This window comes from Bacillus sp. NMTD17 (genome assembly GCF_002998735.1).
GTDB lineage: Bacteria > Bacillota > Bacilli > Bacillales > Bacillaceae > Bacillus.
Genome location: NZ_PVRH01000001.1, coordinates 403,701 through 460,416 on the forward strand (window position 1 = coordinate 403,701; position 56,716 = coordinate 460,416).

Consider the following 56,716-nt stretch of genomic DNA (forward strand, 5'->3'; position numbering starts at 1 on the left):
TCATATAACTAAATTTGTGCTGAAAGGAAGATCATACAATGAATCCTTCTGTTAAAAAGAAACGAGTCATACACCAATACAGTGAAGGCCAATTTACTTGCAAAACAGATGAAGTTGTAGAAGAATTCCCTTTAACTGTGATCGTGAATGGAGAGGAATTTGTGACACTTGTTTGTTCACCAGATCATTTGAATGAATTGGTTATCGGTTTTTTAGCTTCAGAAGGAGTCATTCGATTTGAAAATGAGATTAAAAGGTTTACAATAGATGAAAGTATGGGCTTTGCATATGTTGATTTAGTTCACCCAAGCGGATTTCAGTCATCAGATTTTACAAAGCGAGTGATTGGTTCTTGTTGTGGGAAAGGGAGACACTTTTATTTTCTCCAAGATGTGAAAACGGCAAAAACAGCCATTGATCGAATCAACATTTCTGCTGAAACCTGTATGCATCTAATGAAGTGTTTACAAGAAGAAAGCCAATTATTTCAACATACTGGTGGTGTGCATAATGCTGGACTGTGTGACACAGAGAAGCTATTCATCACTAGAACTGATATAGGAAGACATAATGCTTTAGATAAAATCTATGGATACTGTTTACTTCATCGAATTCCACTTAGAGATAAAATCCTTGTGTTTAGCGGCCGGATATCGTCAGAAGTTTTATTGAAGGCAGCAAAACTAGGAGTGTCGATCGTCATCTCAAAATCAGCACCTACTGAGCTGGCGCTTAATATGGCAGAAGAATTAAATATCACGACAGTTGGATTCGTCAGAGGAAAATCTTTTAATATCTACACTCACCATCAGCGTATTACAGAATAGGAGGCAAAGTATGGACAGTATATTGGATAAGAGACATCGACCATTGCGCGATTTAAGAATATCAGTAACAGATCGCTGTAACTTTAGATGTACGTACTGTATGCCTGCTGAAATTTTTGGACCAGATTATCCTTTTTTGAATAAAGAAGAACTGCTTAGTTTCGAAGAAATTGAACAGCTTGCTACCCTTTTTGCAAAGGACTTAGGTGTGGTGAAAATACGCATCACGGGTGGTGAACCTTTAATGCGAAAAGATTTGCCTATCTTAATAGAAAAGCTCTCAAAAATTCCAGGAATCGAAGACATTGCTATGACAACCAATGGAACGCTTTTACCTTTATATGCTGATAAGTTAAAGAAAGCAGGTCTTCAGAGAGTCACCATTAGTTTGGATTCATTAAATCCTGACCGTTTTATGCAAATGAACGGAAGGAATATTTCTATCCAAAAAGTGTTTGATGGGATTGAGGCTGCAAAAAAAGCTGGACTTGCTATTAAGATCAATATGGTTGTTCAAAAAGGTGTGAATGATCAGGATGTTTTACCAATGGCAGCTTACTTTAAAAAAGAAGGACATGTTCTCAGATTTATCGAGTTTATGGATGTTGGAAATACGAACAAATGGAATCTAGAGCATGTCATGACAAAGAAAGAGATCATTGGTCTAATTGATTCAACATTTCCTATCAAACCAGAACCTCCTCAATATCCAGGTGAAGTAGCCAACCGATTCTTTTATAAAGATGGTTCAGGAGAGATAGGCATTATTTCTTCTGTTTCAGATGCTTTTTGTGGAACATGTAACAGAGCGAGGCTTTCTGCTCGCGGTGAATTGTTTACATGTCTTTTTGCATCGTTGGGTTTTGATCTGAAACGGGTGATTCGCTCGGCTAAAGATAATGAAGATATAAAGAATATATTGAAGGAACTATGGTCGAATAGACATGATCAATATTCAGCCGAGAGAGAACAGAAGAAAGATCAGAAAAAAGTTGAAATGTCATACATCGGTGGGTAGTGACAACAAAGTATCATGATCATGTATTTTTGAAAAGAAGAGAAAAAGTCATAATCATTGTTGACAATCTTTTTTTGAAATAGGTCTATTCATCTTATGAATCCAGTCATTATAAAAAACCAGCAGAAACTCTGCTGGTTTTTAAAATGTTATTTTGTAGCTCAAAAAGGTTTAGAAATGCCTGGAAAATAGAATTTTAAACATTTTTTGCTACTTTACTTTTATGAGAGCTGTGATAAGATCAACTCAATCTTTACCAGCTCGATTTTTTTACTCCTGGGATGTGGCCCTTATAGGCAAGCTCACGAAAAGCAATTCTAGACATTTTAAATTTTCGTAAGTAACCTCTAGGGCGGCCGGTTAATTCACAGCGGTTTTTTAAACGGGTAGGGGAAGAGTCTCTAGGTAATTTCCGTAAAGCTTCATAGTCACCTTTTTCTTTTAACTCTTTTCTTAATTCTGCATATTTCAATACAAGCTGCTGCCGCTTTTTTTCTTTAGCAATCTTAGATTTCTTTGCCACTTAAAACCCTCCTTTTTTAATGTTGGATTTTCCATTGAAAGGGGTCTTCAAATGTAGTCCAATCTTGATCAAATTCTTCAGGTGTGAGTAAGCATTGATCTAGTGTGCGAATGATATCTGCTTTAGGCAAATCTACGCCGATAAACACAAGTTTTGTATGCCGATCACCAAATTCTGCGTCCCACTCGTCAAGAAGCTCTGGTTCTTGCTTTAATATCCGTGCCTTATCTTGCTCAGGCAAGGCAGCAATCCAGTATGCAATTGGTTCAATCGCAACAGATTTTCCGGCCTGTGAAATTAAAATGGTTAAATCATGATGTGTGGCAAGCCATGTAAATCCTTTAGCGCGAACTATTTGCTCTGGCATCTGATCTAACCAATTATTTAACCTGCCAGTATGGAAGGGGAGTCTTCTTTCATAAACAAAAGATGAGATTTGGTATTCTTCTGTTTCCGGCGTATGCTGAGAATGCCCGGCGTTGATTTCTTTGATCCAGCCAGCAGAAGCACTGGATTTTTCAAAGTCAAATAAACCAGTATTCAAAATGTCACTTGGCTGTACTTTACCTTTTGAGGTTCTGATGATAGATGCTTCTGGTTGAAGTGTGGTCAGCACGCGCTCAAGTCGATCTAATTCTGAGTTTGATACTAGATCACATTTATTTATAATCAGCACGTCACAAAATTCAATTTGATCAATAAGTAAATCGGAAATTTCTCGTTCGTCATCATCGGAAACGGCTTGTTTACGGTCTAATAAACTTTCTCCTGACTGGAAGTCGGTCCAGAAACGATTCGCATCTACAACAGTGACCATCGTGTCTAACCGGCAAAAGCGTGTCAAATCTATTCCCATTTCTTCATCAATATAAGAGAAAGTTTGCGCGACTGGAATTGGTTCACTAATACCTGTTGACTCAATGACAATATAATCGATATGACCAGTCTTACACAGGCGTTCTACTTCGATTAACAAATCTTCTCTCAATGTGCAGCAAATACAACCATTAGACAATTCAACTAGCTTCTCATCTGATCGAGAGAGCTCACCGCCTTGTTTGACTAGTTCTGCATCAATATTAATTTCGCTCATGTCATTGACAATCACAGCTACTTTTAACCCTTTACGATTTTGTAGGACATGATTTAATATTGTTGTTTTTCCTGCACCTAAAAAACCGCTTAATACTGTAACAGGTATTCGCTTATTCATTTCTTTCTGTCCTTTTAACCATACTCATTTTGATTTCCGCCTCACTTAAAAAGTAATGATTACGATTTAAAATCTAAAAAATTATTTTGTTTCTCTATGAAGGGTATATTTCTTTAGCCGAGGAGAATATTTTTTTAACTCCAGTCGGTCCGGGTTCGTTCTTTTATTCTTTGTTGTGATATAGTTTCTGTCACCCGTTTCAGTACAGGCTAAGGTAATTTTTACGCGCATCAGTAATAGGATCCTCCTTTAATTCGTAATGGTTACGATTTGTATTTTAAAATGATCAAGGCGGAATGTCAAGCTTAGTAGGATGAACAATGCCAAATGATCAAACAAAAGGGGTATCGAATGTTCATTGATACCCCTCTCCATTAATAAAAGTCTCCAAGCTCTTGTTCGTATTCACCTTCGTATTGCTGGACGTCACTAGGAATTTCTTGAAGAAAGGCTAGGCCACCTAATATCAGCATCAAGATAATGACGATGAATGAGAGAATGACTGTGACAATACTTGATATGGCAAATAGCGTCTGCATTTTCATCATCTTAGCATATTGTTCTAATAACTCTTCATAAGAAGTATCAGGAGCTTGAATTAATTGTTCAGCTGCGTTTACAGATTTTTGTACATGGATTCCCATCATAATGAGGAAGACGCCAAGGGCAGCAGGAAGAACAAGCCAAAAACCAATAAGAATAGCTAGGCCGCCTGAAATATAGAGAAATATACTACCAACTTTTCCCCACTTTGTGATCGAATGAAGAGATTGAATGATTTTCTCAGTTTGTTGCAATGGTGTTCACTCCTTTATGTATTCACTCTTTATCATACTTGAGCAAGTAGTACTTTAGGAAGAGTGAATGTAGAGCAATTAAAAAATATTTCTATCTTCACTTTACTATTTATGGATAAATAAATTATCTTCAAATAAGAAAAAAGTAACATTTACTATAAATTTTAACGACAATTTATGTCATAAATAAGATTAGTAGTTAAAAATAATTAGTAAATTTATCAAAATATGTTGTTAGTTGTATTGTAATTGGTTATTATTGTGTTGTGTTACCATAAAAATTGGAAGGTGGAATTCATATGTTAGATCGTTTCTTAAACAAAATGACCAATGTTCAACCTGCAGCTTCAAGATGTATTTTACAAAAATTAGTCACTTCATGCAAATCAGCGCCAACTTGTTTCCTTCAAGGTGTTGGAACTTTCCGTTACTACGTGGATCGTGATACAGGTGAGATATGTACTAGCCAAGAACGCGTTAGATGTGGCTGCTAAATTCAAGGATTTTATTTAATAGGATGTGAACGCATGAGCATATCTTCAATTTCATTTTTAACAAATGCTGTGCAGACGTCAAACAGTCGTCAAGCGGGTCAAACATCAAATTCTTTTTTAAACCAAGCTGCGAAAATTGTTCAAGGCGACCATTCTCCAGAAGAGAGAAAGGCATTATTTCAACAACTGACTCTAGTTCAGCAAGGAAAAGATTTAGAGCTTCATGTGTCTAAATTAAAGGAACTAGAGAAAGAGGTTCAAAAAGAATCGTCTTCTTCGTCTGTTACTGTGAATCAGCATGGTGACCAAGTAGACATTTCAAATGAGGCTCGCAGTGAGTTTGAACAAGCTGAGGAACAAGCGACAGCTTCAAGTGAAGCGAGTGAAATCGCAAGGGAAAAGGATCAGGATGTTCAGGCAGATCCACACCAATAAAAAAATGAGGCGTGTGTTTGTTGTCTTCACATGCCTCATTTATGTTTATTTTGCAGAAATCCTTGAATAAAGACCATCCGGAAAAGGGGCTGCATATGAGATTGTTTCATCTTCTTCTACCATGATGTAATATGGAAACTCTTCAATCTGGAAGGCGCCTATCATTTGTTCGTCCACTGAGATAACTTGCATGATGGTTTGGCTATCACGATATAATTCTTGATCCTCTTCTTGCCCATTCTTTAGCAAAATACTAAAAGAAATGTCTAATTGACGCTGCCTTTTCGTTTCTAGGAATTGTTCCAGTGATGGGATGCAGTGCGGACATGCTGTGTCAGTGAATATAAGCAGCTGTTGCTTGTGATTGGTTTGCAGCAAATCATTCATTTGAATAGGTGATGGTTTTTCAATTAGCGGATGAACAAGTTTTTGTCCGACATGCTGGATCGGTAAGATGATTAATTCCATCTGGTGTTTTAAATAGATGATGATTCCGATCGTCAATAAAAGACTGCAAAGAATAAGAGTGAGCTGTAAAAGTAAGATTGAATTCATCGTTATCGTCCTCTCAGAATGAAGTTACGCAGAGCTATCATAATATAAATATCAAAAATATGTCAATTATACTAAATGGTGTAAGGTGGAGCGTTTGATGAGTACAGTGAACCATTGTTTATATGCAATCTCCTATACTTGGAAAAGAAGTCGATCATATCTTCTGTTAACTCTATTGATCCAAGTGATCGTTGGTTTTATGCCTTTGGCTAGTGTCTGGATTATTCAAACATTGATTAATGAAATTATTTTATTCATGACTTCTTCAGGAGACATTCAAAAGGTCTTAAGGTTATTTGGGTTGCAAATGGTCATTGTGGTTTTAGGATATGGGCTTCAATTCATTCTTCAACTTAGTCAGCAAAAAGCGACAAATTTGATTGGTTTGCATTTGAAGGGTGAATTGCTTCAAAAGGCAATCAGGCTGCCATATATTACATTTGAACATCCGTCTTTTTATAATGAAAGTCAACGTGTGATGAACAGTCATCAGCATGTTCTGAGTATGGTTAGAAGTATTTTTACAATCATGAGCGCATTGATTACTGTTGTATCACTTCTCATTTATATGATCGGTATCCATTGGGGTTTGGCGGTCATTCTGATCTTATTTACCCTGCCTGTCTTGTGGATTGAGCTCTTCTTTGGAGGCGCACGGTATCAACTAAACCGCATGTTAACTGCTAACGATCGAAGAGAAATGTATGTGTCCGACCTTGTTGCACAGCGAGATTCATTGAAGGAAATCCGTTTATATGGAATAGGACATTATCTTCTTCAAAAATGGAAAGGTCATTATGTAAAAAGTGCAGATGAAAAATATAAATTACTAAAACGGCAGGTTCGCTGGGAGATGGCGGGCGGATTGCTTATGACATTTGCCTATGTGTGCTGCGGTCTTTTTATTGTCTTTCTTATCTTTCAAAAAAAATTAGCAGCGGGTACGTTTGTCGCTGTGCTCCAAGCTGTGCAAAATATTCAAAGTGGTTTTCAAGACTTAACGAGGGAATGTTCTAGTTTATATGAAACGAGTCTCTATATTGATGAAATGAGAACTTTTCAAAAGAGAGAAGAAGAAATTGATGAACAGACAGAGAAAGAGGCATCGCTTCGGAGGATTGAGTGTATTCGGTCCATTACGCTAGAAAACCTCTCTTTTACCTATCCGAATATGAAAACGCCTGCTATTGAGCATATACATTTTCATATCAATAAAGGTGAACGCATTGCATTGGTGGGGGATAACGGATCAGGTAAGACGACCTTGATTAAATGTTTGACCGGTTTATATGATCCAGACAAGCCGAATATGCAAAAGGTCAATGGTGAGTCTATTTCGACCATTTATAAAAAATCATATCATGCGAGAATGGCTGTCCTTTTTCAAGATTTTATGAAGTACGAATTCACTGTGAAAGAAAACATTGGATTTGGCCGTATCGACGAAATAGATGAGGAAGAGCGCATGGTGTCAGCTGCGCGGCAAGCAGGCATAGAGAAAAGAATTCATCAAATGGAAGAAACATACGATGCGCAGCTTGGCCGGTTTTTTGAAGAAGGTCATGAACTGTCTGGCGGACAATGGCAAAAGCTTGCGATGGCGAGAACCTTCTTTAGAGAAAGTGATTTTATCATTTTAGATGAACCGACTTCTGCTCTTGATCCGCTATCGGAGATTTCACTCATTCGAAAGCTATTCGATCATACGCAGGATCAAGGGGTCTTGTTTATCACACACCGTATGGGAGCGGCCCGCTTAGCAGACCGCATTATCGTGATGAAAGATGGTGCTTTCGTTGAAGAAGGGAACCATGAAGAGCTGATGGCGCTAGGTGGAGAGTACAAAAGGCTTTATGAGGCACAATCTCAACTATTTCAACAAAAGGAGATGGCGTAAGGTGAGTGTCTTTTATTTTATAGGTGTCTATTTCTTAGGAATCATCTTTGCAGGTGCATGGCTTGATAAAGTGAGAAAACAAACGGCGCATATGCAACAGATGAATGCTTATCGGCTGCTGCCTTCTGCGCTCACGGCGCCAATGTTTTATTTGTTTTTGACTATTGAATTGGCTTGTACTGGTCTATTGTTCGTATGGAACATGTCTCTTGTACCTGCGATTGGTCTTACAGCACTTTTATGTACCTATACTGGAGCGGTCACTTTCAATTTATTGAGAGGACATCGTAACATTTCATGCGGCTGTGGAGGTTTACTTGAAAATGACCGTCTTCACTGGGGAATTGTGATTCGTAATGTGTCGATGCTGGCTCTTGTGATTGGCTTGTTTTATGTGCATCCCTATGTAGAAACAATTCCATGGCAATTTCACATTATTTGTTTTCTGATTGCAGTGGCTGTCTGTTTCATTATAGCGGTGGGAAAAGACATCATGATGTTCAAAAGAAAGTGGAATCAATTTGAATCATTTATAGAAGGAGACCAAGTGAAATGACAGATATTCTACTGATTATTGTGTTATTCATTGTCATTGCTCAGCTGGCTGTGGTGTTTTTGCTTGCCCGCTTTATCGGAAAATTTATGAATAAAATCAAAACTCTTGATGGGATTGAATTAAAGGAAGCGGATGTTGGTGATGCGGCGCCGTTATTTCGAAGCTATACACATTTAGGGGATAAGGTCATTTTAAAGGAATATTTGCAGAGCGGAAGAGCCGTGATGCTGTTATTTGTGAACTCTACTTGTATGACATGCAAAAGCATTTTGTCTGATATGAAGCAGCACATCTCTAGCGACGATACTCAATTCATTTTGATCAATGGAGATGAACAAGGAGATGATGCATCGCTTCTTCAATTGCTGCCTGATCAAGCTGTGTATGTGCGCTCTTCGCAAATCATGGAGCTGTATGGGGTAACTGTTGTTCCGCAAGCGATTCTGATGGATGAACATGGCATCATCCTGCAAAGAAAATCTCTTCAAAATGCGAAACAGTTTGAACAGCTGTTACATGCTTCATAAAAAAGCGTCTCTTTGTTGGAGAGACGCTCGTTTTATAATTCTTTTCCTAGAATATCTAAATCGTACCTGCTGCCGTCCATTTCTGCGATACGTGGCAGGTGACCCCATGTCTCAAAGCCGTGCTTTTTAAATAATTGAATGCTGGCTTCGTTGTGCCCGAAAATAAAGGCAAGTAACGTTCGAATGCCTAATGAAGGTGCCAACTCAATGGCCTCTTGTAAGAAAAGTGACCCTAAGCCTTTCCCTCGATCGTCTTGGTTTAAGTAAATACTCATTTCAACGGTCCCGTTGTATGCAGGTCTTCCGTAAAACGTTTCAAAGCTGAGCCAGCCGTAGATATGTCCATCCTCATCTGTTTTCACATAGAGAGGTCTTTTCTCTGAATGATTCAAAAACCATTGCCGGCGGTCTTCAACTGAAACTGGTTCTGTGTCGGCGGTTACTTCTCTTGAAGCAATGGTTGAATTGTAAATATCAACGATCGCTTTGAGATCATCTTCTGTTGCTATGCGGTTGAAAGTTTTCACAATAAAGTCCCCCATCTTTTTTTCATTCATCATACATATTATTGGTGCGATTGCGCAAAATAAAAAGAAAAATGATTTCGTGTGTATATATTTTTTGAAAAGTGTTCAGAATGTTGCTGAGGTGATGAAAAATGAGAGAGGAAGAAAAGAAACGTACTTCCAAAATCACAAAAGTTCAGCAATTTTTCCGTAAGCGCTGGGTATTCCCTGCTATTTACTTGGTCAGCGCAGCGGTCGTGTTAACAGCCGTTCTTTGGTACCAAGCTGTATCAAAAGATGTGAAAGACCAACTATCTGATGGAAATCAAACAGGGCAAGAACAGCGTGATGATGCCGTTGAAGTTGGAAAGCCAATTGAAAATGTTGCAATGCCGGTCCAGAATTCTGATAATGTTTCTGTCGTGAAAAAGTTTTATGAAGCAGATGCTGATCAAAAAGAAAAAGAAGCAGCACTTGTAAACTATAATAACACCTATACCTTGAGCAAAGGTATTGATCTTGCAGATAAAGATGGCAAAGTGTTTGATGTCACAGCTGCTCTTAGTGGAACAGTGGTTCAAGCGAAAAAAGATCCAGTTCTCGGTCACGTCGTTGAAATTGAACATGAAGATGGATTATCGACTGTTTATCAATCGTTGTCACAAGTGAGTGTCAAAGAAGGCGATGAAGTTAAGCAGAATGATGTCATCGGTGCTTCTGGTAAAAATCTTTATGGTGCTGAAAGCGGCAACCATGTGCATTTTGAAATTCGTATGGAAGGTTTAGCGCTTAATCCACTTAGCTTCATTGACAAGCCTGTTTCGACTATTGAAAAGGCCGCGCAAGAAGTGACGGAAGAAGCAAAAGAACCTGCTCAGCCAAAAGCTGATGAAAAAACGAAGGAACCTGCTGGTGAAGATAAGGCCAAAGAGCCTGCTGGAGAAAAATCTGAAGAAAAGTCTGATGAGAAGGGGAAATCCTCTGATCAAGAAAAGTCTTCTGATTCCTCTAAAGACAGCAGTCAATCTGAAGAAACAAAACAATCTTAAAGCCTTGCAACCTCTGTGTATGAATTATGCAGAGGTTTTTTTCTGTCTTAAAAAAATCCCCCGCACTTGGCGGAGGATGGTTTATAGGGCGGCAGGTCCTTCTTCACCTGTCCGAATGTTGATTGTATTTTCTATCTCATATATAAAAATTTTCCCATCCCCTGGTTCGCCTGTACGAAGTACCTTTTGAGCTGTTTCTACGACCAGTTCGACAGGTACTTTGCTTAGGACGATTTCAATCTTTAATCGTTCGTACACATTGCTTTCCTTTTTGACGCCGCGGTATAGCTCTGTATGTCCCTTTTGTAGGCCGCAGCCGTGCACATTCGAAAAGGTAATTGAGGTGACACCAATCTTTCCAAGCTCCACCTTTAATGTTTCAAAATTGGCTGGACGTGTGACAATCTCCACTTTATACATTTTGCTCATCGAGACACCCCTTTTTCTTTAATCTTGATAGGCTTTTTCACCGTGCATGGTTAAATCAAGGCCCACTGATTCTTCTTCTTCGGTTGCACGAAGCTTGAAGAAGAGATTGACCACTTTGATGATCACGTATGTCACAACGGCTACAAAGGCGTAGGTGGCAACAATAGCGACTACTTGCTTCCAAAGTAAGCTGGCATCTCCGTAAAATAAGCCATTGGCTCCGCCGTCATTGACAGAGGTTGTTGCGAAAAGTCCAGTTGCAATACCTCCCCAAGTCCCGCCAATTCCGTGAAGCCCGAATGCATCCAGTGCATCATCATAGCCAAATTTGGCTTTGAGTGAGAAGACTCCCCAGAAACACACGATCCCGCCGATGATTCCGATGATAATAGAAGCAAATGGGGTGACAAAACCTGCGGCAGGTGTAATCGCGACAAGACCTGCGATGGCTCCAGAAATCGCGCCGAGCATGGTCGGCTTTTTGTTGATCATCCACTCTACTAACAGCCAGCCGATGATTCCTGCAGCAGCAGCTGTATTAGTGTTAATAAAGGCATACATCGCGACACTGTCTAATGTAAGGGCACTTCCAACGTTAAAGCCAAACCATCCAAACCAAATGACAGCTCCGCCAAGAAGGGTGTAGATCAAATTATGAGGAGAAGAGTTTGCTGCTTCTTTACGCTTCCCGAGCACAATCGCCACGACTAGACCCGCAACACCAGATGAAATGTGAACCACGTTTCCTCCAGCGAAGTCAAGTGCACCCATTTCGCCAATCCAACCGCCGCCCCATACCCAGTGTGCGACTGGCGCGTATACAAATGTGACCCAAAGGAGTGTAAACACGACGACCGCTGAGTAGCGAATTCGTTCAGCAAAGGCACCTGAGATGATGGCTGTTGTTAAGACGGCAAAGGTCATTTGGAACATCATGAACAATGAATGTGGAATGGTCTCACTGTAGGAACCAGGTTCAAAGCCAACGCCTTTTAGTCCAATCCAGTCTAAGCCTCCGATCCATGCATTGCCTGGCGCAAAAGCCAAGGAATAGCCAAACATGATCCATACGATGGAGACGATTGCTAGTGAAGTTAAGCTGTGCATGGTTGTGCTTAAGACGTTTTTACTTCTCACGAGTCCTCCGTAGAATAAGGCTAAACCCGGTGTCATTAACCACACGAGTAGTGCGCAGAAGAACATAAATACTGTATCACCCATTTGCATGCTGCATTCCCCCTGAATCATTCAGAATTAATTGATTTCTTAATTCTTCATTATAGAGAGAAAAGTCATATATAACATAACCGTGTAAGTTAATCTTACATAGTTTTTGGTTATATTCAATATAAATGGATGAAAAGTTCGTAAAAAAAGAGAAAAAACGTGCATTGAGCACGAAAAATAAAGGGCGTTTGACCTATAAAATGGAGCTGAGAAACAGCTTGGTTCGTTCCTCTTGAGGAGAATCGAACAATTCTGATGGGATGCCTTCTTCGACGATGCGGCCTTCGTGCATATAGACGACACGATCGGCGACTTCTTTCGCAAAGCCCATTTCATGTGTGACAATGACCATCGTCATGCCTTCTTTTGCGAGACTTTTCATTGTTTGCAGTACCTCGCCTACAAGCTCTGGATCGAGGGCCGACGTAGGTTCGTCAAATAACATGACATCTGGCTTCATGGCGAGAGCTCTTGCAATGGCCACACGCTGCTTTTGACCACCTGATAATTTAGAAGGATATACGTTGGCCTTATCCGCAAGTCCTACCTTTTCCAACAGGACGTTGGCTTCTGATACAGCTTGAGCCTTTTTTGTTTTTCTCACCATGACAGGCGCTTCGATGATGTTTTCAAGCACAGTTTTATGCGGGAAGAGATTAAAATGCTGAAACACCATGCCTATTTTTTGCCGCATCTCGTTTAATTGATCGCGTTTTGGGTGAACAGGGCTGCCATCAATGATGATTTCTCCATCATTTTTGATTTCTAAAAAGTTCATACAGCGGAGCAAGGTGCTTTTTCCAGAGCCACTGGCTCCAATTAAGACGACCACATCATTTTCATAAACAGTGAGATCGATATCCTTTAAAACATGCAGTTCTCCGAAGTGTTTATTGAGTTTTTCAACACGAATGAGTTCCTTTGATTCTGTCATGTTTCTCCTCCTAATGGTCACTGACTGATAATTTCTTCTCAAAGGTTTGGACAGCAAATGTTAATAGCAAGACAAGAACTAAGTAATAGACGGCTACAACAAGTAAATAGGTCATATTGTCAAAGCTGTTTGAGCCTTGGGTCGTGGCGACGTTAAATAGTTCATTGACGCTGATAAAGGCGGCGAGTGATGAATCTTTTAAGCCGATAATGAACTGGTTGCCAAGAGGGGGGAGGGCGCGCCGCATCGCTTGCGGGAGAATGATGCGTCTCATTGTTAGGAAACGTCCCATGCCAAGAGAGCGTCCTGCCTCTTTTTGCCCCTGATCGATCGATTGGATGGCGCCTCTGAATATTTCTGCTATATATGCTCCATTATGAAAGGCGAGCGCAATGGAAGCAGCCCAGAAGTCGGGGATATTTAATTCGGTCAGTCCAAAATATAGGATGAAAATTTGAACAATCAGTGGTGTGCCGCGTACAAGGAAGATATAGGCGTTGGCGATATAACCGAAGACAGCCACGCGTGATATTTTCAATAAAGCAAAGAAGAGTCCGATGAACATGCCGATGAAGATGCTGATCACAGTGAGCTGTAAGGTGAGCAGCATTCCTTCTAAAAAAATACCTCTAGAATCAATCAGCGTCTGAAAAAAATGTGATAGAGTAGGCAAAACAATCATCTCCATTTGAAGAAAGTGCGCCTAAGAAAGGCGCACAATCGTGGTTTTAATTTTGTTTGACCGTGATGTCTTCGTCAAAGTATTTCTCGCTAATTTGTCTTAATGTTCCGTCTTTTTTTAGTGCGTCAATCGCATCGTTGATCTCTTCTATGAGCTGTTTATTTTCTTTTGATACAGCGATTGCCTGCTCGCTTTGTCCGAGTCTTTCCTGCGCTTCGATTTTTAATTTTTTCTTCATGGCTTCTGCACCTGTGGCGAAATCCGTCACGACTGCATCGTGTTTTCCGTTGGCCAGTGCTTCTAAAGCGACTACATCACTGTCGTAATATTTTGGTTCCTGCCCGCTATGTTCCTTTGCAATATCAGCGTAGGACGAGCCTTTTGATACAGCGATTTCTTTGTCTTTTAAGTCATCAGCATATTGAATGTCTGCTCCAGGTCTTGTGAAAATTTGCGGACCAGAGTAGTAATAGGGCTTAGATAAAAGGACGTGTTTTTTTCGTTCCTCATTGATGGTATGACTTGCAACTGCCGCATCAAATTTTCCTGCTTTCACACCTTCGACGATGCCTGCGAATTTATATTTTTTCTGTATAGGCTCGAGGCCTAGTTTGTCACTAATCGCATTGCCTACATCGATATCAAAGCCTGACATCTGATTTCCATCCATGTAACTAAACGGGTGAAATTCACCTGATGCTGCAAATATAAATTTTCCATCCTCCAAAATTGGCGACCCTTTCGCTGTAGAATTACGTTTATCTCCGTTCCCATTTGTTTCATTTGAACCACACGAAGACAGAAGTAATACTGCAACCGAGAAAAGGGCTGGGACCCAAAACCGTCTTTTTTTAATAATAAGCTTCTCCTCCTTTTCAGCCGTTCTCCATATAAGGAGAAAGTAGGCTTTTAAATATGTGTAGCATCTTACCATTTGTTCCTCATATTCTCAATTTTATATGTGTTTTTCCAACACTCGCCCTTTTTAAAATGTATGTCTTGCTTTTCCGAGAGAGAACTTGAATTGATTAGGGTAAAAAAGGGAAATGAATCTCATAATAACGGAAGGATTGGCAAAAAACATGCCAGATCACAAAAAGGGGGTCGGTGTATGAACAAGTGGAGAGACAGCCGAAAGGTTTTTTTAACTGCTATTGCCTTTGGAACGATGTTAAATCCACTGAATTCCTCGATGATTTCTTTGGCCTTGCATCAAATTCAGCATGAATTCGGTTTGTCATTTACGACTGTATCTTGGCTTATTTCGTCTTTTTATTTAGCAAGTGCGGTGACGCAGCCGGTGAGCGGCCGGATTGGGGATCATGTGATGAGCCGGAGAACATTATTTTTATTCGGGCTAGGTCTTGTGGCGGTGTCAGCCATCTGTGCGCCGTTTGCCCCAACGTTTGCAGTGCTGATTGTGATCCGGCTGCTGCAGGCGATTGGGAGCAGTGCCATTTATCCTTCTGGTGTCGGACTCATTCGGGATCATATTCAGGAAAAGCAGGCTTCGGCGTTAGCGGTATTGTCCATTTTTGCTTCGGCGATGACGGCACTTGGACCGACGCTTGGCGGCTTTTTGATGACAATCGGCGGCTGGCCGGCTATCTTTTTAGTGAACCTGCCTTTTATTTTGATCAGCTTCTTTCTTGGACTAACTTTGTTTCCAAAGGAGCAGAAAAAGAGAAAGCTTCGTATAGGTGAAACGGTACGGAAGCTCGATTTGCCAGGGATGCTTCTTTTTACAGTTTGTATTGTCCTTCTGCTTTCGTTTTTATTATCACTAGGTGATGGGATTCAATATGTACAGGGGATTCTTTGTCTCGTGAGTGCAGGCGCTTTTATCTGGTGGGAGTATCAGGTGGATGAACCGTTTATTCAAATTCGAATGTTCAGACAGGAGCAGCGGCTGTCACTTGTGTATGTGCAATTTATCATTTTAAATATATTTTTCTATTGTCTTTTCTTTGGTTTGCCGAGCTATTTCCAGGATGAATTAGGCTGGCGTGTGGAAATGACGGGTCTTTTTATGCTGTGCATGTCTGGGGTGAGCATCATTGTGTCGCCGCTAACAGGAAAGTGGGTGGATCGCGGGGATGAACGTCATCCAGTATTAGCCAGTGCGGTATTGATGCTGGCTGGAGCGTCTGCGATGACCTTCTTTTTTATTCCGGCACCATTATGGGGAAAAGGGGTGGTTCTAGCGCTGCTTGGACTGAGTTACGGGATTGGGAATGTTGCGCTGCAAGCTGCGATGCTCAAGGCAAGTCCTCAGCATATGATTGGCACGTCCTCTGGGCTTTTTCAAACATGCCGTTACCTTGGTTCCATTCTGTCGTCTGCTGTCCTCGGTATGCTGTTTGGGGATGAAATTGCTGGTCCTCATTTTGAGCAGTTAGGCTGGACGTTGATCATGATTTCCCTTACCGGCATCGGTGTCAGTCTTTATTTTTCGAACAAGGTCAGAGGAGGACAGCCAATAAAAAAAGCGGCGCGATAAGTGGAAGAAGATTCTTCATCACATTATCGCAAGCCGCTTAAGAGTTAGACAGGTCAGAGCCCTGATCCTTTTGCTTCCTTCTGAATATTTTCCCTACAATTGTCTCATAGAAAGTGACAATGCGGTCAATTGGAGAGTCAAAGAACTTCCATAATTTATTCATGATAAAGACAACCACGATCGATACGACTAAGCTGCCTAAGACATCTAATGGATAATGGTGACCGACCCAGATGCGGGAGAATCCTGTGAGTAATCCAAAGACGAGCAAGATGTTGCCAAGCTTTTTATTACGAGATCGAATGGCAAGTGAAAGAGCCAGTGCACCTGTTGTATGGTCACTTGGGAAGGAAGCGTCTGCTGAGTGCGGAATGAGTGTGTCGACTTTATGCGCCACAAACGGCCGCTCCTCATAATGAAACAGTGTAATCGCAAAATTGACGATAAGTGCCGCGATACCCGTTACACCCGAAAAGAAGACATGCTTCTTAAATTTGTGATTACCTAAAAACCAGCAAATCAATAAGACAAGGGCATACACAAGAATGGCCTTTTTCGTAATGAAAATCATGGCCTGATCTAAAAACTCAGAATGATGAGCCATCCCGTGTATGACTTTAAACAATTCGTAATTCAAAACATCACCTATACCTTCGCTTAATGCCAACTATTTTTCAAATAATCGTCTATTTGAAATATCCTATATTTTAGCATGTTTCCGATGAAGTTTAAAATAGTATCCTATTCTGATAGGGAGACCTTCTGTGCTTTTGCTTCTTGGGGCTTTCGTTCGCTCCAATAAAAAACAATCATACTGAGCAAGACAACAATACCTGCAATGAGATATACATTTGAAAAGTCGGTGAAGCTGACAAGAAGACCAAATACAAATGAGCCAGCAGCAATCCCCGTATCATATAAAGTGAAGAAAGTAGCCGTCGCATAGCCTGTACGGTGAGCTGGTGAGTGCTGAATGGCAAGTGTTTGTAAACATGGTACTAGCGATCCATAGCCAAGTCCAATGACACCACCTGATAAAAGAAGCATTGTAGCTGAATGTGTAGCTGTCAGCATCCATAAACCAATCGCAAAAAGAGCGATCGAAGGATAGATCACAATGTGAGGTCCTACTCGGTCAAAAAGTCTGCCTGTAAAAGGACGTGATCCAAGCATGGCTGCCGCAAACACAATAAAGAAATAACTGCTTGCCCCCATCAAGTGAAGGGAATTGGCATAGACTGAAATAAATGAAATGATCGGCGAATAACAGAAGGAAATAATGATGCCGACTGCCGCTGTTTTTAATGCACCTTTTTCAAACAGATGAGAAAAAGTAAATCGAAAGACGACACTACCCCCATCTTCAAGCTCTGGCTGTCTGATCAGCATCGTAAAAGCGGCACCGATGGTAACGATAATGGAAAAGAGAAGGAATAAGGAATGGAATCCTACTTTTCCTACTTGATTCAATGCAATAAATGGACCGATAACCACAGCAAGGTTCATGGACATGACAAAGTAGCCGAGTCCTTCCCCGCGTTTATGTTTTGGAATCATATCTGCCGCAATGGCACTGGCTACTGTCGTCAAAATGCTAAAAAAGATGCCCTGCACGAAACGCAGCATGAGAAGCGTATGGAATTGATCAATCGGAATGTATAAATAAGTGAGTAAGGCAAATGCCGTTGACGAGAAAATCGCCATCCGTTTTTTGCCGAATTTCTCAATAATGGCTCCAGAAAACGGTCTTGTCACAATAGCAGACAATAAGAAAACCGTCACAAGAAGGCCACCCTGTGATTCTGTTCCATTTAGTTCATCCATTGTGTAAATAGGCAGCAAGGTCAAAAGGGCATAAAAAGAGGTGAACGTAAATAAATTCACCAGGACAATCATGATAAAGTCTCTTGTCCAAATGCGTTCGTTCATGATGTATGTCACTTCCTATTCAGTTGATAATTTGTGTAAAAGTGTATGGAGGAGTTGTTTTTCTTCGTGGGTGAAATCTGAAAGACATTCTTCTTCAAATTGTTCCATCGTACGTTTGATTTCTTCAAATCGGGCCTTAGCATCATCTGTCATCACGATCAGATTTTCACGTTTGTCTTTTCCTTGTACACGTTTCACCCAGCCATTAGCTTCTAGACGGGTTACGGTTCGGGTAATGGTTGGGGCTTCGACGTTCAAATATGTCCAAATGTCTTTTTGGGTTTTCGGGCCGAATGTATCCAAACAAAAAAGTACAGTCCATTGGGACATGTACAAGTCATAAGCAACAAGCGCTTCGTTCGCCTTTTTAGACAGCAACCTGGCGCTTTGGTGTATTTGATGTAAACACTCTCTATTTAACGTATCCATATGCTCACCTTTTTTTAAATATTTAGCTAGGTAAATAAAATCACCTTTCCTATTTTACGTGCTCGACCCATTCTTGTAAAGTGAAAATTTTCGCCACTCGAAATGATTGCATTTTCTGATAAATCCCTTGTCCCATCTTCATTTTTAGCATATTCCCTATGCAATGCTAATACACTGTTACAAACCTGACAAAGAGAGTGTTTGAGGTGAGGGATCGTGTTTGGCATTTACTACCTAATGGATGAGAAATTAAGACGAACAAGCGCCCCTGAAAATGGATAATATTGATACGGATCTCATTTCACACTTCTCACATCCATTTTAGGGAGGTCGAGTGGTGTGCACGATTACATCAAAGAGCGAACAATCAAGATAGGAAAGTATATCGTGGAGACAAAGAAAACCGTTCGTGTAATTGCGAAAGAATTTGGAGTCTCTAAAAGTACTGTACACAAGGATCTAACAGAAAGACTGCCAGAAATTAATCCAGATCTGGCTAATGAAGTGAAGGAGATACTGGATTATCATAAATCAATCCGCCACTTGCGAGGAGGAGAAGCCACTAAATTAAAGTATAAAAAAGAAGAAATTTTAGAAGGCGAGCCTGTGAAACAGTAAGCTTAGTTCTTTGTTCATAAACATGACATATATATCTTCCTCATATCGGTAGTTTCTAACCACAAATTTTGTAAAGACTTTTGTAAAGAAATATCTTTTTTTCTGCAAATTATGATAGAATATATAATTAGGGCAGAATGTGGTATTTGCTATGGAAACAGATTTTCAAGGAGGATATATATAGATGTTTGCTAGGGATATTGGAATTGATCTTGGTACTGCCAATGTACTGATTCATGTCAAAGGAAAAGGAATTGTGTTAAATGAACCATCTGTTGTAGCTCTTGACAAAAACAGCGGGAAAGTTTTGGCTGTTGGAGAAGAGGCTAGACGTATGGTTGGACGTACGCCTGGGAATATTGTTGCGATTCGTCCATTAAAAGATGGCGTAATCGCTGATTTTGAAGTAACTGAAGCGATGCTCAAGCATTTTATTAATTCATTAAATGTGAAAGGGCTGTTCTCTAAGCCGCGTATGCTCATCTGCTGCCCGACAAACATTACATCTGTTGAGCAGAAGGCGATCAAAGAAGCTGCTGAAAAAAGCGGCGGTAAGCATGTATTTCTTGAAGAAGAGCCAAAAGTAGCAGCTATTGGTGCTGGTATGGATATTTTTCAGCCAAGTGGAAACATGGTCGTAGATATTGGAGGCGGAACGACAGATATCGCTGTCATCTCAATGGGTGACATTGTAACCGCCTCTTCTATTAAAATGGCTGGAGACAAATTTGATCTGGAAATTCTCAACTACATTAAAAAAGAGTACAAGCTGTTGATCGGTGAACGCACGGCTGAGGATATTAAGATCCAAGTTGCAACGGTATTCCCAGACGCACGTCACGAAGAGATTTCAATTCGTGGACGAGACATGGTGACAGGATTACCAAGAACGATTACCGTCACAAGCAAAGAAGTAGAAGAAGCATTGCGTGAATCTGTATCTGCGATTGTTCAGGCTGCGAAGCAAGTTCTTGAGAGAACACCGCCTGAATTATCAGCTGATATTATTGATCGCGGCGTCATCATTACAGGTGGCGGAGCTCTTCTAAACGGGCTTGATCAATTGCTTGCAGAAGAGCTGAAAGTACCAGTTTTCGTTGCCGAGAATCCGATGGATTGTGTAGCTGTTGGTACTGGCGTCATGCTTGATAATATGGACAAGCTGCCAAAGCGTAAACTCAGCTAATGATGTCCCTCATTCTTTTTCGAAAGAATGGGGGATTTTTATTAAAGAACCCTGCAAATATGCCGATATATTTCATAGAAGATTGTGTTTAGGTCATGTGAAAGAATTTTAATGAGGTGAGCACGTGTTAAAAGGACTATACACCGCAACATCTGCCATGATCGCTCAAGAGCGGCGGACAGAAATGCTTTCAAATAATATCGCAAATGCGAATACGCCAGGATATAAAGCGGATGAGGGGACCATGCGGGCATTTCCAGAAATGCTGCTAAGCCGAATGGAGTCAGGACGTTTTCAAACTTCCTCAGGAAAAGGTTTTAGTGTTCCGCAGCAAACGCCGATTGGCGGCATTAATACGGGAACATATATGCAGGAACTAATCCCTCAATTTACACAAGGAACTTTAAAAACAACAGATCAAACAACGGATGTAGCACTAGTCGAAAATAATGTGCCGATCAATCCGGAGACCAATCAGAAATCAGCGCTCTTTTATGCGGTCAATACCCCAGAAGGCGTTCGTTATACGAAAAGCAGCTCAATTACAATGAACGCACAAAATCAGTTGACTATCAATGGGCGTGCCCTTCTTTCTGTGACAGGTCAGCCAATCACGGTTCAGAGTGAGAATTTCAAAGTGAACGCAGATGGAACTGTGAGTGAAAATGGACAAAATCTCGGGCAAATTGATGTACGTGTTGCGATGGATACAAGGAACTTAGCGAGAGAAGGAAATGATTTATACCGTACAGCTGATAACCAGCCCCTGCCAAGCGCAGTCAATAACGGTCAAATGTCCTATACGTTAAGTCAAGGTGTATCGGAGCTGTCGAACGTGGATGTGACAAAATCATATACAGAAATGACAACCGCCTATCGAGCATTTGAAACAAACCAAAAAGTGGTTCAGGCGTATGATAAAAGCTTAGAAAAAGCAGTAAATGAAATTGGCAGAGTGTACTAATCAAGAAATGACAAAGAAAGGAGGATTCTCATGCTTAGAACGATGATCAATGCAGCTGTATCAATGAACGAAGTGCAAAAGCAGCTTGATATTATCAGTAATAACATCGCGAACAGTGAAACAACAGGGTACCGTGCGAAAAATACCCGTTTCTCAGAGCTGATCAGACAACAGTTCAACCAGGTGGATGAAAAAAATGCGCAGGTGGCAAACAGTCGTCTGACACCTGATGGACTAAGGCTTGGTACGGGTACGATGGTCAATGCGTCCATTAACTCGCTGCAAGGCTCGATTAAAGAAACAGGCCGTGATCTTGATGTTGCATTTGGAGCGCCATCTCAGTATATGCAGGTCAACGCCGGCGGTAATATTCGTTATACAAGAGATGGTTCTCTTTACTTACAGCCAGGCAATAATCGTAATCAAGTGCAGCTTGTCACTAGCGAAGGCCATCCGATTCTTGATGAAAACGGAAATGAAATCGTCTTAAATGCGAATTTCCGTGATATTTCAATTGATAAAAATGGACGTCTGACAGCCATTTCAAGAGATAATCAACCGAATCAGCAAGTGAATCTAGGTGTTGTACAAGTCAATAACTCTTCAGCACTTGTCTCTGAAGGAGATAATTTGTTCTCAGTTGACGGTACTTATCAAGGTGCATTAACGGCACTAAATGGAGCAAACCGCCAAGCGATTCAACTTCAGCAAGGTGCACTTGAAACGTCGAATGTGGACATGTCTAAAGAATTAACAGATCTCATGACAACACAGCGCTCCTATCAGATGAACTCAAGAACGATTACGATGGGTGATCAGATGCTTGGATTAGTGAATACAATTCGATAATGAGCAGGTTGACATCAGCCTCTCATGATAAAAAAGGCGGCTCGCTCAAAGTCGCCCTTTTTTTTATAAAAATCTGAGACATCGGCAAGCAGATCCTCAAGATCAATCCAAGCTTCTTTTCGTTCAAGACATGTGACGAGCCTTGCGATCTGCTCATCTGCCTTTGGCGTTTGGCTGTAGAGAAGAAATAAGATTTGGAACTTGATTCTTAAAATATCAAACTGAGAAACAACGGCTTCTTTTAATCCTTTTTGAATATACTTCATTCCTTCATCGGTTAAATTTTCTTTATAACAAGAACGCACCGTTTCGTAGAGGCACGATATATAGGAGTGTGCGGACTTCCGGTATGCTGGGAGACGAAGTGCTTTTTTAAAGTATTCCAGCGCTTTCTTGTGACGATTTTGTCTCGACTGAATAAAGCCAGCGTCATAATAAACGATACCGAGCAATTCTTGATCATCAATGATTTTCACGTATTCGATGATCTCAATAAAAATAGCTTCTGCTTCCTCATATTTTTTTTGATCGCTATAATTAAGGCCGAGCACAATTTTACAACGATAGAGGCTATGATCATCCCCATGCTTTGCAAAGATATCCATGGCTTTTTGAACATGACGAATTGATAACAACGAATAGCGGTTGTTATAATAAACACCACTTGTTCGGAAATGGAACTCTGCTTCCTCCAGCTCATCGTTAAGGAATGACAGGCGTTCTTCCGCCTTTTCGAGATAGTAGATCGCATCATTTTGATCGCTGTTTAAAGCTTCGTAGAGCCCTAGAAAGAAGTAAAAGTAATAGGCCAGTTCTTCGTTCATATCATCTTTGTGCTGCATCAGTTCATGTTTGATTTTTTCTAGGTCCTCTGTCTGATTCATCCAGAGCTGATGGCGAAAAAGCATCAGCTGATAATGTAAATAGAGTTCCTGTTTTTTTGATATTTTACGTTTATGCTTTAATAGAGTTGTTTTGATTTCTTCAGCCTTCGAAAAATGTCGATGCTTCAGCATTGTATACCACGAATGGAGAAGTTTTTTAATGGATTTATCACTCATAAAATTCATTTTTACCCTCTTATTCAATCAATGATGTAATATATATTACCATATTTGTGAAAAAACAATGAGTGTAGTGTGGATTATATTTGATGACAATAGGTAATGATATATTCTATTTTTTACCATATATGCAGAGCGGACGTTGAAAAATACGAGCATTCATAATATACTTCTATAGGAATCAAATGAAGATCATCGATATAGAAAAAAGGAGAGATCAAGATATGCTTGATGCTCAGCAAATTCAAGACATTATTCCACACCGTTATCCATTCTTATTGGTCGACCGTATTTTAGAGGTTGAGGGAGAGAAAAGAGCGGTTGGGATTAAAAATGTCACAGTGAACGAAGAATTTTTTAATGGTCATTTCCCAGGATACCCAGTCATGCCGGGTGTGCTTATTGTAGAAGCACTTGCACAGGTGTTTGGGGTGATTATGTTAGGTAAAGAAGAAAACAAAGGGAAAATTGGTTTGTTTGCAGGAATTGACGGCTGCCGTTTCAAAAGACAGGTGAAGCCTGGCGATCAGCTTCGTTTAGAGGTAGAAGTGACGCGTCTCCGAGGTCCGGTTGCAAAAGGAAAAGCAGTAGCTACAGTAGATGGCGAAGTTGCATGTGAAGCAGAACTAACATTTTCTATCGGTCCTAAAGTATCATGATTTGCCTGGCGGTTCATCAAGGATGAATCGCTTTTTATATGGAAACGACCAGCCTGAACGGATCAGGACTTGCATTTTTGACAAAAAAACGTCATATTAGACAAAAAAAGATGAAGGTGATAAAAGATGCTGAAAGAATTTAGAGAATTTGCAGTCAAGGGAAATGTCATTGACTTGGCTGTAGGTGTCATCATTGGGGGAGCATTTGGCAAAATTGTCACTTCTCTTGTGAATGATTTGATCATGCCGCTCGTCGGTATTATTATTGGGGGACATGATTTTAGCAGTCTATCTATTAAGATCGGATCTGCTCAAATTTTATATGGGAGCTTCATTCAAACAGTGATTGATTTCTTGATTATCTCGTTTTCCATTTTTATCTTTATTCGTTATTTGAATAAATTAAAACGGAAAAAGGTAGAGGAAGAAGAGGTTGTAGAAACGCCGGATCAAACGGAAGTTTTACTAACTGAAATTAGAGATCTATTGAAAAATCAAAGCCAATCGAAAGATGTGCAATAGAAAAAGAGCGGCTAATCCCGCTCTTTTTTATGTGTTTTGTTTAAATGCATCCAGCAGTTTTTCTCCGGAAAGCCCCTCTTTGACGAGGTCTTTTAGTACTTCTTCGGTTTCTGTTCTGTAACGGTTTGTAATCATTTTACCATCGAGCAGCACAGAAATGTTTTCTTCTAAAGCAACAATGTTTTTGACTTGGACAGATAGATGAACAGGGCGGTTGTTTTCTTTTGTGATTGTCACAAGAATCTTCACTTCAGTGTGCTGTTGAAAAAGCACCTCAAACACCTGTCTATGTTTCTTTGGAATGAGTGCCTCGATCATCCAGTGATTTTCACCATCTTCTTTATTAATGATTAAACCGTCACGAAGGGGAATGCTGGACATTTTATCTTGCTTTGGATCAAGTTCGATTTTTAAATCAATCAGCCTAAAGGTTTTCATATTTATCACCTCACAAGCGTTCATTATTCGTAAGTATTATTATAGCATACAACATCTTTATAAATGAAACCGCTGCCTGCTTAGAACGAGCTGCATATGAGTGAAAGGAGATGTTTTATGGAGTCCTATCAATTGCGAAACATACATATTGGCGAGGAGAAGGCAAAGAGCACAATGCGCGTTTATTCGTGGGGAGACATTCTTTCATTTTGTGATGTGTACATGGAAGAAGGCGAGTCACTCACGTTTCAATACGTCACCGAGGATCAAATGGACTGCTTTGAATTTCAATTGTCAATTCATGACGGACAGCTTTGTTTTTATTGGTTTGCGTGGGACGGTGCTGATTATATTCACATGCCTTCTAGTAATTGGATTCATTCAGACGTTTTTTATCAATTTATGAAAAATAAGTTTTTCATCAAACAAAACAAGATGATGTTTTATACTCAAGCGGTAAAAAACAGAAATTAAAGAGGAAATAGAGAATTTGAGAGATCATTTTGTCATTTTCATGTTTTGTCACATACGACCTTTCTCAGTAGACTAAGGGCAGTTGAAAGGAAAGGAGGTACGGTTTGAAACAAAAGGTAACGTCTAGCATCTGACAGCCCCCCTCTAGCTAAAGCTGATAGACGCTGCCTTGTGCATAAGAACACTGCGTAATAGAACCATAGCTTCTTTGTATAGGTCATGTGTCCCCTGTAAATCCCCTTGTGTGTATCCGGTCATGTAGCGTGGCCGGGTACCCTTTTATTCACTGATAAACCGATCACCTCTTGCAAATAGTGGATACTCATTTCATAATGATGATGGATTTTATCAGCAGTATGATAGCCGAAAATGGAGACAAAAAGGAGAGAACGATGACAAACATTCAATTGATCGCAACGGATTTAGACGGAACTTTATTGAACAGTGAACACAAAGTGAGTCGGGAAAATGAGCAGGCATTAAAGGAAGCAGCGGCGAATGGAATGGAAGTTGTCGTTTCAACAGGAAGAGCGTATTTTGATGTGAGGTCTATTTTTGATCAGCTTGGTATGAATACATGGGTGATTAGTGCCAATGGAGCTGTGATTCATGATCCGGCTGGACAAGTGTACCATTCAGCTGTTTTACACGAAGAAAAGGCCAAACATATATTGTCATGGCTTGAAGAACGTGACTATTATTATGAAGTTTTTACAAACGAAGCCATTTTCACACCGAATCGCGGCAGAGAGCTTCTTGCGATTGAAATGGACCGCTTAAAAAGTGCTAATCCAAAAACGGATCGAAATATTTTAAAACAAGCGGCAGAAGTTCAATACAGTCAGTCAGGTTTTTCTTATATTGATACATATAAAGAATTGTTCCGTGAGGATCGAAAGCTTTCATTCTACAATATCTTAGGTTTCTCTTTCTTTGAAGACAGATTGAAGGCAGGATGGGATATGTTTGGTGATGATTCAGATGTCACAATGGTTAGTTCAGCCGATCATAACTTTGAAATTGGTTCAAAGGAAGCATCTAAAGGGCAGGCATTAACAAGGCTGGCAGAACGACTTGGTATTCCTTTAAGCCAGACAGCGGCTGTAGGAGACAGTTTAAATGACGAATCGATGCTTCTAGCAGCTGGTGTTGGGGTTGCGATGGGCAATGCGAGACAGGATATGAAGGAAATCGCTGATCATGTCACGTTAACAAATGATGAACATGGTGTGGCGCATATGATTCGACACCTTTTGAAATAGATGAATCGGATGTCGTTGTATAAATCACATAGGATAAAGCGCATTCTACAAAAGAGGAATTCAGAACTACTTCTATTTACACCTGATGTGGAACATCATATAATTTAATTATGAACATAACCCGCTTGTAAGAAATTAAGGAGAGTAAACGAATGGCGCTGGAATCTTATAAGTCCGAAAATCTGCATTTAATCAAGGAAGCCTTAGATTATACTCAGGTTGGCCTGACGGTGACGGACCCGTCTTTACCTGATAATCCTTTAATATATGTGAACAAGGGCTTTTTAGATATGACAGGCTATCAAGAACCCGAGGTATTGGGGAAGAATTGTCGTTTCCTTCAAGGAAATGAAACCGAGCAAATCGCTCTCAATCAAATTAGAACAGCTATTGAGAACAAAGAAGCTGTCACTGTTCAGCTGAAAAATTATAAAAAATCTGGACAGATGTTTTGGAATGAGCTAAGTGTGGCTCCTCTTTGGATTGACGAAAATGAAGGAAAACGTCTTTATTTCGTTGGTCTGCAAAAAGATGTCACGAAAGAGAAGGAACAGCAGGAGCTTCTTGAGCAATCGATTGATGAAGTGCTGAATATTTCTGTTCCAATTGTTCCTGTGAAAGATGGTATTTCTGTGTTACCGATCATTGGTACGTTAACAGCGCCAAGATTTCATAAAATTATCTCAACAGTCTCCACCTATATCTCTCAATCCAAGGACGATTATTTTATTGTCGATCTGTCTGGTTTATTAGAAGTGGATTCATTTGTGGCAGATGCAATTTTTAAGCTGAACGATTTAATTTTAATGACTGGTACTGAACTCATTGTGACAGGAATTAAACCGAATCTTGCGATGAAAATGGGAGAAATGAGAGAGGACTTCCGTGAATTGAATACGTATATGAACGTGAAATCTGCATTGAAAAAGCTGTACATTTAACCTATGTTCATATGAAATGAAAAAAGAGGACTTTTCATCATGTTTGAGAAAAGTCCTCTTTTTGCTGGGATTAAGATGATTGAGCGGCCGCACTTAATGTGAATAAATCTTCTAGTTCGTTCGTCGATAGCTCAGTAATCCAACTTTCACTTTGGATAATTTGATCATTTAACGTTTGTTTTGTTTCGAGCATTTGATCGATTTTTTCCTCAATCGTGCCCGTTGTGATCATCTTATGGACGTGAACAAATCGTTTTTGTCCGATCCGATAAGCACGGTCTGTCGCTTGGTTTTCCACAGCAGGATTCCACCATCTGTCGTAGTGAATGACATGGTTTGCGGCAGTTAGGTTAAGTCCTGTTCCTCCTGCTTTTAAAGAGAGAATTAAGATGTTGAATTCTTTCTTCTGGAAGCGATCCACCATTTTATCCCGCTCCTGTTTTGACAGACTGCCATTTAAAAATTGAACTGGTTCTCCAAACATCTTTTCCGCCAGCTGCTTGATCATGTTCCCCATTCCAATATACTGCGTAAAGATGAGGCAGCTTTCTCCTTGCTCATGTATTGCTTTTAACAGCTCTGCGAGTTTATCCATTTTTAATGAACGTTTCAGCAGTTTCACATCTGTTCCACTCTCTTTTAAATAGAGAGCCGGGTGATCGCAAATCTGTTTGAGTCTGCCGAGCATACTTAAAATAATGGCTTTCCGCTGCATTCCTGTTAACGAAGCCATGTGTTCGAATGTATCCTTCACGAGCTGTTCATATAAAGAAGCCTGCTCAGCGGATAGCGGAATGAATTCTTTTTCTTCGAGTTTCTCAGGCAGGTTCAGGGCGACCTCTTCATCTTGCTTTGTTCTTCTTAATAGGAAGGGCTTTATCAGCTGCTGCAGCTGTTCAATTCTTTTTTCATCACGGTCTTTTTCAATCGGCAGGACGAACTTCTTATGAAAGCTCGTCAGGCTGCCGAGATATCCTTTGTTGACGAAGTCGAAAATGGACCAAAGCTCTGTCAAACGGTTTTCCATAGGTGTCCCGCTAAGGGCAATGTGATGCTGCCCTTTGAGCTGTCTGATCGCTCTCGATTGTTTCGTATGGGCGTTTTTGATGTTTTGGGCTTCGTCTAAACAAATCGTATCCCACTTTGCTGACGTTAATTCATCACGATCAGAATGTGAGAGTCCATAAGACGTCAGGACAATATCTGTTGACTCGTATGCCTTTGTAAAGTGTTCCCCTTGAGGGCGCGATGGCCCGTAATGCAGAGCGACATTCAAATGTGGTGCGAAGGTTTCAAGCTCTCGCTGCCAGTTTCCTAAAACAGAGGTCGGCGCAATGATGAGAGATGGAGCGGCATTTTGCTTCTGCTCTTTCAGATATGTGAAATACGCAATCATTTGAATCGTTTTTCCAAGGCCCATATCATCTGCTAAACAAGCCCCGAATCCATGAGATCTTAAAAATAACAGCCAGTTGACACCATGCTGCTGATACGGCCTTAGTGTGCCTTTGAAGGACTCACTCATTTCGTAGGAAGGCAGCTCATGCGTATCATTTAACTGATGGACAAGTCTTCTTAATTGAGACGAAAGTTCAAATTGAATATGTGCAAACGCTGAGCTGTCTAGCAGTTCTGGTATCGATTCAGAGGATGCTTCTTGATCTGCCAGCTCGCGTGACAAAATATCAGACATGTGCAGCCCTTCATTTTCGGCGCGCTCCATCCATTTTTTCATTTGCTGGATGAAGGTTGGATCGATTTTGATCCATTGCCCTCGAATGTTGACAAGGCGCCGTTTACTTTGGACAAGCTCGTTGAACTCATCTTCTGTCAGCTCGATGCCGTTTGTAGCAAAGCGCCAATTAAAGTCCATCAAGGCATCCATTCCGACATGCGACTCGCCTCGCGGGGTAGAGGAAATCCTTGCTTTTAGCATCATGGTGCTTTCTTTGACGATTTGCCACCACGATGGGAGCAGGATCTCAATGCCCATATTCACAAGTGTTTCACTTGCTTCAGACAGGAAGAGCCATGCTTCGTCTTCTGACATGAGCGTGGTGCCAGATGTGAAAGAGAGCCAAGGTACAATTTGACTGAATCGCTCCAGCTCTCTTGAGATTTTATCTTGATACGGATGCCAAGACCTTTTCAATGAACGGATACCCTCAAAAAAGTGAAGGTCGCTGTTTTTCTTATCACGCAAAAACAATTCGATTTTCCAATCATCTCCGTCGAAATCCGGTTCATTTAAGCGCAAGCCGACAGTGAAAGGCGTCTCGTCATCAATCCAGCCAATCGTCTCCAAGAAATCCTGCTCATCTAAAAAGTGTCCTTGGAAGGATGAGAGCGCAGGCGATTGTGCTGTCATGCGGTTCCATTTGTGCTGCAAGGCATCATCATATTGAATGTAATCCTGTACGGCAAAGGAGAACCAATCAGCCGTATAGCCATCTAATAGTCCTTCTTTGTCTTTAAACCGAAGCACACCTTCTGTCCACGCCTCGTAATCGGGAATGAAATCTTCGTCCTCGATGAATTCGTAAATGGTGGAGGCTGTCTTCATCAGTGGTTCCGTTTCATCCGTTAATGTCACATGACTAAAGGTATTAAATGAATTTTTTCCTAACAATTCAACGGTCATCCAAGGGCTTAACAGGAAGGCAGGTGTGCCAATAAAGCTCACATCTTCTAAAAATGTTCCGTAAAAAGACGATGCGTGCCATTGGAAAAGCTGCCTCTTCATTTCATTAAGTGGAACAGGGTGTCCGTCCTCTGCTTGCGCTGAAATGGTGAAAGAGAAATCTTCTGTTTGTTCTGCATGAATGACAATTTGTTTATGGCGTGTCATCAATTAATTTTCCTTTCTTCATTTCCTCTTGGAACGCACGCAGCCGTTTCGTTGAATCCTGCAGCTGCTTGACATATCTTTCCCAAATCGCGGTTTTTTTCGTTTTATGATAAAGGGTGCGTAGTTTTTTTAGCATTTTCACAGATTCTCGATAAGCACTTCGATTCTTTTGATCGAGAAGCAGTGAGATTTCACGGTGGTACGATGGAATGAGCGCTTCAGGCTCCTCTTTTGCAATTTGTTTGATCAGATCCTTCTCCAGTTCACTGATGGAGAAACCAACAAGGCTGTGAATCTCAATCCATTCTGCATAACGCTGCTGTGCATATAATAGCTGACTATATTCAGTAAACGCATAGGGCATGCAGATTTGGAGGTAGCGTTCATATAAATGATGATCCTTCGTCTGCTTAAAGTATGCGTCTAAATAAAAGAAGAAATCACTGACGGCTCCTCGCAGTTCTCTATAGGAAAGGTCGAGCTGGCAATATTCCTCTAAAATATAGGTGATCTCATGATACCAGAGCTTGAGCCGCTTCCAGTCCTTGCGGTTTGTGAGATCCTTCAGCCAATTGAGCACATTTGGCAGCATATCTGCATTGAGCAGCTGTAATTGCTGAAAGAGGCTTTCGTCTTCTTTCTGTAAATAATCCATGTGCATCAGCCCGATGGTACGTTCAACCGTTTGTTCTTGCTGCTGAGCGTTCTTCAGTAATTCTGTTTCTTTTTTAACCCATTTCCCTCTATTTAATATGGTGCCCCAAATCTCCATAAAGACCGCTACTCGTTCATGCTGGAAAGGTCCGTTTATTTGAAGAAGTGCCCGAACGGCAGTTGGTGTGTTTTCAAGAAACGGATCGAGGGAAAAGGAAAGGGCGTATGTCTTCAAGTGATCCACTGAATCGAAAATGGTGTTCATGAGCTGTTCTACATATGGATTCATGGAATAAAAATCCTTCTCGGCATCAAGCCGGTCGAGGTCGATCAATTGATGAATCCTTAACCACACATCGATTGAGGTATGAATCGCATACAAACTCTTGAATTCAGGTGAATGAGGTGCGTGTTTTTTTAGGATTGATAAATAGCCGTAATACAAATGCTGCGGTGTTTGCTGGTGCTTTGGTGTCCGTTTCAGCCAGAGGTTAAATTCCTCTTGGAAAAAATTCAGCCAGCTTTGGAGTGATTGTTCGTCTGGGCGCTTCACTTGGAAGTGCTGGCGAATCAATTCTTTGCTACGTTGTAATTCATCCTTTTCTGACCAATTTTCTGTAAATCCGGTCACACTCTCTACTTGAGCGTATAGCGAAAAGAAGACAGCGAGAATGTGTTTACAAAGTCCATCTGCCGGACATGAGCAGCTGCTTCTCACAGGAAACAGCACATGAAGGTGGACTCTTGCTGCCACGACATCATGTACATAAGCTGACCATTCCGTATCAGATTCTTGCTTGAGACGATATACACTGTCCTGTCTATAAGTAATCAATGCTTTTTTGATGAGTTGTTTGTTTTCATCTGTTGCAGGAAGAAGTTCTTTGAGCTGTTCGGCTGTTTGTTTGATTTCTTCTTCGTTGATGTTGTGCTGAAGCATTTGATCCGCTCCTAACCAAGTAAAAGATTCCAATTCTTTTATTATAGCTCAATGGTGATTTATAAAAAAGTTTTTCATGAAAATGGTCATAAATTTCAAAAGCTGTCGAATGATGTATTAGAGTATTGCATAAACCAACCATACAGCATATAATAATGAAATTAGTGGAATCGAAAGGATACAGACATGGACAATAAGGGTTTAAATCAAGAAGAGTTTTTAAAAATTTTGATGTACGCTCATGATATTGGTGAGAATTCAAATGATGTCACCACAAAAGAAATGCTTGAAAATCTGATTGCTCATATTCGAAATGGTCTTGTTTCATAAAAGTGACCCCCTGCTAGTGATGGCAGGGGGTTTTTGTATGCTTTTATGAATGGAACGAAAGCTCCCGGCATACGATGTCATTACAAGCATAAGGCGTATGGGGAGCTGATGGTGTCATGAATATTGCAATTGCAGGCTGTGGATATGTGGGGTTGGTCACAGGTGTGTGTTTAGCGGAGGCAGGGCACAATGTGGCGTGTATTGATATTGACCGGAAAAAGGTCATGCAGCTGAAACAAGGACATCCACCAATGTATGAGCCAGGATTAAAAGAATTGCTGAAACGCAATCTTGAGCAAGGACGAATTCAATTTTACATAAATGGAGCGGCAGCCTACCCGCGGGCTGATGTGTTAATGATTGCGGTCGGCACCCCGCAGCAGGCAGACGGCCAAGCTGATTTACAGTATGTGTTTCGGGCTGCAAAGGAGATGGGCACAAAAGCGAAATCAGGTGCGGTTCTTGTGGTGAAAAGTACGGTGCCTGTCGGAACGGGTGATCAAATCGATCAGATGATACATCAAGAATTAGGACGGAATGAGCCGTTATCTATTGCATCTAACCCAGAATTTTTACGGGAAGGCTCTGCCATTTCAGATACTTTGAGGGCAGATCGGCTTGTCATTGGGGCTGAAACAAAAGCCGTATTAGACCAGCTAGAGGAGATGTATGCTGATTTCCACCTGCCAGTGGTCAAAACAGACCGAAAAAGTGCCGAAATGATCAAGTATGCATCAAATGCTTTTCTTGCGACTAAAATCAGCTTTATGAATGAGATTGCTTCCATTTGTGAAAAAACAGGTGCTGATGTTGAATGGGTTGCGCGGGGAATGGGGCTCGATCAGCGGATCGGTTCTTCGTTTCTCAAGGCGGGGATTGGCTACGGAGGTTCTTGTTTTCCAAAGGATACAAATGCACTTGTCCAAATCGCAGGGCATGTGTCCCACGATTTTGAGCTGCTAAAGGCTGTCATTAAAGTAAACAATGAGCAGCGAGCTGGTTTTATCCGAAGCATTCAGGAGAGACTGGGGGCAAATCTTGAAGGGAAGCGAATTGCGCTTCTTGGCCTGTCCTTTAAACCGAATACAGACGATATGAGGGAGGCGCCGTCGGTTCCGATCGCTCATGAACTCCATCAATTAGGCGCGGAGCTTGTGGCTTATGATCCTGTTGCTACACGTCATGCCGCTCGTGAACTGCCGGATCAAGTCTTGTTTGCTCAAACGATTGAAGAAGCGATAAAGGATGTCCATGCAGTTTGTATATTAACAGAGTGGACGGAGATTCAGACGTTTCCGCTCACGTCCTACAAGGAATGGATGAGACAGCCGCTTATTTTTGATGGGCGAAACTGTCACACGCTTGAATCGGCAGAACAAGCAGGGATCGAGTATCATTCGATTGGGCGCAGACCGGTTTCTCCAATTTATATGTAAAAGAAAACCGATAACAGGCCATGTTATCGGTTTTTTTAATGCGGCAGAATGAATCCGCCATATAAAAAGGCAGCCACAATGAGAAAGGCGGGGTGCATTTTGAATTTGGTCATAAAGAAAAAGGAGATCGCGGCAATGGCGAATGATTGCGTCCAGCCGATGGCTTTCACTGCATCTTCGCCGATTTCCCATGTTAATAAAAGCATCATCATCGCAATGACGGGCTGTACGGATAAGGTCATGCCTTTTACGACAGGGGATTGGCGAAAGCGGTCAATCAGCTTGAGCAATAAAATCAATCCAATGGCTGATGGCAGTACAGTTGCAAGCAGTGCCACGATAAAGCCCGGCCAGCCCATGACGTCATAGCCTACATATGCCGCGATCTTCGTAGCAATTGGTCCTGGCAGTGCATTGGCTAATGCAAGCATATTGGAGAACCCTTCGTTCGTCATCCAATGAAAATGATTGACGATTTCTTCATAATTGAGCGGGATGGATGCAGGCCCTCCGCCATATCCTAATAGATTGGACAAGAAGAATGCCCAGAATAAAAAGAGAATCAGCATCATGAAGACACTCCTTTCTCTTTATTTGTTCGATTCCAGCGTTGTTTCAGTTTGAAATGAAAGGCGCCATAGAATAAAAAGATGATGACAATGATTCCTGGATGAATGGACAGCACCTGCAGTCCGATAAAGGCAAGAAGGAATAGAGCGATACCGAAGATCATTCCGAAGCCTTTCATCGTTTTTTGTCCAAACTCGTATGCCATGATCCCGAGCAGGACGGCAATAACTGGTGTCACGGCGCCAATCATATTTTGAATGATTTGTGAGGAGCTTAAGACGCTGACAAGTGTGACGAGTGCCACCATGGCGAGACATGTCGGTAAAATATGAGCAGCTGTTGCGACAATTGCGCCGGATACGCCCTTCAATCGATAGCCGAGATATGCCGACATTTTGGTCGCGATCGGACCTGGTAATGCATTGGCGATGGCGAGTGTTTCTCCAAACTCGTCATCATTGATCCATTGATATTTCACCACCGCTTCATGGCGAATGAGCGGTATGACGGAAGGGCCTCCGCCAAAACCGAGAATACCGGTTCGCACCATAGCGATGATGAGTTCAATATATGATTGCAAGTGCTTCAACTCCTGTCTACAATTTCATGCCCATTCGGCTTTTGTATCGTTTAATGAGCATTTGGCAGTCCACACTCACGACGCCTTCTAGCGGGTATAGCTTTTTTGTCAGGAATGCCTCCATTTCCTGTTCATTTTGAAAAATGCCATGCATATGCAGCTTGCTTGGCCCTGTCATGTGATAAAGGCTTGTGACAGCTGTTTCCTGCTCAAGTTGAAGGGCTACTGCTTCTAAAAATTTCGGTTCCACTTCTACATTAAAGAAGACAGAGACGTGAATGCCGATCTTAGCAGGGTTAATCACAGTGGTGAATCGTTCAATGACGCCTGCTTCAATCAGCTGCTGAATGCGGGCTTGCACAGCTACACGTGAAAGACCGACTTGTTTCCCGAGATCTGTATAGGACATACGCCCGTCCTCGTGTAATAGGGATAAAATTTGTTTATCCCTTTCATCTAATGTTAGGTTCGGAATGCTATAGTCGTTTGACACCGTATAACCACCTTTCTTCTGTTGGTATTTTATCATATTTCGTTACGAATAGAATGAATGAATTTCAATTTACTAACGAAATGAAATATCATGGAGTGATAAATAATCTTTTTGCATAAAAAGACACCCCGGAATCAACGGGGTGTCTTCATTTTATTGATCTGGGCTGCTTTCCGCACTGGCAATTTGTTGTGCAAGGTCAGCTCGATCAATGTCTGCTTGGAAGAATTCCTGCGTATTTGGCAGATGTAAATTCATATGACGTTTTTGAGAAATGCGGATGGTCACTTGATCAACGGTGTAATCAAATACGTGTCCGCCGACACTTCGATCATCATCAATGAAATGAAGATGATATCCACTCACCGCAATACCATGTGCGTACTGCGGTGTACGGAAACCAGCGATCGTTCCTTGAATATCCTCGAAATCGAAAATAGGCTGTGACTTGACTGCTTCCACCATCGGAACGTAAGGTTTTTCCTGTTTTTCGACCGTACGTGTTTGAACCTTTTTGAATGATCCATCAATGCGGATCGCATAAAAAACATTCTTACTAGGTAAAATGCGGTCGATTTCTTCTTCTAGCTCTTTGGACGTCATGGTTGCATCAATTCGATGAACGATATCTGTTTCAAAGAATGCTAGAGAGCAGAATGGTGAATAGTCTTGATCGGTAACCGGTGTCGCTGTTCCATCCGAGCGCAGTCGATAAAATGCGCCGTCAAAGCCGATCAGCTCTCCATCTAATTGATTGAATGTACCAATGCCGAAATCACCGTGCTTGGGAATATGTGCAAGGGAGAAATCTCCATCATATACGGCTTCCAGCAAAGAGGTCATCGTCGATACTTGATAAACCTCTTGCTGTTTGTCATGTTGTCTTGTGTCGTTCTGTTGATTCATTGGGTGCATCATACCCATATCCGCTCACTCCTTTGATGTAATGTATGGACATCTTATCTGACGTTCAATGTGTGTTTTTCACGAAAGACTTCTGGCCATTTTTGACTGGCGAGGTCTGGGTTGTCTTGATAGTCAATCGGAATATCAATAATAACGGGTCCTTCTATGTTTATACCCTTTTGAAGGACAGTTGAAAGCTCTTCAGGTGAGTTAACCCGTAATCCAGTCGCTCCAAAGCTTTCCGCATATTTCACTAAGTCGATCTGTCCGAATTCAACGCAGGATGTGCGGTCATATTTCATTTCCTGCTGAAACGCCACCATGTCGTATGTGCTGTCATTCCAAACAAGGTGAACGAGATTTGTTTTCATGCGGACGGCTGTTTCAAGCTCCATTGCAGAGAAGAGAAAACCGCCATCACCTGAGACCGAAATGATCTTTTCATCTGGATTCAGTATGGAAGCCGCAATTGCCCATGGTAAGGCGACGCCTAATGTTTGCATTCCGTTGCTCACCAGGAATGTGTTCGGCTCATAGACGCGGAAGTGACGCGACATCCAAATCGCGTGAGATCCGATATCACACGTGACCTTCGTGTCATCAGGAATTAGGCGTCTTAATGTATGAATGACATTCAGCGGGTGAGATAGATGACTGTCTCTTTCTGGTGCTTTTTCAATGTCGCTTAACAGCTCCTGTAATTCAGTGACTAAATCAATTTGTTCTTTGCATAGAGAAAGTGGAACACTGTCATGGGCTAGATGTTTAACGGTTTCAGCTATATTGCCTACAAGCTCAAGCGCTGGCTCATAAAAATGATCAATATCTGCCTGCATGTCATCCACATGGATGATCTGGCGCTGCTGCGGCTGAATATTCCAATGCTTCGGATCATATTCGATTGGATCAAAGCCGATGGTCAAAAGGACATCTGCTTGTTCAATGAGTAGATCCCCCGGCTGATTCCGGAATAAGCCGATTCTGCCTACATATTGAGACTCAAGCTCTCTTGAGAGAACGCCGGCTCCTTGGTACGTTTCGACAAATGGAATCCCAAGTGTTTTCAATAATGTTCTAGTGGCGTTTGCAGCAGCTGGACGACTTGCTTTCATTCCCACAATCGCAACAGGTAAGTGTGCATTTTGAATTTTGGCGATGGCCGAACTGATGAGAGCATCCGGTGCAGGACCTAGTTCTGGAGAAGGGTGAGCAGACACTGGTGTTTGTGTGGTGTGTTCTGTCACGACATCTTGTGGAAAGCTGATAAATGCTGCTCCAGCCTGCCCCTTTTGTGCCGCGCGAAAAGCATTTGTTAAGGCTTCAGGTATATTATGAACGTCTTGTACTTCAACACTGTATTTTGTGACTGGTTTGAATAATGCCGCATTGTCGAGTGATTGATGTGTTCGTTTCAGCCGATCCGCACGAATGACGTTTCCAGCGATTGCGACAACAGGGTCACCTTCTGTATTGGCTGTTAATAGACCTGTTGCTAAATTAGATGCGCCAGGACCTGATGTGACGAGACAAACACCTGGTTTGCCGGTTAAGCGGCCGACAGCGGCTGCCATAAAGGCTGCATTTTGTTCGTGTCTGCATAGGACAAGTTCTGGACCTCTGTCTTTTAATACATCAAATACGGCATCAATTTTTGCACCTGGAATCGCAAAAACATGGGTCACACCTTGAGCAATCAGCGTATCGACAATCAATTCTGCTCCTCGTCTTGTTAGGGGTTGTGCTTGAGAATTCATTTACCCCGCACTCCTTTCGGCAAGTAAAATTTTTTATGAAAATATATTTTCATGATATGATTTACTATACATTTCAAAAAGAAAATTTTCCAATATATGTTTAACGTGGTTTTAATATGTTTCACGAATAAGTGTGCGAGGAGTGAAAGGATGGAACTGAGACATTTGCAGTATTTTGTCACAGTAGCGGAGGAGCTGCATTTTGGCAGAGCAGCCGCACGGTTGAATATGACACAGCCTCCACTTAGTCAGCAAATTAAGCAGTTTGAAGAAGAATTGGGGTTTCCTTTGTTTCACCGGTCGAAGCGAGTGGTGGAGTTAACAGCTGCTGGAAAGGTCTTTTTACATGAGGTGCGTGGTGTGCTGCAGCAGCTTGATAAAGCCGTTGATCATGCACGGCATACAGCAAGAGGAGAGCTGGGGAAAATCATCATAGGGTTTGTTGGAACAGCGACGTATGATATTCTGCCGCCAGTTGTACGCGAATTCAGAGAGCTGTATCCCTCTGTCAGTATTGAGCTGAAGCAGCTTTCTGTTCCGCAGCAGCTAGGGGCGCTTTTAAATGGGGAGATTGATATCGGTTTTTTACATCCTACATCTCCGCATGAAGAACTTGTCAGCCGTTTGATGAAGCAAAGTGAATGTATTTTTGCGATTCCGAAAAATCATCCGCTGGCGAAAAAAGAGGCGGTCACGATCGAAGATATCCGGCATGAACCGATCATTTCTTTATCAAAGGAATCATGGCCGTCCCTTTATCAACACTTTGTCCTGCTATGTGAAAAGTACGGATTTTCTCCGAATATTGTGCAGGAAGCAGCGGAATATCAAATGGTTATTGGCCTTGTCACAGCTGGTATCGGTATTGCGGTCATTCCAAAATCAGCCCGGCGTTTATTTAATCTAGATGTTGTATATCGGTCCATTGAAGGTGAACAGCTTCTGGCGGAATGGACGATTTCCTATAGACGAGAGAATCATAATCCTGCTTTATTTCATCTTGTCCACCATATCCTGCATCGCACCGAGCCGGAATCAGAGGCATAGAAAAAAGGGGTATGGTATGATGTCGATACACCAAAAGGAGGCGTGTCTGAATTGATTACGTTGCAAATGGATCAGCTATCAAGAAAAGAAGCATATAAATTATTATCGGGCTCTATTGTTCCACGACCGATTGCGTTTATTACAAGTCTGTCTAAAGATGATGTCGTCAATGCCGCACCATTTAGTTTCTTTAATGTCATCAGCGGACACCCGCCGCTCCTCGCAGTTTCTATCGGACGACGCGAAGGTCAGATGAAAGATACAGCGCAGCATATGATTGACAGGGGAGAATTTGTGGTCCATGCGAGTGATGAAGCGATAATAGAAGATATAAACGAAACAGCTGCTATGCTGCCACAGGAAGAGAGTGAGCTGGATCGAACCGGTCTTCATCAAGTAAAGAGCCATGTCGTGTCAGTGCCGGGAATTCAGGAAGCACGTATTCGCTTTGAATGTCAGCTTGAAAAGCATCTTACCTTTCAAAATGATGAAGGAGAGATCACGGTCGATCATATCATTGGCCGGGTTGTGTGTGCGCATTTAGATGAGGAAGTGTATGATGCAGAAAAAGGATATGTTTCGACTCATGAACTAAAGCCAGTCGCCCGTTTAGCGGGAAATGATTACGCCCATTTAGGGACGTCATTTGTGTTGAAAAGACCGGAATAATAGGAAAAACCCCCGAGAGCTATCGGGGGTTTTGTGTTTATTTTTTCTGTTCTAGTTTCAGTGGAGCTGCGATGTTCTTTTCTACTTTTTTCCCTTTTAGGACGTCGTTTGCAGCGCCGACTGCCATTTTTCCGATCAGCTCTGGCTGCTGGGCGACTGTGGCAGATAGTTTTCCTGCTTTGATCGAGTTGAGTGCATCTTCGTTTCCGTCAAAGCCAACGACGAGAATGTCTTTTCCAGAGCTTTGAATCGCCTCTAGAGCGCCAAGTGCCATTTCATCATTATGGGCAAAAACGGCTTTGATGTCAGGGTTTCCTTGAAGGAGGTTTTCCATGACATTCAGTCCTTTTGTCCGGTCGAAGTCAGCCGCTTGTTTTGCTGTCACTTTTAGATCTTTATCCGCTATTTGATGGAATCCTTTTCCGCGCTCACGTGTAGCGGAAGCGCCTGGTACACCTTCTAGTTCAGCGACTTTTGCTCCTTTACCGACCTTGTCGATGATAAAGTTAGCTGCCATTTCGCCGCCTTTGAGGTTATCTGAGGCGACCAGTGCTTCTACCTTACCGCTTTCTGCTGAACGGTCTAATGTGATGACAGGAATATCTGAAGCATTCGCTGATTCGACAGCGGTTGAGATAGCAGATGAATCCGCTGGGTTGATGAGTAATGCGTCAACCCCTTGCTGAATTAAATCTTCTACGTCACTGGTTTGTTTAGCTGAATCATTTTGTGCATCTGCAATGACCACTTCGATGCCGAGCTTTTTCGCTTCTTTCGTCACACCATTTTTGAGAGAAACGAAAAATGGATTATTTAAGGTCGAGATCGAGAGCCCGATTTTGATGTCTTTTTTCTTTCCATCTTTTGTTGATTTGGCCCACTCTGGCGGTTCTAGCGAGCAGGCAGAAAGCATGAATAATGAGAGAGTCAGAATGAGAATGAGATATTTTTTCATAGCAGCTGCCTCCTTAAGCAGATTTCTTTCTGTCTAGTAGGACTGCAATCAAGATGACAATCCCTTTCACAACAGATTGATAGAATGATGATACACCAAGTAAGTTCATACCATTGTTCAAGACACCGATGATGAGCACCCCGATCAGTGTGCCGACAATTCGCCCTCTTCCGCCAGACAGGCTTGTCCCGCCAAGTACAACAGCAGCAATCGCATCAAGCTCATAGGATGTGCCAGCTGTTGGCTGAGCTGAGTTTAGGCGAGAGGTCAAAATGGCACCCGCTAAAGCAGACATGAAACCTGCCAGTGAATAGATCATAATTTTTACGCGCGGTACTTTGATTCCTGAAATGAGCGCAGCTTTTTCATTTCCGCCGATGGCATACGTTCTTCTGCCGAAAGGTGTTTTATGAAGCAGCACCCAAAGTACGATAAAGGTGAGAAGCATCGTGATTGCTGGAACAGGAATGCCTAAGAAATACCCGCGGCCGAATAACTGAAAGGCATAGTTAGAACCGAGTCCTGTAATCGGGTTTCCGTCTGTATAAACAAGTGTTAATCCTCTAAAAATGGTCATCGTGGCAAGTGTTGCGATAAAAGGAGCCATTTTTCCTTTTGTAATTAAAAGACCGTTGACCATCCCAAGAATAGCGCCGATGATACAGCCAACGATAATAGCTAAAATCGGGTCCATACCAGACACGATAAATCCGGCAGTCAGAGCACTAGAAAGTGCTAAAATGGCACCGACAGACAAATCAATTCCTCCGGTTAAAATAACAAACGTCATTCCAAAGGCAATGAGGGCATTAATGGAGATTTGTCTCAGTAAGTTTAAGATGTTTAATGGCTCTAAAAAGGCTGGGTTTAAAATAGAAACAATGGCGACAAGGATGATGAGTCCTAAGAATGGCCCAAGCTTTTGCATGATGTTGTCAAATCGTCCATTTGAAGTAAGTGGTTTCATGTTACTTCCCTCCTGTAGCTAGTGTCATAATTCGTTCTTGTGTTGCGTCTGATTTATTTAATTCTCCGCTGATGGTTCCTTCATGAATGACAAGCACTCGATCGCTCATCCCTAGAATTTCTGGGAGCTCAGAGGAGACCATTAAAATGGCAACACCTCGATCAGTCAGTTCATTCATTAACTGGTAGATTTCTCGTTTCGCTCCGACATCGACACCTCTTGTCGGTTCATCTAAAATTAAGACCTTCGGCTGGATGCCGATCCATTTGGCGATGACGACTTTTTGCTGATTTCCACCAGAGAGACTTCGAGCAGAAATTTCAGAGGAAGCCGTTTTAATTGTCAGTCTTTTGATGAGCAGGTCGACAAAATCCTGTTCGTTTTTCTTATCAATCAGTCCTTTTGGAGAGAAGCTTTCTAAGTTTGGCAGTCCAATGTTTTCTCGGATGGATGCATCCAGCATGAGTCCTTCATCTTTGCGATCCTCTGTGATAAAGCCGATGCCGAGCTTGACGGCATCACTTGGTTTTTTAATGACAGCCTTTTTCCCATGGACCCAGATTTCACCTTGATCAAGAGGATCAAGACCAAACAGCGACCGCATCATTTCGGTTCTGCCAGCGCCCATTAAGCCTGCAACACCGACGATTTCTCCAGCTTTGACTGAGAAACTGATATCATGGAATTGTCCTTTTCTTGTCGCTTGCTTCACCTCAAGGACAATATCTCCTAGAGAAGGCAATCTCTCAGGGTATCGATCTGTTAATTCGCGGCCGACCATTTTTTTAACGACCTCATGGAAATTCGTTTCAGGTATGTCTTTCGTATCGACTGTTTTCCCATCGCGCATGATTGTAATCCGGTCACAGATCGCAAAGATTTCCTCCATACGGTGAGAAATATAGACAATGGATACGCCTTCTTTTTTGAGAGATTCAATGACCTGAAAGAGCTTTTCAATCTCACGGTCTGTTAGAGCTGCTGTTGGCTCATCCATGATGATCACCTTCGCATCAGTCATTAATGCCTTTGCAATCTCAATCATCTGTTTTTGTCCAACAGAGCAGCTGCCTGCCTCTTGATCAAGCGAGAGGTTCACAGACAATCGGTCCAGCTGGCTTTGGGCAAGAACCTTCATTTTCTTTGTGTCTAGCAATCCAAACTTCGTATAGATTTCTTTCCCGATGAATAGGTTTTCCAAGACGGTCATATCCGGCCATATGTTGAGCTCCTGATGAATAAAGGCGATGCCGTGTTGTTCCGCTTCCTTCGGATTTTTGAAAGCGGTTTCTTTTCCGTCGATTTGAATCGTTCCTTGATCTAATGAATAAAGACCTGTGAGCAGGTTCATTAAAGTAGATTTTCCCGCGCCATTTTCGCCCATGAGCGCGTGGACCTCACCTGTGACGAGGTCAAAGGAGACCCCGGAAAGAACGGTGTTTTTTCCAAAGGCCTTATGGATGTTATGCATCTCAATGTTCATATCTGGCTCCTCCTTTTAAAAGATGACACCGGCATGAAGAATGCAGTTTGCGTATGGGGTGGCTTCACCCGTGCGAATGACTGCTTTTGCCTGCTTGGTCATGTTTTTGAACGTCTCGTGGTCTACATCATGTAATGGCTGTGAGAACGCTTTCTTTAGAAATAGATGATCTCGCTCATTGGCTTCTTTGATTTCACTAGCCACAGTAATGTGTTCAACCGCCATTTCCTGAAGAAGGAGGGAGGTGACCTCCTGAAAGGACGGTGTGCCGATTGATAACGCCAGGTCGATTTTGACTGGACCTTCTGGAATAGGAAGACCGCAGTCTGCGATGACGATTGTATCTGTATGACCAAGGTCAGCAAGTACCTTGGCGATATGACTGTTTAAGATGCCGTTTTTTTTCATTTCTTTTTCTCCAGTTCTTCTCTTGTTGGCATGCCGCCTTGTGCACCGAACTTTGTGACAGACATTGATGCTGCAAGGTTGGCATAGGCAAGTGCGTCATAGAGAGATTTGCCCTCTGTTAAGGCTACAGCCAAGGCTCCGTTAAAGGTATCGCCTGCTCCTGTTGTATCAACTGCTTCAACAGGAAAGCCTGGAACTAGCACTTCTTTCAATCCGTCAAAAAATCGAACCCCATTTTTCCCTTCTGTGATGAGTAATTTGTTAGGGTATTGACGCAAGGCGTCTTCAATTGGGAGTCCATCAAACATGAGAACAGCTTCGTGCTCATTCGGTGTAATATAGGCAGCCTGGTCTAAAACCTGCTGCGATACTTTGCGGGCAGGTGCAGGGTTTAAAATCACAGGGATTTCTTTGTCACTGCAAATGGAGCAGACAGCTTCGACTGTTTCTTCAGGTATTTCCTGCTGAACGAGAACTATCCCAATATCATCTATTGTAGAAAGTGCCTCTCTAACATAGTCAGGAGTGACCTCGTCATTTGCTCCTTTGACCACGACAATGCTGTTATCACCTTCTGCTAAAATGATATGAGCGGTGCCGCTTTCCATTTCGGTAACCGGTTTCATATATGGGGTGCGGACCCCTTGATCTTGTAGATTGCTGACAATATCCTGACCATAAGCATCATCACCGACTCGGCCGACCATGTATACATCTGCACCGAGTCTGGCACTTGCGACTGCTTGATTGGCGCCTTTTCCCCCTGGGACGGTTTTAAATGATTCGCCTAACACCGTTTCACCGGCATTTGGCCGTTTATCCGATGTGACGACTAAATCCATAGAACAGCTTCCTACTACGACAATATGACTCATTGTGAATCCACCTTTCTTGTGGTCTCTCGTTCAATAAAAGAGACGGGCATTTGGATAACTGGTTGATCTATAGGTTGTTTCTGAATCGCTTTGATTAACAGCTGTGCCGCTTCTTTTCCCATCTCATAGGCAGGCTGCCTAATCGTAGATAAGGAAGGGAAGAGCAGCTCGCTTTGCGGAATATCATCAAACCCAATGATTTGAACATCATCTGGAATGGCTTTTCCGATCCGAAGCGCTTCGTGTATGACCGCTGTTGCGACGATGTCATTGCTGGCAATGATGCCATCTGTTTCAGGGTACAGCTGGAAAAGAGCCTTGGCGCTCTTGCGGGCTTCTTGAAAGGAAAATGAAGCATTAGACATCACATGAAAGTCGACTCCTTTTTCCGTCAGTACATCGAGTGCGCCCTTGAATCGCTGCCTCGCTGTTTGAAGGTGGGCAGGTCCTTTTAGCAGTGTGATCTGCCGGCTGCCGCGTCTGATTAATTCCATTGCGGCCATTTTCCCGCCAGCTGCAGCATCTGCAAACACAGAAGGTGCATGTGGAACGGTTCGATCTAAGAACACAACCGGTAATTCATCATCATTGTATATATCTGATTCAGGTTCGTTTGTGACAGCGATGACACCGACCACTTGATTTTGTTTAAAGGTTTGTAAATAGGCCATTTCCTTCTCTCGATCTTCATCACTGTTTCCGAATAATAATCGAAAACCATGCGCATGAATTTCGTCCTCAACGCCTCTAGCGAGCTGAGGGAAGAAGGGATTCGTAATATCAGGTAAAATCAAACCGATTAAGCGTGATTCTCTTTTGAAAAGGGATCTAGCCACTTCATTGGGAAAGTAGTTCAGCTCCTGCATCGCTTGTGTCACGCGGGTTTTCGTATCTGTATGGACATATCCAGTATCGTTAAGCACGCGTGAAACAGTGGCAACAGACACTTGTGCAGCTTTTGCAACATCTTTAATTGTAGCCAATGGAGTGCCTCCCTTCGTGAATGTGTAACCGTTTACACAGATAGATTATCATGAAAGCATTAAAATGACAATCTTAAAAAAATAAAAAAATAAAAGAAAGATGCTATCTTCCTTTTATTAACTAGTAATCCCTGTTTCTGTAATATTCACTTTGATTTTTGGGATGATTTTTACATTTGGATAATCAGTTTTCCAATTCATTTTTACATATTCATCATAATTTTTAACGCGATACTTTCTTCCAAGACTTAACACGTCGGAGTTTGATTTCTGCAAAACAGAGATTACTTTTTCTGCTTCCTTTGTGAAAATAGCTGATAATCGTTTGTTTAGTTCATCGATCTTTTTCGTACTATCTAAATTGTCTTTCGGATATTCAACGACAGCTGTTTTGAATTCGAAATCTAGCCCAATTGTCACGTTTCGATGATCAGAATTGAGAATACGAATATCTCGTTTTAAGTCGGTGACTTGGATGGTAATATAGTTATTTCCCTTCAACTCCATATCATTTCTGATCTTTTTAGTGAAATTTGCATATTTCCCGATTTTATTATTCATGAGATTGAGAAGCATGGCATCTTGACCATAAAGCTCACCAGTTTTTTTCTCATTATCGAATAAAGCCACACCTGCTACTTTGATTAGTTGTTTAGACTGATCAAATACAATTAAAGGCAGGGTAAAGTCTTCTCCTGTTTGGAGCATCTTTGAGCGTATGCTTTGAATATTTCCAGCGGTCACTTGTGAACCTCTTGAGGCAGTTGTAATGAGATTGTTTAAATAGTCACTGACAATGAGCTGTTCTTTTAGTAATTTGTTGATCACATCAATGCTTGAACCGCCTTTCACAACGGCTAAATTGGCAAGCAAAGGACTTTTCGGATCGCGATAGAACATGTCTAAGTAGGGAAGAAGTTGATTTTGAGAGAATTCATCACCGATCAGTAAAATCCTCATTTTTGACATATCAATCTTTTGGTCAACCATTCGGCCGAAGTCTGTTCCCGCTTTACGTAAAGTTGGAGCATTGGTTGTCAGTACAGTGGTTGAATAAGTACCTGAACTTCCTTGCTGCATACTTTGAGACTGTTGTACTTTTCGGTAGGTAATCGATACTTTTGCGTTATCATCTTCCCCTTGATCAATGGCGGAAGTAAGGACAAGGGAGATGTTTTTTAATAGGTTTTGATCCCAGCAGCCAGGCATCATGGTGAGAGACACGCACATGAGGAGAGTCAGGACATATTTATGACGCATGTGATTTCACCTTCTTTTTACGTTGTTTGATAAAGATAACGATCGCCATGAATGCTGGAAGTGTGTAAATGAACGAATACTGAGCAATCGTTGTAAAATCATTGAAACGCTGAATGCGAAAGTTATCGACTGCCAAAAAACAGCTAGACGCATATATCAGAATGGCGAAACAATAAACATATTTTTTGTGATCCTTTTTCTTCAGTAAACTGGAAATGCCATTTGCACAAAAGTACAGATAGTTACTCAATGTGGCAAGAATAATAAACACCCAGAAGCTAAGAAAAATTAAATCTGTCCGCTCAATGATACCGAAGGAAATGGTTTTTAATAAGTAAAGAACAGGGTTGGGAATCACATCAAGCTCAATTGGACTAAAAAACATAAAACAAATCAATGTAATAAATAGGTAGTAAAGCGTCGTGCATATATTTGAAATGGTCATGATTTTATACCGTTCCTTAATCGTGCCTTTCATAAAGGGAGAAAGAATAAGGATCATCTCAAATCCATTCATCGATAGTACGACGTCCTTCAGCCCAAGCTGAAACTGAGAAATGTCTGTTTGAAAAAAAGGCATCAGATAATCGATATTGGTCCCTTTTAATGAATAGAACATCAGCAAGGAAAGCAAAAGGAGAAGGGGAGTTAAGATAAAGTTAAACCTGACAATGGCTGTAATTTGCTCCTTCGCAATATAAACAATGGAAGTAATGAGTAATAGATTGATGACCCAGTTTGGCGTCAGCGGCAGAACCCACATACCAATAATTCTGGTGAAAATGGATAAAACGACAATACAGACGGAGGCAAAATACAGTATATACAGTGCAATCAGTAATTTCCCAATCCATTGACCAAATACATCAATTAATGCTTGGAAGAATGATGTTTCTGGATATTTATGAATGATGTAAATGAAAATTGTATTGATGATTTGGATAAAAAAACAGGCGACAATGATCGCCATCCAGCCATCGTGTCCCATGTCTTTCATCAAAAAGTGGGGGAGCGATAAAATACCGACACCAATTTGAGATTGAATGAGAAAAAAGACAGCTTGAGGTGGAGATATTTTATTTTTCATTTTTCTTTTTCCATCCTCTCAAATGTTCAATTTGCTTTTTCTTTTGCGGATTTAAATAAACAGGGCGATTTTTGTACATCCACATTGGGAGGCGAATTACAGTATCTTTTAAATCCTGCCAGTTAAATGGAGTAACAGGTGATAAGTATGGTACCCCTAGTGATTCAAGGCGGCATAAATTCATGAGAATGATGGATAATCCAAATGAAATGCCAATAAAACCAAACATTGATGCCATGAACATGAGCGGGAAACGCAGCATCCTAATGGTGGCCGTCATTTCAAATGATGGAAGGACAAAGGAAGCGACAGCGGTCACGGCGACCACGATGACAAGAACATTTGAGATGAGTCCTGCTTGTACAACAGCATCCCCAATGACCAAACCACCTACGATACCAATGGTTTGACCAATTGGTCTAGGTAGACGCACCCCTGCCTCACGAATGAGTTCAATGGTGATTTCCATTAGCATCGCTTCTATCAAAGGAGGAAATGGGATACCGATAATTGAATTTTTCATCGTTATGGCTAATTCATCTGGGACGACCTCATAATGAAAGCCAATGACAGCGATATAAAAAGATGGCAAAATGACTGCGATGATACAGGCAAGATAGCGGAGAACACGGATAAACGTAGCCGGAATCCAGCGGCTATTATAATCATCAGGTGATTGAAAGAAGCTAAAGAAGGTGACAGGAAGAATGATGGCCATCGGACTGCCATCCATCATCACCACAATTCGCCCTTCAAGGATTGCAGATCTCACCTTATCAGGGCGTTCTGTATCAATAAGCTGCGGGAAAATAGAAAATGAATCATCCTCAATCGCCTCAACAATAGAGCCAGGACTTAGCAGCGTGTCTACTTTAATAGAAGAAATCCGTTTGTTTACCTCTTCTACCTTTTCTTGATTAGCGATATCAGATATATAAACAGTCGCAAGCTTTGTTTCAGATTTTGTACCAATCTTATGATACTGAATGGCGAGCTTTCGATCATTTAAATGCGAACGCAGTAAGTAGATGTTGGTATCAAGACTTTCAACAAATCCGTCATGTGCTCCAGCAATAATACTTTCAGATGAAGGTTCAGAAATAGAGCGCAGCGGCGGCTGACCGACAGAAAACAATTTGATCTGTGAGGAATTTTCATCAAGAAACGCAATGCTTCCAGCAATAATACTGTCTGTAATCAGCGTCAAGTCACCAGTTTCGAGTGTACTGAGAGATTTCGTATATTCCTGCTTTCCAGGAGGTCCTAACAAGTTGCCGATAATGAAATCATTTAATTTGCCTTCATCTACTCTTGTTTTAATAAAAAACAGGACAGATTTCGTTTCATTCACCATTAACTCTCGGTATTCAAAATCCCCGCTTTGCTGAAATGTTTTTTTCAGAATCCGGATTTTTTCCTCGAAGCTGCCTGATAAAAAATGCAACCGTGTTTGCTCATTGCTGTTTGGCATCTTTAGCCTCCTCTCACAGATTTTTTAACCTTAGTGTAAGCGGAGAAGCTGATTTTATTCGTCATCTTTGGGGAAAGCATGACATGAATTGACAACTTTCAACTAAAATCATATTAAAAATGTTAAGAAATGATGAATCTTGATAAAAACAAATGAATAATGTTTCATTGTTTAGGTCATAAGGAGCGAATATCGTAAAAAGCAGGTATTCCGAAATGATCAATAGTTTACATCTTATCCCAATTTTTTGTGACCCGAAAATAAGCATATGACTTGATTTTTTTAGAGGTGACCTTTGTCATAGGTCAACGCGTAGCATTCTGACCGATGAGGATGACTTTCTAACCTGTTCCTTCAAAAATCGAAAACATTCCAAAACACGCACTATTCATTTAAAGCGCTGATATGACTGATGTTATAGAGTTTAAAGGGCTTTAAAACATTGATTCAAAATACATCTTAATAATTGTCAAAAAATTTAGGGAGAAAAGGACAAAAGATTTTCCGATGCTTGATGGTAACGCTTTCTCTTGATTGAAGCTGAAATTCATACCAATTTTTGTCCGCCTTTTGGCCTTTTCATTTAAAGAAGAGCTAGGCAAATCCGCCTTCTGATTAGAGGAATTTGGCATACGAGGAAGTGAAAGATTATGTTACATAATACCGATTGTGATTTTATGCTGAACATATATACTGTTGATTGAATTTACATATCACACTCATAAAAAAAGGAGATGTAGATAAGCGATGTGGTTAATCGTTATAGCCTGTGTCATCATGTTAGGGATTGGCTTTATTGAAAAGAAGCGTCACCAGAAAAATATCGATGCCTTGCCGGTGCGCGTCAATATTAATGGTATTCGCGGAAAGTCTACCGTTACAAGATTGACAACCGGTATCTTAATGGAGGCAGGTTATAAAACTGTCGGCAAAACAACGGGAACAGATGCAAGAATGATTTATTGGGATACGCCAGAGGAGAAACCGATTAAAAGGAAACCGCAAGGACCAAATATCGGTGAGCAGAAGGAAGTTATGAGAGAAACCGTTGAAAGAGGAGCAAATGCCATCGTCAGTGAATGTATGGCAGTAAATCCAGATTACCAAATTATCTTTCAGGAAGAGCTGCTTCAAGCGAATATTGGCGTGATCGTAAACGTTCTTGAAGATCATATGGACGTAATGGGGCCGACACTTGATGAAATAGCAGAAGCCTTTACAGCGACAATTCCTTACAATGGACACTTGGTTATTACGGATAGTGAATATACGGAATTCTTTAAAGAGATTGCGAAAAAGCGCAACACAGAAGTCATTGTTGCAGATAATTCCAAGATTTCTGATGAGTATTTACGGAAATTTGAGTACATGGTCTTCCCAGATAATGCCTCACTTGCACTTGGTGTTGCACAGGCATTAGGAATTGATGAAGATACGGCATTCAGAGGAATGTTAAATGCGCCACCTGATCCAGGAGCGATGAGAATTCTTCCATTAATGGACGCGAAAACACCTGGACACTTTGTAAATGGTTTTGCGGCAAATGACGCATCATCTACATTGAACATTTGGAAGCGTGTGAAAGAGATTGGATATCCAACAGATGAACCGATTATTATCATGAACTGCCGTGCGGATCGTGTAGATAGAACGATCCAGTTTGCGGAAGATGTACTTCCTTATATTGAAGCAAGTGATCTTGTCTTGATTGGTGAAACAACAGATCCAATTGTGAAGGCATATGAGGATGGGAAAATTCCGGCTGACCACTTACACAACCTTGAATATCAATCTACAGAAGAAATTATGAATATGCTTGAGAAAAAGCTTCATAATCGAGTGGTTTATGGAGTCGGCAATATTCATGGTGCCGCTGAACCGTTAATCGAAAAAATTCAAGAATACAAAATTAAGCAGCTTGTCAGCTAGGAGGAAATATAGAAAATGTTCGGATCAGATCTTTATATCTCGTTAATTTTAGGTGTTCTACTTAGTTTAATCTTTGCAGAAAAAACAGGAATCGTACCAGCTGGACTTGTTGTCCCAGGTTATCTGGCGCTTGTATTTAACCAGCCAGTCTTTATTTTAGTCGTCTTATCTGTCAGCTTGCTTACGTATGTCATCGTTCGCTTTGGTCTATCGAAATTTATGATTTTATACGGACGCAGAAAGTTTGCTGCGATGCTAATTACAGGGATCGCCTTAAAGCTTGTATTTGATTTCTTCTATCCAGTGGTTCCATTTGAAATAGCAGAATTCCGCGGAATCGGTATTATCGTTCCTGGATTGATTGCAAATACGATTCAAAAGCAGGGTCTTACGATTACCCTTGGAAGCACGTTACTTCTAAGTGGTGCAACATTTGCCATCATGTATGTTTACTATCTATTTTAAGATAAGGTGTGTCCAATGATGAATAAAAAATTGAGCTTTCAGGAAAAGCTGCTGAAAATCACAAAGAACCAAAAGAAAAAGACGAATAAACACGTACTGATTGCTTTACCGATTGTCATTGCTTGTACATTTCTATTTACGTTTATCGGGAAAGCACAAGTGCCAACTGTACAAAAGAATCCAGAAAACATCCTGACCGCTTCGTTTGTCGGTGACATTATGTTTGGAAGAAACGTAGAGAAAGTAACAGACCGTTATGGAAAACAGCATCTCTTTCGTTACGCCAAGCCATATTTTGATGTGTCAGATTATGTGACTGGTAACTTTGAGCATCCAGTCGCATCAGATAAAGAACAAGCGGCACAAAAGAATATTCATTTGAAAACAGACGAAGATTCTGTCAAAGCATTGAAGGATTTGAATTTCTCTGTATTAAACTTTGCAAATAACCATGCGGCAGACTATGGTGAAAAAGGGCTGAACAACACGATTGATGCCTTTGAACATGCTGGCATGGATTATACAGGCGCAGGCCGTAACCTTCAGGATGCGAAGCAGAACATTTCGTACAAAGAAGTAAATGGTGTCAAAATCGCTACACTTGGTTTTACTGATGTGTATGGGAAAGATTTTAAAGCAACGAATCGCCAGGCGGGTATCTTGCCAGCCGATCCATCTATCTTTATTCCGATGATCTCGCAGGCTGCTGAAAAGGCAGATATCGTCGTTGTTCATGCTCACTGGGGACAGGAGTACAACAATGAGGTAAACGATAGACAAAGAGAATTGGCAAGAGCGATGTCAAAAGCTGGTGCTGATATCATTATCGGTGCTCATCCGCACGTTCTTGAGCCAATGGAAGTCTATAACGGCACGGCGATCTTCTATAGCTTAGGGAACTTTATTTTTGACCAAGGCTGGTCAAGAACACGTGATTCTGCACTTGTTCAGTATCATCTGAATGAAGATGGAAAAGCGACATTTGAAGTTGTCCCAATGTATATCAAGGAAGCAACACCTGCTCCGGTTAAAGCAGGATCTTTTGAATCAAAATCCATTATCCGTATGCTGACAAATGGTACGAATGCGGATTGGAAAGAAAAAGACGGACACATTTTCTTTGAAGTAGATCACGCTGATAAAGTTAAACACTTAAAAGAAAACGGAGGGAAAGAGAAGAAATGAAATTCCTAAAAGCAAGCTGGCCGTTTGTTGCGTTAATTTTAGTCTTTGTCTTTATGTCTGCTTTTAAATTTAGTGACAGCCTCACAGATCATGAAAAACAAAAGATCTCGGTTGAAATGCAGAAAATCGAACAGCAAAAGCAATCAAAAACGGAAGCAAGTAAATAATTTTAAAGAGCATAGAGGGCGCGCATTGCGTGCTCTTTTTTGTCGAAAAAAGGTGTAAAATGAAAGGTGTCATGCCGAAACTATAGAAGAAAGGAGGGGAAAGATCATGAAATGGAAAGGAATGTTGATTGGTGGGTGTGTGCTCGTAGGGTTGATGTTCATGTCTCAATCAGAAGTATCTGCTCAAACAGCGTCTCCTTTGGAGCAAGCGGAAAAGCTGATTGGAACACCTTATCATAAAGGAGGAACCGATCCAAAAACGGGCTTTGACGCATCTGGGTTTATTCAATATGTGTACAAGACATCAGGAGCATTTGATTTGCCGCGGAAGGTGATCGACCAGTATCAGATTGGGGAAAAGGTATCATGGGACAAAGCCCGGCCCGGTGACCTTGTATATTTCCGCAGCCTTGAAGAAACAAAGGATATCCCGACGCATGTGGCGCTGTACGCTGGTAACGATCAGGTCATCCACATCACGCTCAGTCAGGGTGTGGTGAAAACAGATGTCAGCAAAAGCAAATACTGGACGGACCGATTTTATGCAGTCAAACGACTGCCCGGCACACCAGAAATCTCTGATGACCGTCTTGTGAAAGATGCGATGAAATATGTAGGTATTCCTTATGTATTTGGTGCAGCAGACCCTAAGGTTGGCTTTGATTGTTCAGGCTTTTTACAATATGTATTTGAAAAATCACTAGGGATTTATTTACCTCGAAGTGCTGAACAGCAGTGGATGGTTGGAGAAAAAGTGGCATTAGTTGATATACGTCCTGGAGATTTTGTCTTTTTTAGCAACACATATAAGCCAGGCATTTCTCATGTAGGGATGTATATTGGCGGCGACAGTTTTATTCATGCGAGCCGTTCGGAAAGTGTCACGATTTCTTATTTGTCTGAATCGTATTGGCGAGAAAAATGGACAGGGGCGAAACGATTAACGGAGCTGAAATTAGCAAAAGAAGATCCGGTTGTCTCAAAAGCCGCTACGTATATTGGTGAAGTTCCTTATGTCAAAGGCGGGACGAATCCAGAAGAGGGATTTGACACAGCAGGGTTCACACAGTACGTGTATCGAGAAGTGCTTGGTATTGATCTGCCTCGCTATGCGTCAGGTCAAGTCAAGACAGGTACGCCTGTGAAACGTTCGGAGCTGAAGCCGGGAGATCTCGTTTTCTTTAGTGGAACGTCATTGATGCCGGCGATTTATGCAGGGTCAAATCAAGTCATTCATGTGACCGTCTCAAATGGTGTCGTGCTTACGAATATGAAAACAAGTACGTACTGGAAGAATAAGTATGAGACGGCTGTTAGAATCAAAAAATAAAGAAAAAGCCCGATCCACGCTCGTATCGGACTTCTAGACTTCTCTCTAGGCGCTGATCAGACTAGCGTCTTTTTTTCGTGGAATTGATTTTGTAAAAGCAGATCAATAAAGTAAGCAACACCGTCTTCATGATTGCCTTTTGTGATGAAGGTGCTCTTTTCTTTAATAACATCTACGGCATTCCCCATTGCAATGCGGTGGCCTGCTTCCTCAAACATGGATAGATCGTTGGGGCTGTCGCCAATCGCATAAATATGTGAGCGGTCTACGCCATAATGAGCTGCGAGCTTTTTGAGAGCATGTCCTTTCCCAGACTCTTTTGGCAGTACCTCAATGATATGTTTTCCAGAAGAGGTCAATGAAAGCTCAGGCATTTCCGCGAGAAGATCTCGTGCTTCCTGTAGCTTGTTCATATCAAATGAGAAGCAGAGTAATTTATAGGTCGCTTCATTCGACTCAAAAATCTGGCGAATATCATCTACTGGTTTGATGCCAAATTGTTTGAATTGAGTCATCGCTCCTTCCCATAAATCAGCTACATCCTCATTTGGGTTCGCACTTTTGATGACATCAAATTCTGCTTTCAGCTTCTCTTTTCCATCAAAAGGAGAGAGGAGCGCATCGTCCGTATAGACCTCAAAGTAAATGTTTCGTTCTACTAATGCCTTAGCCGCTCGTTTTCCTGCTTCTTGGTCAAGTGTGATACGGCTGAAAAGTTCGTATCCTTCGGTATGAACGGTTCCGCCGTTTGCTGCAATAATGGGGATGTCCAAATTGCCAAGCAGTTCCTTTACATCAAAAGTCGCCCGCCCTGTACAGATGGTGACAATATATCCCGCTTCCTTCGCACGAATCAATGCCTCCCGGTTTTGAGCAGATATTTCACTTTTTGTATTTAAAAGTGTACCGTCTAAATCAATCGCAATCATTTTTTTCATCGCTGTCAAATCCTCCTTCATGCATGCAATCGCCTCTTCAAAGTATGTACGATTTCCTTCATTCTCATGAGCAATAGGATGGTTGTTCCTCTCTATCAAGGCTAAACAAAAAAGATCGAATGATCAAGGAAATAAGCCAAAGGGGTAAAATCTGCATCATCACAACACGCTGAAAAGAAGCCAAAGGGCTAAAATAAAAATCATTTTAGCTCTTTGTCAACAAACAAAAAGCGCCCCTTAGGAACGCTTTTTGTTTATGATAATTCAAGCTGCTTCTTCAATTCAGTCTTCACTTCGTTTAGCTGGTTTTGATCCAATTGGTAATAATAAACTCCGTTTGGCTGGTAATCAGAGCCTTTCAGCTGAATGGTATCAACCGATTTCAATGACGTCAGAAGCGGGAACAGCCCGACTAGCTCTTTCATTGAAAGGTTGGTCGCGACATTATCGCCAAGTGTATCAATGATATTGTCATATGACGGAATAGACGTTAACGATTTTGACTTATCAAAAATGGCTTTTAATACTTCCATTTGACGCTGCCCGCGCATTAAATCACTGTCTGCTTTTCTTGTTCTCACATATGCGAGAGCTTGATCACCGTCTAGTGTATGAGTTCCTGTTTGAAGCTGTACCTTGCCCTTTGTATCTTTTAGAACCTGTTTGACCACATATTCATCCTTGACGTTAATAGAGACTCCGTTTAGTTCATTGACGATCTCTTTAAATGCTTTGAAATTACTTTGGATCACAAAATCAACCGGAATATCTAGTAAATCTTCGACTGTACTTAAGGTTAAATCTGCACCACCAAATGCGTGTGCATGTGTAATTTTGTCATAGCCATGCCCTGGAATATTTACATATGAGTCCCTTGGAATGCTTAATAATTTTACGGTTTTATTTGTACGATTGACGGTTGCTAAGACCATCGCATCGCTTCGTGCTTGTTTCACTGTTTCGCCCGGTCTGCTGTCAATGCCAAGCAGCAAGACAGAAAAGCTGTCTTTCCCAGGATCGAATGCTTCAATCCTTTTGACAGATTGAGCGCCGCGATCTAAAGATACTTGCGCTTTTTTGGCAGCGCTTGTCACTTTATAGTAGGCATAGCCTGTGACAGAAGCGGTTGTCAGTAAAAGAATACCGACTATAAATAGAGTGACTTTCACCCATGGCTTTAAACGCTTTTTTCCTTTGCGTTTGCTTCTTGATTGATCCATATATTTTAAACCCTCGCTATGATTTTTATAGTAAAGATGTCCTTCTTTTTGCTTACAAACTAAAACAAATATACCTTAAAACGGGATATAGTGCGACATTTTTTTCACTAACGCTTAATTGACGTTTCCTTATCGTAAAAAGTTTCAATGATACTTCAAATGAAATATATTTGTCATAAAACATTGAAATGTTTGAAATGACAGGAAGTGAGGAAAATGATTTTCCATAGAGAAACATCCAGTACATACAGAACAAAAGAGG

60 protein-coding genes are annotated in these 56,716 nt (G+C 41.4%); 26 read left to right on the top strand and 34 right to left on the bottom strand.

Annotated features, from left to right (window positions below):
• The first annotated feature begins 38 nt into the window (after positions 1-38).
• Positions 39-827 carry a formate dehydrogenase accessory sulfurtransferase FdhD gene (gene fdhD / locus C6347_RS02040; protein ID WP_060597483.1) on the top strand — a complete coding sequence of 263 codons (789 nt, stop codon included), beginning with the start codon at positions 39-41 and terminating at the stop codon, positions 825-827.
• A 10-nt stretch (positions 828-837) separates the two neighbouring features.
• Entirely contained in the window at positions 838-1,845 is a 1,008-nt protein-coding gene (gene moaA, locus C6347_RS02045) for a GTP 3',8-cyclase MoaA (protein WP_106071344.1), read from the top strand.
• Positions 1,846-2,098: 253 nt separating this feature from the next.
• On the opposite strand, the gene rpsN is transcribed toward moaA, so the two are convergent.
• From rpsN to C6347_RS02065, 4 genes are all read right to left on the bottom strand, one after another.
• Entirely contained in the window at positions 2,099-2,368 is a 270-nt protein-coding gene (gene rpsN, locus C6347_RS02050) for a 30S ribosomal protein S14 (RefSeq protein ID WP_025093900.1), read from the bottom strand.
• Positions 2,369-2,384: 16 nt separating this feature from the next.
• Positions 2,385-3,581: a GTP-binding protein gene (locus tag C6347_RS02055; RefSeq protein ID WP_060597482.1), complete on the bottom strand. Its 1,197-nt coding sequence runs from the start codon at positions 3,579-3,581 to the stop codon at positions 2,385-2,387.
• Positions 3,582-3,662: 81 nt separating this feature from the next.
• The gene (rpmG, locus tag C6347_RS02060) at positions 3,663-3,812 is read right to left on the bottom strand and encodes a 50S ribosomal protein L33 (protein WP_003214771.1); all 150 of its coding nucleotides are present in this window, start codon (positions 3,810-3,812) and stop codon (positions 3,663-3,665) included.
• Positions 3,813-3,955: 143 nt separating this feature from the next.
• Complete coding sequence (locus tag C6347_RS02065; protein WP_106071345.1) at positions 3,956-4,378, bottom strand: DUF5362 family protein; 423 nt, start codon at positions 4,376-4,378, stop codon at positions 3,956-3,958.
• Positions 4,379-4,905: 527 nt separating this feature from the next.
• Here C6347_RS02065 and C6347_RS02075 point away from each other — a divergent pair.
• Positions 4,906-5,307 (top strand): hypothetical protein, encoded by a 402-nt coding sequence (locus C6347_RS02075; protein ID WP_106061457.1) that lies wholly within the window; start codon positions 4,906-4,908, stop codon positions 5,305-5,307.
• A 45-nt stretch (positions 5,308-5,352) separates the two neighbouring features.
• Here C6347_RS02075 and C6347_RS02080 read toward each other — a convergent pair whose 3' ends face one another.
• Positions 5,353-5,862, bottom strand: coding sequence for a thioredoxin domain-containing protein (locus C6347_RS02080; RefSeq protein WP_106061459.1), 510 nt, complete (start codon positions 5,860-5,862; stop codon positions 5,353-5,355).
• A 97-nt stretch (positions 5,863-5,959) separates the two neighbouring features.
• Here C6347_RS02080 and C6347_RS02085 point away from each other — a divergent pair, with 97 nt between their 5' ends.
• Genes C6347_RS02085 through C6347_RS02095 form a run of 3 tightly spaced genes read left to right on the top strand, consistent with a single transcriptional unit; the run spans position 5,960 to position 8,842 of the window.
• Positions 5,960-7,759 (top strand): ABC transporter ATP-binding protein, encoded by a 1,800-nt coding sequence (locus tag C6347_RS02085; protein WP_106071346.1) that lies wholly within the window; start codon positions 5,960-5,962, stop codon positions 7,757-7,759.
• A 1-nt stretch (position 7,760) separates the two neighbouring features.
• A complete protein-coding gene (locus tag C6347_RS02090; RefSeq protein ID WP_060597478.1) occupies positions 7,761-8,315 on the top strand; it encodes a MauE/DoxX family redox-associated membrane protein in 555 nt (184 codons plus the stop codon).
• Positions 8,312-8,842: a TlpA family protein disulfide reductase gene (locus C6347_RS02095; RefSeq protein WP_060597477.1), complete on the top strand. Its 531-nt coding sequence runs from the start codon at positions 8,312-8,314 to the stop codon at positions 8,840-8,842. Before C6347_RS02090 ends, C6347_RS02095 begins: the two co-directional genes overlap by 4 nt.
• Before the next feature lie 32 nt (positions 8,843-8,874).
• Here the strand turns inward: C6347_RS02095 and C6347_RS02100 are convergent, their stop codons facing one another.
• Positions 8,875-9,384 carry a GNAT family N-acetyltransferase gene (locus C6347_RS02100; protein WP_060597476.1) on the bottom strand — a complete coding sequence of 170 codons (510 nt, stop codon included), beginning with the start codon at positions 9,382-9,384 and terminating at the stop codon, positions 8,875-8,877.
• Between the two features lie 116 nt (positions 9,385-9,500).
• Between C6347_RS02100 and spoIIQ the strand changes: the two genes are divergently transcribed.
• On the top strand, positions 9,501-10,397 hold the full coding sequence (gene spoIIQ / locus C6347_RS02105; protein ID WP_060597475.1) for a stage II sporulation protein SpoIIQ: 897 nt from the start codon (positions 9,501-9,503) through the stop codon (positions 10,395-10,397).
• Positions 10,398-10,478: 81 nt separating this feature from the next.
• Here the strand turns inward: spoIIQ and C6347_RS02110 are convergent, their stop codons facing one another.
• From C6347_RS02110 to C6347_RS02135, 5 genes are all read right to left on the bottom strand, one after another.
• Complete coding sequence (locus tag C6347_RS02110) at positions 10,479-10,826, bottom strand: P-II family nitrogen regulator (RefSeq protein ID WP_034660252.1); 348 nt, start codon at positions 10,824-10,826, stop codon at positions 10,479-10,481.
• Between the two features lie 18 nt (positions 10,827-10,844).
• Positions 10,845-12,053 (bottom strand): ammonium transporter, encoded by a 1,209-nt coding sequence (locus tag C6347_RS02115; RefSeq protein WP_066031626.1) that lies wholly within the window; start codon positions 12,051-12,053, stop codon positions 10,845-10,847.
• A gap of 193 nt (positions 12,054-12,246) precedes the next feature.
• Positions 12,247-12,987, bottom strand: coding sequence for an amino acid ABC transporter ATP-binding protein (locus C6347_RS02125; protein ID WP_060597473.1), 741 nt, complete (start codon positions 12,985-12,987; stop codon positions 12,247-12,249).
• 10 nt (positions 12,988-12,997) lie between these two features.
• Complete coding sequence (locus C6347_RS02130) at positions 12,998-13,675, bottom strand: amino acid ABC transporter permease (protein ID WP_078061638.1); 678 nt, start codon at positions 13,673-13,675, stop codon at positions 12,998-13,000.
• A gap of 40 nt (positions 13,676-13,715) precedes the next feature.
• The gene (locus C6347_RS02135; RefSeq protein WP_106071347.1) at positions 13,716-14,603 is read right to left on the bottom strand and encodes a transporter substrate-binding domain-containing protein; all 888 of its coding nucleotides are present in this window, start codon (positions 14,601-14,603) and stop codon (positions 13,716-13,718) included.
• Between the two features lie 177 nt (positions 14,604-14,780).
• On the opposite strand from C6347_RS02135, the gene C6347_RS02140 reads away from it, so the two are divergent.
• The gene (locus tag C6347_RS02140; protein WP_034660246.1) at positions 14,781-16,169 is read left to right on the top strand and encodes an MFS transporter; all 1,389 of its coding nucleotides are present in this window, start codon (positions 14,781-14,783) and stop codon (positions 16,167-16,169) included.
• A 37-nt stretch (positions 16,170-16,206) separates the two neighbouring features.
• Here the strand turns inward: C6347_RS02140 and C6347_RS02145 are convergent, their stop codons facing one another.
• The 3 genes from C6347_RS02145 to C6347_RS02155 form a co-directional block, all read right to left on the bottom strand.
• The gene (locus C6347_RS02145; protein ID WP_034660243.1) at positions 16,207-16,806 is read right to left on the bottom strand and encodes an undecaprenyl-diphosphatase; all 600 of its coding nucleotides are present in this window, start codon (positions 16,804-16,806) and stop codon (positions 16,207-16,209) included.
• Between the two features lie 104 nt (positions 16,807-16,910).
• Entirely contained in the window at positions 16,911-18,098 is a 1,188-nt protein-coding gene (locus tag C6347_RS02150; RefSeq protein ID WP_060597471.1) for an MFS transporter, read from the bottom strand.
• A 15-nt stretch (positions 18,099-18,113) separates the two neighbouring features.
• Entirely contained in the window at positions 18,114-18,527 is a 414-nt protein-coding gene (locus C6347_RS02155) for a MarR family winged helix-turn-helix transcriptional regulator (RefSeq protein ID WP_060597470.1), read from the bottom strand.
• A 339-nt stretch (positions 18,528-18,866) separates the two neighbouring features.
• Between C6347_RS02155 and spoIIID the strand changes: the two genes are divergently transcribed.
• The 4 genes from spoIIID to C6347_RS02175 all read left to right on the top strand — a co-directional run bounded on the left by spoIIID (position 18,867) and on the right by C6347_RS02175 (position 22,144).
• Positions 18,867-19,145, top strand: coding sequence for a sporulation transcriptional regulator SpoIIID (gene spoIIID / locus C6347_RS02160; protein ID WP_008343327.1), 279 nt, complete (start codon positions 18,867-18,869; stop codon positions 19,143-19,145).
• 184 nt (positions 19,146-19,329) lie between these two features.
• Positions 19,330-20,331, top strand: coding sequence for a cell shape-determining protein Mbl (gene mbl / locus C6347_RS02165; protein WP_012011515.1), 1,002 nt, complete (start codon positions 19,330-19,332; stop codon positions 20,329-20,331).
• Between the two features lie 124 nt (positions 20,332-20,455).
• Positions 20,456-21,295: a flagellar hook-basal body protein gene (locus tag C6347_RS02170; RefSeq protein ID WP_003215293.1), complete on the top strand. Its 840-nt coding sequence runs from the start codon at positions 20,456-20,458 to the stop codon at positions 21,293-21,295.
• 30 nt (positions 21,296-21,325) lie between these two features.
• Positions 21,326-22,144, top strand: coding sequence for a flagellar hook-basal body protein (locus C6347_RS02175; RefSeq protein WP_106071348.1), 819 nt, complete (start codon positions 21,326-21,328; stop codon positions 22,142-22,144).
• A gap of 14 nt (positions 22,145-22,158) precedes the next feature.
• Here the strand turns inward: C6347_RS02175 and C6347_RS02180 are convergent, their stop codons facing one another.
• Positions 22,159-23,214, bottom strand: coding sequence for a tetratricopeptide repeat protein (locus C6347_RS02180; RefSeq protein WP_060597469.1), 1,056 nt, complete (start codon positions 23,212-23,214; stop codon positions 22,159-22,161).
• A gap of 218 nt (positions 23,215-23,432) precedes the next feature.
• Between C6347_RS02180 and fabZ the strand changes: the two genes are divergently transcribed.
• Both fabZ and mscL read left to right on the top strand, forming a co-directional pair.
• Positions 23,433-23,867: a 3-hydroxyacyl-ACP dehydratase FabZ gene (fabZ, locus tag C6347_RS02185; RefSeq protein WP_012011512.1), complete on the top strand. Its 435-nt coding sequence runs from the start codon at positions 23,433-23,435 to the stop codon at positions 23,865-23,867.
• 126 nt (positions 23,868-23,993) lie between these two features.
• On the top strand, positions 23,994-24,389 hold the full coding sequence (gene mscL / locus C6347_RS02190; RefSeq protein WP_034660234.1) for a large conductance mechanosensitive channel protein MscL: 396 nt from the start codon (positions 23,994-23,996) through the stop codon (positions 24,387-24,389).
• Between the two features lie 27 nt (positions 24,390-24,416).
• Here mscL and C6347_RS02195 read toward each other — a convergent pair whose 3' ends face one another.
• Positions 24,417-24,827, bottom strand: a complete 411-nt coding sequence (locus C6347_RS02195) for a YwpF-like family protein (protein WP_003215215.1) — start codon at positions 24,825-24,827, stop codon at positions 24,417-24,419.
• A 117-nt stretch (positions 24,828-24,944) separates the two neighbouring features.
• Between C6347_RS02195 and C6347_RS02200 the strand changes: the two genes are divergently transcribed.
• From C6347_RS02200 to ytvA, 3 genes are all read left to right on the top strand, one after another.
• Positions 24,945-25,301, top strand: a complete 357-nt coding sequence (locus C6347_RS02200) for a hypothetical protein (protein WP_060597468.1) — start codon at positions 24,945-24,947, stop codon at positions 25,299-25,301.
• 401 nt (positions 25,302-25,702) lie between these two features.
• Positions 25,703-26,563 (top strand): Cof-type HAD-IIB family hydrolase, encoded by an 861-nt coding sequence (locus tag C6347_RS02205; RefSeq protein ID WP_216454710.1) that lies wholly within the window; start codon positions 25,703-25,705, stop codon positions 26,561-26,563.
• Positions 26,564-26,715: 152 nt separating this feature from the next.
• Positions 26,716-27,504 (top strand): YtvA family blue-light photoreceptor, encoded by a 789-nt coding sequence (ytvA, locus tag C6347_RS02210; RefSeq protein WP_066031631.1) that lies wholly within the window; start codon positions 26,716-26,718, stop codon positions 27,502-27,504.
• Positions 27,505-27,574: 70 nt separating this feature from the next.
• Here ytvA and C6347_RS02215 read toward each other — a convergent pair whose 3' ends face one another.
• Both C6347_RS02215 and C6347_RS02220 read right to left on the bottom strand, forming a co-directional pair.
• Positions 27,575-30,352, bottom strand: coding sequence for a DEAD/DEAH box helicase (locus tag C6347_RS02215; RefSeq protein WP_066031632.1), 2,778 nt, complete (start codon positions 30,350-30,352; stop codon positions 27,575-27,577).
• Positions 30,339-31,946, bottom strand: coding sequence for an SWIM zinc finger family protein (locus C6347_RS02220; RefSeq protein WP_060597465.1), 1,608 nt, complete (start codon positions 31,944-31,946; stop codon positions 30,339-30,341). The genes C6347_RS02215 and C6347_RS02220 overlap by 14 nt, the downstream gene beginning before the upstream one ends.
• A gap of 186 nt (positions 31,947-32,132) precedes the next feature.
• Between C6347_RS02220 and C6347_RS19135 the strand changes: the two genes are divergently transcribed.
• Both C6347_RS19135 and C6347_RS02225 read left to right on the top strand, forming a co-directional pair.
• Positions 32,133-32,276 (top strand): YwzD family small protein, encoded by a 144-nt coding sequence (locus C6347_RS19135; protein ID WP_003214884.1) that lies wholly within the window; start codon positions 32,133-32,135, stop codon positions 32,274-32,276.
• Positions 32,277-32,392: 116 nt separating this feature from the next.
• Positions 32,393-33,712, top strand: a complete 1,320-nt coding sequence (locus C6347_RS02225; protein ID WP_106071349.1) for a UDP-glucose dehydrogenase family protein — start codon at positions 32,393-32,395, stop codon at positions 33,710-33,712.
• A 35-nt stretch (positions 33,713-33,747) separates the two neighbouring features.
• Here C6347_RS02225 and chrA read toward each other — a convergent pair whose 3' ends face one another.
• From chrA to alsS, 5 genes are all read right to left on the bottom strand, one after another.
• Positions 33,748-34,281 carry a chromate efflux transporter ChrA gene (gene chrA, locus C6347_RS02230; RefSeq protein ID WP_106071477.1) on the bottom strand — a complete coding sequence of 178 codons (534 nt, stop codon included), beginning with the start codon at positions 34,279-34,281 and terminating at the stop codon, positions 33,748-33,750.
• Entirely contained in the window at positions 34,281-34,871 is a 591-nt protein-coding gene (gene chrB, locus C6347_RS02235; protein ID WP_181185423.1) for a chromate efflux transporter ChrB, read from the bottom strand. The genes chrA and chrB overlap by 1 nt, the downstream gene beginning before the upstream one ends.
• 7 nt (positions 34,872-34,878) lie before the next feature.
• Positions 34,879-35,355 carry a chromate efflux transcriptional regulator ChrS gene (gene chrS, locus C6347_RS02240; RefSeq protein ID WP_106036452.1) on the bottom strand — a complete coding sequence of 159 codons (477 nt, stop codon included), beginning with the start codon at positions 35,353-35,355 and terminating at the stop codon, positions 34,879-34,881.
• Between the two features lie 153 nt (positions 35,356-35,508).
• Positions 35,509-36,279: an acetolactate decarboxylase gene (budA, locus tag C6347_RS02245; protein WP_060597462.1), complete on the bottom strand. Its 771-nt coding sequence runs from the start codon at positions 36,277-36,279 to the stop codon at positions 35,509-35,511.
• A gap of 35 nt (positions 36,280-36,314) precedes the next feature.
• A complete protein-coding gene (alsS, locus tag C6347_RS02250) occupies positions 36,315-38,015 on the bottom strand; it encodes an acetolactate synthase AlsS (RefSeq protein WP_060597461.1) in 1,701 nt (566 codons plus the stop codon).
• 150 nt (positions 38,016-38,165) lie between these two features.
• Between alsS and alsR the strand changes: the two genes are divergently transcribed.
• Positions 38,166-39,062, top strand: coding sequence for an acetoin biosynthesis transcriptional regulator AlsR (gene alsR, locus C6347_RS02255; RefSeq protein ID WP_060597460.1), 897 nt, complete (start codon positions 38,166-38,168; stop codon positions 39,060-39,062).
• A gap of 66 nt (positions 39,063-39,128) precedes the next feature.
• Positions 39,129-39,731, top strand: coding sequence for a flavin reductase family protein (locus C6347_RS02260; protein WP_374955722.1), 603 nt, complete (start codon positions 39,129-39,131; stop codon positions 39,729-39,731).
• A gap of 37 nt (positions 39,732-39,768) precedes the next feature.
• Here the strand turns inward: C6347_RS02260 and rbsB are convergent, their stop codons facing one another.
• The 9 genes from rbsB to C6347_RS02305 all read right to left on the bottom strand — a co-directional run bounded on the left by rbsB (position 39,769) and on the right by C6347_RS02305 (position 49,220).
• Entirely contained in the window at positions 39,769-40,686 is a 918-nt protein-coding gene (gene rbsB, locus C6347_RS02265) for a ribose ABC transporter substrate-binding protein RbsB (protein ID WP_106071351.1), read from the bottom strand.
• A 13-nt stretch (positions 40,687-40,699) separates the two neighbouring features.
• Entirely contained in the window at positions 40,700-41,653 is a 954-nt protein-coding gene (rbsC, locus tag C6347_RS02270) for a ribose ABC transporter permease RbsC (RefSeq protein WP_003215300.1), read from the bottom strand.
• Between the two features lies 1 nt (position 41,654).
• Positions 41,655-43,136: a sugar ABC transporter ATP-binding protein gene (locus tag C6347_RS02275; protein WP_066031635.1), complete on the bottom strand. Its 1,482-nt coding sequence runs from the start codon at positions 43,134-43,136 to the stop codon at positions 41,655-41,657.
• Positions 43,137-43,151: 15 nt separating this feature from the next.
• Positions 43,152-43,544, bottom strand: coding sequence for a D-ribose pyranase (gene rbsD, locus C6347_RS02280; protein ID WP_060597455.1), 393 nt, complete (start codon positions 43,542-43,544; stop codon positions 43,152-43,154).
• Positions 43,541-44,419 (bottom strand): ribokinase, encoded by an 879-nt coding sequence (gene rbsK / locus C6347_RS02285; RefSeq protein WP_060597453.1) that lies wholly within the window; start codon positions 44,417-44,419, stop codon positions 43,541-43,543. Before rbsK ends, rbsD begins: the two co-directional genes overlap by 4 nt.
• Positions 44,416-45,402, bottom strand: coding sequence for a LacI family DNA-binding transcriptional regulator (locus C6347_RS02290; RefSeq protein WP_060597451.1), 987 nt, complete (start codon positions 45,400-45,402; stop codon positions 44,416-44,418). Before C6347_RS02290 ends, rbsK begins: the two co-directional genes overlap by 4 nt.
• 117 nt (positions 45,403-45,519) lie before the next feature.
• A complete protein-coding gene (locus tag C6347_RS02295) occupies positions 45,520-46,662 on the bottom strand; it encodes a Ger(x)C family spore germination protein (protein ID WP_066031636.1) in 1,143 nt (380 codons plus the stop codon).
• Positions 46,652-47,749: a GerAB/ArcD/ProY family transporter gene (locus C6347_RS02300; protein WP_060597449.1), complete on the bottom strand. Its 1,098-nt coding sequence runs from the start codon at positions 47,747-47,749 to the stop codon at positions 46,652-46,654. Before C6347_RS02300 ends, C6347_RS02295 begins: the two co-directional genes overlap by 11 nt.
• Positions 47,739-49,220 (bottom strand): spore germination protein, encoded by a 1,482-nt coding sequence (locus C6347_RS02305; protein ID WP_066031637.1) that lies wholly within the window; start codon positions 49,218-49,220, stop codon positions 47,739-47,741. The genes C6347_RS02300 and C6347_RS02305 overlap by 11 nt, the downstream gene beginning before the upstream one ends.
• A gap of 747 nt (positions 49,221-49,967) precedes the next feature.
• Here C6347_RS02305 and pgsB point away from each other — a divergent pair.
• The 5 genes from pgsB to C6347_RS02325 all read left to right on the top strand — a co-directional run bounded on the left by pgsB (position 49,968) and on the right by C6347_RS02325 (position 54,296).
• A complete protein-coding gene (pgsB, locus tag C6347_RS02310) occupies positions 49,968-51,149 on the top strand; it encodes a poly-gamma-glutamate synthase PgsB (protein ID WP_034660210.1) in 1,182 nt (393 codons plus the stop codon).
• Positions 51,150-51,164: 15 nt separating this feature from the next.
• Positions 51,165-51,614 (top strand): poly-gamma-glutamate biosynthesis protein PgsC, encoded by a 450-nt coding sequence (gene pgsC, locus C6347_RS02315; RefSeq protein ID WP_012011488.1) that lies wholly within the window; start codon positions 51,165-51,167, stop codon positions 51,612-51,614.
• Positions 51,615-51,632: 18 nt separating this feature from the next.
• Complete coding sequence (locus tag C6347_RS02320; protein ID WP_034660209.1) at positions 51,633-52,799, top strand: CapA family protein; 1,167 nt, start codon at positions 51,633-51,635, stop codon at positions 52,797-52,799.
• Positions 52,796-52,966, top strand: coding sequence for an extrachromosomal elements maintenance protein EdmS (gene edmS / locus C6347_RS19140; protein ID WP_003213661.1), 171 nt, complete (start codon positions 52,796-52,798; stop codon positions 52,964-52,966). Before C6347_RS02320 ends, edmS begins: the two co-directional genes overlap by 4 nt.
• A gap of 106 nt (positions 52,967-53,072) precedes the next feature.
• Entirely contained in the window at positions 53,073-54,296 is a 1,224-nt protein-coding gene (locus C6347_RS02325; protein ID WP_106071352.1) for a C40 family peptidase, read from the top strand.
• A gap of 56 nt (positions 54,297-54,352) precedes the next feature.
• Here C6347_RS02325 and C6347_RS02330 read toward each other — a convergent pair whose 3' ends face one another.
• Positions 54,353-55,234 (bottom strand): Cof-type HAD-IIB family hydrolase, encoded by an 882-nt coding sequence (locus tag C6347_RS02330; RefSeq protein ID WP_181185424.1) that lies wholly within the window; start codon positions 55,232-55,234, stop codon positions 54,353-54,355.
• Positions 55,235-55,488: 254 nt separating this feature from the next.
• Entirely contained in the window at positions 55,489-56,454 is a 966-nt protein-coding gene (locus C6347_RS02335) for an LCP family protein (RefSeq protein ID WP_003212964.1), read from the bottom strand.
• Between the last annotated feature and the right edge of the window lie 262 nt (positions 56,455-56,716).

What these genes read in the sequence shown, in the direction of transcription:
- C6347_RS02300 (WP_060597449.1), bottom strand. Translation starts at nt 47,749, where the DNA reads ATGAAAAATAAAATATCTCCACCTCAAGCTGTCTTTTTTCTCATTCAA.
- ytvA (WP_066031631.1), top strand. Translation starts at nt 26,716, where the DNA reads ATGGCGCTGGAATCTTATAAGTCCGAAAATCTGCATTTAATCAAGGAA.
- C6347_RS02225 (WP_106071349.1), top strand. Translation starts at nt 32,393, where the DNA reads ATGAATATTGCAATTGCAGGCTGTGGATATGTGGGGTTGGTCACAGGT.
- C6347_RS02095 (WP_060597477.1), top strand. Translation starts at nt 8,312, where the DNA reads ATGACAGATATTCTACTGATTATTGTGTTATTCATTGTCATTGCTCAG.
- C6347_RS02180 (WP_060597469.1), bottom strand. Translation starts at nt 23,214, where the DNA reads ATGAATTTTATGAGTGATAAATCCATTAAAAAACTTCTCCATTCGTGG.
- C6347_RS02155 (WP_060597470.1), bottom strand. Translation starts at nt 18,527, where the DNA reads ATGGATACGTTAAATAGAGAGTGTTTACATCAAATACACCAAAGCGCC.
- C6347_RS02125 (WP_060597473.1), bottom strand. Translation starts at nt 12,987, where the DNA reads ATGACAGAATCAAAGGAACTCATTCGTGTTGAAAAACTCAATAAACAC.
- C6347_RS02075 (WP_106061457.1), top strand. Translation starts at nt 4,906, where the DNA reads ATGAGCATATCTTCAATTTCATTTTTAACAAATGCTGTGCAGACGTCA.
- mscL (WP_034660234.1), top strand. Translation starts at nt 23,994, where the DNA reads ATGCTGAAAGAATTTAGAGAATTTGCAGTCAAGGGAAATGTCATTGAC.
- C6347_RS02325 (WP_106071352.1), top strand. Translation starts at nt 53,073, where the DNA reads ATGAAATGGAAAGGAATGTTGATTGGTGGGTGTGTGCTCGTAGGGTTG.
- C6347_RS02140 (WP_034660246.1), top strand. Translation starts at nt 14,781, where the DNA reads ATGAACAAGTGGAGAGACAGCCGAAAGGTTTTTTTAACTGCTATTGCC.
- C6347_RS02195 (WP_003215215.1), bottom strand. Translation starts at nt 24,827, where the DNA reads ATGAAAACCTTTAGGCTGATTGATTTAAAAATCGAACTTGATCCAAAG.
- chrA (WP_106071477.1), bottom strand. Translation starts at nt 34,281, where the DNA reads ATGCTGATTCTCTTTTTATTCTGGGCATTCTTCTTGTCCAATCTATTA.
- C6347_RS02085 (WP_106071346.1), top strand. Translation starts at nt 5,960, where the DNA reads ATGAGTACAGTGAACCATTGTTTATATGCAATCTCCTATACTTGGAAA.
- rbsC (WP_003215300.1), bottom strand. Translation starts at nt 41,653, where the DNA reads ATGAAACCACTTACTTCAAATGGACGATTTGACAACATCATGCAAAAG.
- rbsB (WP_106071351.1), bottom strand. Translation starts at nt 40,686, where the DNA reads ATGAAAAAATATCTCATTCTCATTCTGACTCTCTCATTATTCATGCTT.
- C6347_RS02055 (WP_060597482.1), bottom strand. Translation starts at nt 3,581, where the DNA reads ATGAATAAGCGAATACCTGTTACAGTATTAAGCGGTTTTTTAGGTGCA.
- C6347_RS02295 (WP_066031636.1), bottom strand. Translation starts at nt 46,662, where the DNA reads ATGCGTCATAAATATGTCCTGACTCTCCTCATGTGCGTGTCTCTCACC.
- C6347_RS02200 (WP_060597468.1), top strand. Translation starts at nt 24,945, where the DNA reads ATGGAGTCCTATCAATTGCGAAACATACATATTGGCGAGGAGAAGGCA.
- C6347_RS02220 (WP_060597465.1), bottom strand. Translation starts at nt 31,946, where the DNA reads ATGCTTCAGCACAACATCAACGAAGAAGAAATCAAACAAACAGCCGAA.
- C6347_RS02335 (WP_003212964.1), bottom strand. Translation starts at nt 56,454, where the DNA reads ATGGATCAATCAAGAAGCAAACGCAAAGGAAAAAAGCGTTTAAAGCCA.
- C6347_RS02150 (WP_060597471.1), bottom strand. Translation starts at nt 18,098, where the DNA reads ATGAACGAACGCATTTGGACAAGAGACTTTATCATGATTGTCCTGGTG.
- moaA (WP_106071344.1), top strand. Translation starts at nt 838, where the DNA reads ATGGACAGTATATTGGATAAGAGACATCGACCATTGCGCGATTTAAGA.
- budA (WP_060597462.1), bottom strand. Translation starts at nt 36,279, where the DNA reads ATGGGTATGATGCACCCAATGAATCAACAGAACGACACAAGACAACAT.
- C6347_RS19135 (WP_003214884.1), top strand. Translation starts at nt 32,133, where the DNA reads ATGGACAATAAGGGTTTAAATCAAGAAGAGTTTTTAAAAATTTTGATG.
- rpmG (WP_003214771.1), bottom strand. Translation starts at nt 3,812, where the DNA reads ATGCGCGTAAAAATTACCTTAGCCTGTACTGAAACGGGTGACAGAAAC.
- spoIIQ (WP_060597475.1), top strand. Translation starts at nt 9,501, where the DNA reads ATGAGAGAGGAAGAAAAGAAACGTACTTCCAAAATCACAAAAGTTCAG.
- C6347_RS02330 (WP_181185424.1), bottom strand. Translation starts at nt 55,234, where the DNA reads ATGAAAAAAATGATTGCGATTGATTTAGACGGTACACTTTTAAATACA.
- C6347_RS02215 (WP_066031632.1), bottom strand. Translation starts at nt 30,352, where the DNA reads ATGACACGCCATAAACAAATTGTCATTCATGCAGAACAAACAGAAGAT.
- C6347_RS02175 (WP_106071348.1), top strand. Translation starts at nt 21,326, where the DNA reads ATGCTTAGAACGATGATCAATGCAGCTGTATCAATGAACGAAGTGCAA.
- C6347_RS02100 (WP_060597476.1), bottom strand. Translation starts at nt 9,384, where the DNA reads ATGGGGGACTTTATTGTGAAAACTTTCAACCGCATAGCAACAGAAGAT.
- alsS (WP_060597461.1), bottom strand. Translation starts at nt 38,015, where the DNA reads ATGAATTCTCAAGCACAACCCCTAACAAGACGAGGAGCAGAATTGATT.
- C6347_RS02275 (WP_066031635.1), bottom strand. Translation starts at nt 43,136, where the DNA reads ATGAACATTGAGATGCATAACATCCATAAGGCCTTTGGAAAAAACACC.
- C6347_RS02080 (WP_106061459.1), bottom strand. Translation starts at nt 5,862, where the DNA reads ATGAATTCAATCTTACTTTTACAGCTCACTCTTATTCTTTGCAGTCTT.
- C6347_RS02130 (WP_078061638.1), bottom strand. Translation starts at nt 13,675, where the DNA reads ATGGAGATGATTGTTTTGCCTACTCTATCACATTTTTTTCAGACGCTG.
- C6347_RS02260 (WP_374955722.1), top strand. Translation starts at nt 39,129, where the DNA reads ATGGATCAGCTATCAAGAAAAGAAGCATATAAATTATTATCGGGCTCT.
- pgsB (WP_034660210.1), top strand. Translation starts at nt 49,968, where the DNA reads ATGTGGTTAATCGTTATAGCCTGTGTCATCATGTTAGGGATTGGCTTT.
- C6347_RS02135 (WP_106071347.1), bottom strand. Translation starts at nt 14,603, where the DNA reads ATGGTAAGATGCTACACATATTTAAAAGCCTACTTTCTCCTTATATGG.
- mbl (WP_012011515.1), top strand. Translation starts at nt 19,330, where the DNA reads ATGTTTGCTAGGGATATTGGAATTGATCTTGGTACTGCCAATGTACTG.
- C6347_RS02115 (WP_066031626.1), bottom strand. Translation starts at nt 12,053, where the DNA reads ATGCAAATGGGTGATACAGTATTTATGTTCTTCTGCGCACTACTCGTG.
- C6347_RS02320 (WP_034660209.1), top strand. Translation starts at nt 51,633, where the DNA reads ATGAATAAAAAATTGAGCTTTCAGGAAAAGCTGCTGAAAATCACAAAG.
- C6347_RS02305 (WP_066031637.1), bottom strand. Translation starts at nt 49,220, where the DNA reads ATGCCAAACAGCAATGAGCAAACACGGTTGCATTTTTTATCAGGCAGC.
- edmS (WP_003213661.1), top strand. Translation starts at nt 52,796, where the DNA reads ATGAAATTCCTAAAAGCAAGCTGGCCGTTTGTTGCGTTAATTTTAGTC.
- rbsD (WP_060597455.1), bottom strand. Translation starts at nt 43,544, where the DNA reads ATGAAAAAAAACGGCATCTTAAACAGTCATATCGCCAAGGTACTTGCT.
- rbsK (WP_060597453.1), bottom strand. Translation starts at nt 44,419, where the DNA reads ATGAGTCATATTGTCGTAGTAGGAAGCTGTTCTATGGATTTAGTCGTC.
- pgsC (WP_012011488.1), top strand. Translation starts at nt 51,165, where the DNA reads ATGTTCGGATCAGATCTTTATATCTCGTTAATTTTAGGTGTTCTACTT.
- C6347_RS02110 (WP_034660252.1), bottom strand. Translation starts at nt 10,826, where the DNA reads ATGAGCAAAATGTATAAAGTGGAGATTGTCACACGTCCAGCCAATTTT.
- fabZ (WP_012011512.1), top strand. Translation starts at nt 23,433, where the DNA reads ATGCTTGATGCTCAGCAAATTCAAGACATTATTCCACACCGTTATCCA.
- fdhD (WP_060597483.1), top strand. Translation starts at nt 39, where the DNA reads ATGAATCCTTCTGTTAAAAAGAAACGAGTCATACACCAATACAGTGAA.
- alsR (WP_060597460.1), top strand. Translation starts at nt 38,166, where the DNA reads ATGGAACTGAGACATTTGCAGTATTTTGTCACAGTAGCGGAGGAGCTG.